Origin of the sequence: Corynebacterium intestinale, assembly GCF_023574125.1 — a bacterium.
Classification (GTDB): Bacteria; Actinomycetota; Actinomycetes; order Mycobacteriales; family Mycobacteriaceae; genus Corynebacterium; species Corynebacterium hesseae.
Genome location: NZ_JAMKFF010000013.1, coordinates 1 through 43,667 on the forward strand (window position 1 = coordinate 1; position 43,667 = coordinate 43,667).

Annotated in this window: 37 protein-coding genes, 1 rRNA gene and 1 pseudogene; 6 read left to right on the plus strand and 33 right to left on the minus strand. The window is 58.9% G+C overall.

Annotated elements, in window-relative coordinates:
* The 26 genes from M5J06_RS11680 to uvrA all read right to left on the minus strand — a co-directional run.
* Positions 1–200, minus strand: a 16S ribosomal RNA gene (locus M5J06_RS11680); the annotation flags it as partial.
* 635 nt (positions 201–835) lie between these two features.
* Positions 836–2,095 carry a tyrosine--tRNA ligase gene (gene tyrS, locus M5J06_RS11685; RefSeq protein ID WP_070523122.1) on the minus strand — a complete coding sequence of 420 codons (1,260 nt, stop codon included), beginning with the start codon at positions 2,093–2,095 and terminating at the stop codon, positions 836–838.
* Between the two features lie 75 nt (positions 2,096–2,170).
* On the minus strand, positions 2,171–2,359 hold the full coding sequence (locus M5J06_RS11690) for a Trm112 family protein (RefSeq protein WP_070523125.1): 189 nt from the start codon (positions 2,357–2,359) through the stop codon (positions 2,171–2,173).
* A gap of 11 nt (positions 2,360–2,370) precedes the next feature.
* Positions 2,371–2,970, minus strand: a complete 600-nt coding sequence (locus M5J06_RS11695; RefSeq protein WP_144014970.1) for a hypothetical protein — start codon at positions 2,968–2,970, stop codon at positions 2,371–2,373.
* A 36-nt stretch (positions 2,971–3,006) separates the two neighbouring features.
* Complete coding sequence (locus M5J06_RS11700) at positions 3,007–4,575, minus strand: vWA domain-containing protein (protein WP_070529947.1); 1,569 nt, start codon at positions 4,573–4,575, stop codon at positions 3,007–3,009.
* Positions 4,576–5,730, minus strand: a complete 1,155-nt coding sequence (locus M5J06_RS11705) for a hypothetical protein (protein ID WP_144675035.1) — start codon at positions 5,728–5,730, stop codon at positions 4,576–4,578. It lies immediately after the preceding gene.
* 173 nt (positions 5,731–5,903) lie between these two features.
* Positions 5,904–6,941, minus strand: a complete 1,038-nt coding sequence (gene ocd, locus M5J06_RS11710) for an ornithine cyclodeaminase (RefSeq protein WP_144675037.1) — start codon at positions 6,939–6,941, stop codon at positions 5,904–5,906.
* Between the two features lie 26 nt (positions 6,942–6,967).
* Complete coding sequence (locus M5J06_RS11715) at positions 6,968–8,485, minus strand: amino acid permease (RefSeq protein WP_250224728.1); 1,518 nt, start codon at positions 8,483–8,485, stop codon at positions 6,968–6,970.
* Between the two features lie 215 nt (positions 8,486–8,700).
* Positions 8,701–10,125, minus strand: coding sequence for an argininosuccinate lyase (argH, locus tag M5J06_RS11720; protein ID WP_250224729.1), 1,425 nt, complete (start codon positions 10,123–10,125; stop codon positions 8,701–8,703).
* 26 nt (positions 10,126–10,151) lie between these two features.
* The gene (locus M5J06_RS11725; protein ID WP_070529937.1) at positions 10,152–11,366 is read right to left on the minus strand and encodes an argininosuccinate synthase; all 1,215 of its coding nucleotides are present in this window, start codon (positions 11,364–11,366) and stop codon (positions 10,152–10,154) included.
* Between the two features lie 74 nt (positions 11,367–11,440).
* A complete protein-coding gene (locus tag M5J06_RS11730) occupies positions 11,441–11,926 on the minus strand; it encodes an arginine repressor (protein ID WP_070529935.1) in 486 nt (161 codons plus the stop codon).
* Positions 11,927–11,930: 4 nt separating this feature from the next.
* Positions 11,931–12,848, minus strand: a complete 918-nt coding sequence (gene argF / locus M5J06_RS11735; protein ID WP_144014974.1) for an ornithine carbamoyltransferase — start codon at positions 12,846–12,848, stop codon at positions 11,931–11,933.
* Positions 12,845–14,023, minus strand: coding sequence for an acetylornithine transaminase (locus M5J06_RS11740; RefSeq protein WP_250224730.1), 1,179 nt, complete (start codon positions 14,021–14,023; stop codon positions 12,845–12,847). Before M5J06_RS11740 ends, argF begins: the two co-directional genes overlap by 4 nt.
* The gene (gene argB, locus M5J06_RS11745; RefSeq protein ID WP_070523157.1) at positions 14,020–14,955 is read right to left on the minus strand and encodes an acetylglutamate kinase; all 936 of its coding nucleotides are present in this window, start codon (positions 14,953–14,955) and stop codon (positions 14,020–14,022) included. The genes M5J06_RS11740 and argB overlap by 4 nt, the downstream gene beginning before the upstream one ends.
* Before the next feature lie 18 nt (positions 14,956–14,973).
* Positions 14,974–16,131 (minus strand): bifunctional glutamate N-acetyltransferase/amino-acid acetyltransferase ArgJ, encoded by a 1,158-nt coding sequence (gene argJ, locus M5J06_RS11750; RefSeq protein ID WP_143335974.1) that lies wholly within the window; start codon positions 16,129–16,131, stop codon positions 14,974–14,976.
* An 84-nt stretch (positions 16,132–16,215) separates the two neighbouring features.
* Positions 16,216–17,259, minus strand: a complete 1,044-nt coding sequence (gene argC, locus M5J06_RS11755; RefSeq protein ID WP_250224731.1) for an N-acetyl-gamma-glutamyl-phosphate reductase — start codon at positions 17,257–17,259, stop codon at positions 16,216–16,218.
* A gap of 195 nt (positions 17,260–17,454) precedes the next feature.
* Positions 17,455–17,907: a hypothetical protein gene (locus M5J06_RS11760; RefSeq protein WP_070529922.1), complete on the minus strand. Its 453-nt coding sequence runs from the start codon at positions 17,905–17,907 to the stop codon at positions 17,455–17,457.
* Between the two features lie 173 nt (positions 17,908–18,080).
* Positions 18,081–20,597: a phenylalanine--tRNA ligase subunit beta gene (gene pheT, locus M5J06_RS11765; RefSeq protein WP_250224732.1), complete on the minus strand. Its 2,517-nt coding sequence runs from the start codon at positions 20,595–20,597 to the stop codon at positions 18,081–18,083.
* A 29-nt stretch (positions 20,598–20,626) separates the two neighbouring features.
* Positions 20,627–21,673 carry a phenylalanine--tRNA ligase subunit alpha gene (gene pheS, locus M5J06_RS11770; protein WP_250224733.1) on the minus strand — a complete coding sequence of 349 codons (1,047 nt, stop codon included), beginning with the start codon at positions 21,671–21,673 and terminating at the stop codon, positions 20,627–20,629.
* Between the two features lie 97 nt (positions 21,674–21,770).
* A complete protein-coding gene (locus M5J06_RS11775; protein WP_250224734.1) occupies positions 21,771–22,571 on the minus strand; it encodes a TrmH family RNA methyltransferase in 801 nt (266 codons plus the stop codon).
* 104 nt (positions 22,572–22,675) lie between these two features.
* Positions 22,676–23,152, minus strand: a complete 477-nt coding sequence (locus M5J06_RS11780) for a TM2 domain-containing protein (RefSeq protein ID WP_101735716.1) — start codon at positions 23,150–23,152, stop codon at positions 22,676–22,678.
* Between the two features lie 205 nt (positions 23,153–23,357).
* Positions 23,358–23,741 (minus strand): 50S ribosomal protein L20, encoded by a 384-nt coding sequence (rplT, locus tag M5J06_RS11785; protein ID WP_005323264.1) that lies wholly within the window; start codon positions 23,739–23,741, stop codon positions 23,358–23,360.
* 56 nt (positions 23,742–23,797) lie between these two features.
* Positions 23,798–23,992: a 50S ribosomal protein L35 gene (rpmI, locus tag M5J06_RS11790; protein ID WP_010190075.1), complete on the minus strand. Its 195-nt coding sequence runs from the start codon at positions 23,990–23,992 to the stop codon at positions 23,798–23,800.
* Positions 23,993–24,028: 36 nt separating this feature from the next.
* Positions 24,029–24,598 carry a translation initiation factor IF-3 gene (gene infC, locus M5J06_RS11795; RefSeq protein WP_083299163.1) on the minus strand — a complete coding sequence of 190 codons (570 nt, stop codon included), beginning with the start codon at positions 24,596–24,598 and terminating at the stop codon, positions 24,029–24,031.
* Between the two features lie 207 nt (positions 24,599–24,805).
* Positions 24,806–25,786 (minus strand): serine hydrolase, encoded by a 981-nt coding sequence (locus M5J06_RS11800; RefSeq protein WP_250224735.1) that lies wholly within the window; start codon positions 25,784–25,786, stop codon positions 24,806–24,808.
* Positions 25,786–28,623: an excinuclease ABC subunit UvrA gene (gene uvrA, locus M5J06_RS11805; RefSeq protein ID WP_144675055.1), complete on the minus strand. Its 2,838-nt coding sequence runs from the start codon at positions 28,621–28,623 to the stop codon at positions 25,786–25,788. The genes M5J06_RS11800 and uvrA overlap by 1 nt, the downstream gene beginning before the upstream one ends.
* A gap of 76 nt (positions 28,624–28,699) precedes the next feature.
* On the opposite strand from uvrA, the gene M5J06_RS11810 reads away from it, so the two are divergent.
* The 4 genes from M5J06_RS11810 (at position 28,700) to M5J06_RS11825 (ending at position 33,724) form a co-directional block, all read left to right on the plus strand.
* Positions 28,700–29,302 (plus strand): MBL fold metallo-hydrolase, encoded by a 603-nt coding sequence (locus M5J06_RS11810; protein WP_144675057.1) that lies wholly within the window; start codon positions 28,700–28,702, stop codon positions 29,300–29,302.
* A 95-nt stretch (positions 29,303–29,397) separates the two neighbouring features.
* On the plus strand, positions 29,398–30,321 hold the full coding sequence (locus tag M5J06_RS11815) for a DoxX family protein (protein ID WP_143335978.1): 924 nt from the start codon (positions 29,398–29,400) through the stop codon (positions 30,319–30,321).
* A gap of 141 nt (positions 30,322–30,462) precedes the next feature.
* Positions 30,463–32,703 carry a HelD family protein gene (locus tag M5J06_RS11820; protein ID WP_144675059.1) on the plus strand — a complete coding sequence of 747 codons (2,241 nt, stop codon included), beginning with the start codon at positions 30,463–30,465 and terminating at the stop codon, positions 32,701–32,703.
* A 10-nt stretch (positions 32,704–32,713) separates the two neighbouring features.
* The gene (locus M5J06_RS11825; protein WP_143335980.1) at positions 32,714–33,724 is read left to right on the plus strand and encodes an App1 family protein phosphatidate phosphatase; all 1,011 of its coding nucleotides are present in this window, start codon (positions 32,714–32,716) and stop codon (positions 33,722–33,724) included.
* Positions 33,725–33,756: 32 nt separating this feature from the next.
* Here the strand turns inward: M5J06_RS11825 and M5J06_RS11830 are convergent, their stop codons facing one another.
* The 5 genes from M5J06_RS11830 to M5J06_RS11850 all read right to left on the minus strand — a co-directional run bounded on the left by M5J06_RS11830 (position 33,757) and on the right by M5J06_RS11850 (position 39,290).
* The gene (locus M5J06_RS11830) at positions 33,757–35,391 is read right to left on the minus strand and encodes a histidine-type phosphatase (protein ID WP_143335981.1); all 1,635 of its coding nucleotides are present in this window, start codon (positions 35,389–35,391) and stop codon (positions 33,757–33,759) included.
* Positions 35,392–35,600: 209 nt separating this feature from the next.
* The gene (locus M5J06_RS11835) at positions 35,601–36,041 is read right to left on the minus strand and encodes a universal stress protein (RefSeq protein WP_010190091.1); all 441 of its coding nucleotides are present in this window, start codon (positions 36,039–36,041) and stop codon (positions 35,601–35,603) included.
* A 143-nt stretch (positions 36,042–36,184) separates the two neighbouring features.
* The gene (locus M5J06_RS11840; RefSeq protein ID WP_070523204.1) at positions 36,185–36,631 is read right to left on the minus strand and encodes a universal stress protein; all 447 of its coding nucleotides are present in this window, start codon (positions 36,629–36,631) and stop codon (positions 36,185–36,187) included.
* A 114-nt stretch (positions 36,632–36,745) separates the two neighbouring features.
* On the minus strand, positions 36,746–38,839 hold the full coding sequence (gene uvrB, locus M5J06_RS11845) for an excinuclease ABC subunit UvrB (protein ID WP_144675061.1): 2,094 nt from the start codon (positions 38,837–38,839) through the stop codon (positions 36,746–36,748).
* Between the two features lie 88 nt (positions 38,840–38,927).
* On the minus strand, positions 38,928–39,290 hold the full coding sequence (locus M5J06_RS11850) for a DUF4259 domain-containing protein (RefSeq protein WP_198530966.1): 363 nt from the start codon (positions 39,288–39,290) through the stop codon (positions 38,928–38,930).
* Positions 39,291–39,394: 104 nt separating this feature from the next.
* Here M5J06_RS11850 and M5J06_RS11855 point away from each other — a divergent pair, with 104 nt between their 5' ends.
* Complete coding sequence (locus M5J06_RS11855; RefSeq protein ID WP_250224736.1) at positions 39,395–40,771, plus strand: glycoside hydrolase family 183 protein; 1,377 nt, start codon at positions 39,395–39,397, stop codon at positions 40,769–40,771.
* 41 nt (positions 40,772–40,812) lie between these two features.
* Here M5J06_RS11855 and coaE read toward each other — a convergent pair whose 3' ends face one another.
* Together coaE and rpsA are read right to left on the minus strand one after the other, a co-directional pair.
* Entirely contained in the window at positions 40,813–41,415 is a 603-nt protein-coding gene (gene coaE / locus M5J06_RS11860; protein ID WP_250224737.1) for a dephospho-CoA kinase, read from the minus strand.
* A gap of 115 nt (positions 41,416–41,530) precedes the next feature.
* Positions 41,531–42,991 (minus strand): 30S ribosomal protein S1, encoded by a 1,461-nt coding sequence (gene rpsA, locus M5J06_RS11865; protein WP_010190105.1) that lies wholly within the window; start codon positions 42,989–42,991, stop codon positions 41,531–41,533.
* A gap of 241 nt (positions 42,992–43,232) precedes the next feature.
* Here rpsA and M5J06_RS11870 point away from each other — a divergent pair.
* Positions 43,233–43,547 (plus strand): annotated as a pseudogene (locus tag M5J06_RS11870) (class I SAM-dependent methyltransferase); the annotation flags it as partial.
* Positions 43,548–43,667 lie beyond the last annotated feature (120 nt).

Here is a 43,667-nt window from a genome sequence, read left to right on the forward strand (position 1 = left end):
CCACCACACTAAAGGCAGTTCATATCCGGTATTAGACCCAGTTTCCCAAGCTTATCCCAGAGTGCAAGGCAGATCACCCACGTGTTACTCACCCGTTCGCCACTCGAGTACCCCAGCAAGCTGGGGCCTTTCCGTTCGACTTGCATGTGTTAAGCACGCCGCCAGCGTTCGTCCTGAGCCAGGATCAAACTCTCCACAAAAAAGGCCGTGAAAAGCCCAAACCTAGTCAAAAAGACAAACCACAACAAACAACACCACAAAAAGCAGTGTCACCTGAACTGGCTATCCAAAAATTACATAAAGAAAAAATCTCGAAACCAACCCCCAACCCGACGGGGATAAACAGGGAGTTGGCCTAGTTAGAAGATTTTAAATCATTTACGCCCAAACAACTTATGTTATTTACAATGACGCCGCTAAAGGAAAAGCGCCATCCGGCATACACCAACCGTGATACGCATACGGCGTATCACAGCCACAATGAATAAAATCAACCAACACAAAAAGTACATTGGCACACTATTGAGTTCTCAAACATCATCCGCACACTCAGCGCAATGAATGTTTATCATTCACCGTCTTGAGCGGCTGGAGTTCACACTCTAGTAAACAAGTTTAAACCTTGTCAACTGGGAGTTAATCTCCGTGTCACCAGCGTCTCGCGGCGACTTCGATAAATATACGCACACCCCAAACAAACAACAAATCCCCAGGTATTCATGCTTTTTCGAGCAGTTCTTATCCCGGTTGTGAATCGCATGTACAGAAAACGACGAATCCCGCCGCACAAGGCGGCGGGATAGGCATAGTCTGCTCCGACTAAGAAGACCGGTTGTTAGCTGAGCTTGGCACCGGCGAAGTTCTTCTTTCCTCGTCGCAGAACAAGCCACGAACCGTGAAGCAGATCCGTAGCGTCCGGCTCCCACTCATCAGACTCAATGCGCTTGTTGTTGACGTACGCGCCACCTTCCTTGATGGTGCGTCGGGCAGCGCCCTTCGAATCGGCCAAGCCAGCGGCAACCAACAAATCAACAATGGTTCGCGGCTCCCCTGCGGAAATCTCTGCCACAGTGGTCTCAGACAAGGCACCAGCCAGGGTATTTTCGTCCAAATCAGTGAGCTCAGCTTTGCCGAACAGTGCCTGCGCTGCTAGCTCCACAGCCTTCGTAGCCTCTTCACCGTGCACCAATGTGGTCATCTCCTGGGCCAACCGGCGCTGCGCTTCACGACGGAATGGCTCGTCCGCGACCTTCTGTTCGTAGGAAGCAATCTCTTCCTGATCAAGGAAGGTGAACCAACGCAGGTAATCGATGACCACAGAGTCGCCAGCGTTTAGGAAGTACTGGTACCACGCGTACGGGGACGTTTTCTCCGGATCCAACCACAGCTTTCCGCCACCGGTGGATTTACCGAACTTCTGGCCCTGGGCGTCCGTAACCAACGGAACGGTAAGGCCGTGAACCTTCGCACCGTTGACACGTCGGTTGAGATCCACGCCAGATACGATGTTACCCCACTGGTCGCCACCGCCGATCTGCAGGACACAATTCAGCTCGTTGTGCAGGTGCACGTAGTCGTTGGACTGGAGCAGCATGTAGGAGAACTCAGTGTACGAAATTCCGTCGGACTCCAAGCGACGCTTGACCGTGTCACGGTCCAGCATCGTATTCAAAGAAAAGTTCTTTCCCACGTCGCGCAGGAAGTCAATGACAGACATCTGAGAAGTCCAGTCCGCGTTATTGACCATGGTCGCCGCGTTCTCACCCTCGAAGTCAATGAACTGGCGCAGCTGCTTCTTGATAGCCACCATATTCTCGTTGATGGTCTCCTGCGAAAGCATGGAGCGCTCCCCCACATCCCGCGGGTCGCCGATTTGCCCCGTAGCGCCACCAGCGAGGGCGATTGGGTGATGCCCGGCCTTTTGAAAACGGCGCAGCATAATCATCGGCACCAAGTGGCCCGCGTGCAAGGAGTCACCCGTGGGGTCGAAACCGCAATATAGAGTGATGGGTTCCTCGCAAGCCGCGCGGAGGGCGTCGAGATCTGTGGACTGGTTAATGAGGCCGCGCCACTGCAGCTCATCAATGATGTTCATGGAGGCTCCTTTTACTTCGATTCCGGCTGGACGGGATAAGTGTTCGCAAAGACCACTAAATTCGCGGGATGCGTCTTAGGCATCGTCGTCAGTTGGCGGCCACGGTGTTGCGTGATCGGCCAGCATGACAGGAATACCGTTTTCAATGGGATAGGCCACCCCTAGCCGGTCATTGACCAGTACCTGTTCTTCTTCCAGGTAGTTCAGCGGGCCTTTGTCCTGCGGACACACCAAAATGTCGAGCAGCTTCGGATCAAGACTCATACCCGCCAACCCTACACCTCCTTGGAATCTGCAGAAGGAGTGGTCCCACCAAATTGCAGCTTCAGCGCCATGGAGTGATCCTGCAGGCCACGGACCGAGTTCTGGGCAATGGCGTCACGAATCTCCGTCATCTCTCGATTGAGTATCCCCAGCGCCTCAGTCACCTCTTTGACCGCTGCGGGCTCGTTGAGTTCCGTTACCTCCAAATAGGACTTCACCAAACTGCTCGAGTGCTCCTCAATCATGTCGCGGACAAGGGACTGCTGACTTGGGGCATCATCGAGCCTGTCCCAGTTGTTGAGCACCCACGTTGCCGAGGCGTCGAACTCCGTCCACGCGCGATCTACGGGCGCCGGAATGTCTCGGTGGTGCAGGCTGCAGCGAGTGCTGTTCAGGCTTGTGGTCAGCCGTCCCGCCTCAGACACCGGTGGTGCAGGCAGTTCCCTGTGTCGATTCTCCGGCGGGATGAGGAATCCGGCTGCCGCGCCGCAGCTGGCCGCCACGATAGGCCAAAGGAATCCCAGGCCGCCGCCAGTGAGGAAGTGCAAGGCAGCGACGAGCACCGTCACTACAACTGCGGCAATTACCTTGCGAGGGGTTACGTAGTCCATGGATGCCTGCCTTCCTTGACAATGGAGAATGGTGTTTTACTGATAAGCGCGAATTTCTTCGAAGGCCCCGGCCAGATCACCGTCGATGGCGTTGAAGGTTTTACCGCCGGTGAGTTGGGCTAGCTCCTCCATCTCTTGAACATTGGCTTCACCGTACAAGATGACGAACACCGGGATATCCTTCTTGTCCGGTGGGAGCTGTTCATACGCCTCCTTAAACTGAGCAAAGGTTCGGCCGCGAGTGACCTCACCGTCGGTCATGAGCACCACGGTGCCAATATCGCCGTCGCCAGTGCTCAGCTCATCAAAGGCTTTAAGCACTGAATCGAACGTGGCGGTTTCTCCGTCGGCCTGCAGGTCCTCTACTCGATCCGCCAGTTCTTTGACCGAGCCCATGTTTTCGGTATCCATCACCGCGCGGGTCACTGGCTGAGGTTCGGACGAGTACGGCATGAGCTTGATTTGCTCGCGGTTACGGAAGGCAACCTGGCCTTGTTCCGCGGTATTGCCGTCCGCAGAGCCGTCGATAAGCGGGCGCAAGCTGCTCTTGAGAAGCTCGATACGCTCACCTTGCATAGAACCCGAGGTATCCAGCACAAGAGACGTGTTGCCCGGTTTGCGCAGCTCGTGGGCGAATGCGGCCTCCAGCGCCTGTGCAGTCTTCTCGTTAGCTGGATAAGGAAGCTCGAACATGGTGCCGGGCAGATCGGAATTGTCCACGCGCAGGTGGTAGCTCTTCAGCAGCTGGGGAGAATCACGCAACCAGTCAGCCAACGCCTGCACCTTAGCTTCTGCGTCATCGTCTGGGGAGCTATGAAGGGCCGTGAGTGGATAATCCGCGGAAATGACACCATCGGAAGGAATGACCACTTGTAGGTCTGCGCCTTCGTCCTGGAGCTGATAGAGCACGGATTCGTAGTTAATAATCGCGTCCGCTTGCTCCGGATGCTCGCGGAAGCGATCCGCCAACCATCCCGAGGAGCCAGAGGTGAGCGTCTGATTACCAAACAGGTCTTGGACCTTGTCCGAAGCCTTGTAGATATCCTCCTCCGTTAGCGCTCGGCCAGTGTCCGCGAAAGCGGTGGTGGCCGCAGACAAGGCGGAGAAACCCGAGTTCGACGTTGATGGGTCGGTCATCCCAAAGGTGATACCTGAATCTGAAATCTCCTGCCAGGTCGGCTGCGTGGTGTCCCATCCGTGCTTGCGTGCGATATCCTTATGCACGCCCAACGCCACAGGTGAGCGCGCGACGCTGAATTCCTTTCCCAACTTGCTATCGGCACCAATGATGCGGGCGTAGCGGTTGGTGGCGAACCACGTGGCGTCATAGTGACGATCAAAGGTTCCTTGTTGCAGCGAACGGGAGTTCTCCAACGTGCCTGACTCCGTGGTCATGGTGATATCAAAGCCGAGCTCCTCGGAGGCCTGTTCCAGGACCGGCTCCAGCGGTGCAAGCTCCGTTGCGGCGACAATCTTCAGGTCACCGTCTTGCTCTTGCTCGCTTGAGGTTGAGTCGTCGAGCCAACTGTTTCCACTGACAGCGGAACAAGCAGCAAGAGTCATCATGCACGACACGGCGACGAATGCCTTCAGGGATCGCAACATTCACATCATCCTCTCCGGGAGTTCGTTTCCCGTGATTAATCCCAGCTCTTGCTGAATGGCTTCAATGTCTTGCCAAGACGTGGGACGTTGTTGAGTTGGCAGAGGGAGAGGGCTGTACTCCACGTCGGCGACCAGCTTGTCGAAGATGCTGGTCGGCTCCGTGCGGTATCCCTGCATCGCGGCAACACCTTGAATTGAACGGTCACTCACGGCGGCGGCGAAAGCATCACCTTCCTCCGTTTGCGGGACGACGGTGGAGGTCAGCATTGCCCCTGGGACGAGAGCTAAAGGAGTGTAGTCCTTGAGCTTCGTACTGCCCTCAGAATCTGATTGCTTTAAAAGTTCGGCTACGTACTCGGCTTCGGTGGCCAACACCATGGGCATCTCGCCCTTCCCAAGACGCAGGTAGGTATCAAAAATTCCCTGCGTGCTAGCCTCTCCGTGTCCTTGACCGACGAGTAGTCGCTGCATGGCATCATCACCGCCTGCTCTTTCCCCGACGGAACGAATCAGGGCAGCATACTGCAACGCTGCATTGGATTCGCGGAGGCTGGGAACCGCAACATCGACAACGCGAGGAGATCCAAAAGACGGGCTAATATCGCGCCAGCGTGTGCCTTCCTTTGACATCTCGTTCAGTTTTGCAAGATCGAGGGACTTGTTACCGCCGTTGTCAACCACCAAGCCTTGAGATTCCATATCACCCACCAAATCCGTATAGACCAGTGCGATGAGTGGCGTAGAGAATGCAACCACCGAGCCGGGGTCGGCCCCAGTGATGGTCGTGGATTTATCCTTCGTCTCAGCAACACGTGCCGCGCCATCCACGACGGGCATGACGAAGTCATAGTCAGGGTCGGGCCTGCTAGCAATCTCTACCAAGTCCTGGGGCGAGAAAACGTCATACGTCACCGAGATGCCAACCTCTGCAAATACTTGTTGCTGCTCCGCGGCTTTAAAAAACTCCTCATCTTCCGGACTGATGGCACCCTTCACGTGGAGGAGGTCGCGATGCGAGGAGGGCGAACTGGGAAAGCTAAAGCTGGGCATCGAAATCCAGCCACGCCCCACGACCACAGAGACGATAGCGACAACCAGGAAGGCGAGGGCTGCGATAACTGACTTCTTTCGTCCACCCGGCTGTGCGCTACTCATGACCTAAATCATAAAAGGCACTCCGCCATGGTGCTCGACTTACCGATCGCGCACCCCCGATGCAGTCCCCCGCTGCTGCTATCCGAAAGCGGTTGCCTTAATAAGAACTGCAGAGATCAATGCGGCCACAGCGGGACAGAGAAAAGGGCGGCGACTCTGTCCCGACCATTGGGCTAAAGAAGCGAAGGCACGTTCGCGACCAATGAGAAGAGATCCTTAGGATCCTCCGGGTTGGCAATGATATCGATCTCTGACTCTAAATCAGTACCCCTTACAGAATCACGAAGGTAGCGAAGGGCAGAAAAGTCATTGATGGCGAATCCGACATCGTCGAAAAGCGTGATCTGGTCATCGCTTTCGCGGCCCGTCGCCTGCCCAGTAAGTACCTGGTAGAACTCGACCACTGGAAAGTCTGCCGGCTTCTGCTGAATCTCGCCCTCGATGCGCGTCTGTTCTGGGAACTCAACAAAGACCTTGGACTTGTCCAAGATAGAGCTCTCGAGTTCGGTCTTGCCCGGGCAGTCACCACCGACCGCATTGAGGTGCACGCCAGGCGCGACGTGATGCTCGGCCAAGATTTGGTTCTGGGCCTTATCTGCCGTGCAGGTGGTGATGATGTCGGCGCCCTGTACGGCTTCATCAACACTCGAGCAGGCTGTGATGTTGAATCCCAATGGCTCCAAGTTTCGCTGGAACTTTTCTACTGCCTTCGGGTCAATGTCATAAATAGCGATGTCATCGATCCCCATTACACCGCGGAATGCAAGGGCCTGGAACTCTGACTGCGAGCCAGCCCCCACCATGGCCTTACGCGTCGAGTCTTTTCGGGCTAGGTGCTTTGCCACCATGGCGGAGGTCGCCGCCGTGCGCAGCGCCGTAAGCAAAGTCATTTCGGCCTCGAACGTGGGATAACCGTTGTCGACGTCAGCAAGCACGCCAAAAGCAGTTACCGTCTGAAAGCCACGTGCGGGGTTCGAAGGATGACCGTTGACGTACTTGAAGGAGTACTCCTTGCCATTGGAGGTAGGCATGAGTTCGATGACGCCGAACGGGGTGTGAGAAGCCACGCGTGCGATTTTGTCGAATCGCTCCCATTCGCGGTAGTCCGCCTCAAGGTAGTCCACCATTCCGATAATGATGTTTTCTACTCCCTCACGCTGTATCCAGCGCGCCATATTCTCTACATCTACGAATTTGACAGCATGGTTCATTGCAATCTCCGATCTTGATCCTTGTGTTAATTCTTCGGGTGAAGGTCCGTCTGCGGCGCGGCTGGGAAGCGCGAGGTGGGAAGGTGCTTGGCCTTCCTCTCCGCCGCGATGGTGTAGATACGCTCACGCCAGGCAAACCACATGGCAGCGAACACCGGAATGAGAAGCAGCGTAGAGGCCAGAGCGAAGGTTCCGATCGGGTAATCAAAAGCCATAAGGATAATGACCACCGCGATGAAGGCAAGCACAGACCAATCACCTGCTTGGCCGAAGGGCGAGCGATAATTTGGACGGGTATAGCGCCCCTTCTTTGCCAGGTGCACAAATTTGATGTGCGACATGGCCACGGCGGCCCACGACGCCAACGTGCCCAGCGCGGCCAAATTCAACACGATTTCGAATGCCATCTCGGGCACCACATAGTTAAGAAACACACCAGCGAGACCGACGAAGGCGGCCATCACGATGCCTCCATAAGGAACGCCAGATTTGGACATGCGGGCACCGAATTTGGGCCCTGAGCCAGCAGTAGACATGTTGTACATGATGCGGCCCGTCGAATACAGACCGGCATTCAATGAGGAAATCGCAGCGGTGATTACCACCAGCTGGAAGATAGGCGCAGCATAACCTGCGCCAAGTGACTCAAAAAAGGTCACGAATGGCGATACTTCTGTGACGTAGGTGGTGTAGGGCAATACCAGGGTCAGCAGCAGCACGCTGCCGAAATAGAAGACCACGATACGGAATAGAACACTATTCACCGCACGCGGAATATGCTTTTCGACGTCCTTTGTCTCACCCGACGTGGTACCTACCAACTCGATGCCTGCATAGGCAAAGACAACGCCCTGGATGACAATTACTGCAGGCAACAGGCCATTAGGAAGCCAACCACCGGCATCAGCGATAAGGCTAAATCCGGTGGGGCCACCGTTGGGGTGGCCCAGAATGACCACCCCAACGGCCACCACCATGAAGACCAGGAGGGCAATGATCTTGATCATGGAGAACCAATACTCCAGCTCGCCAAAGATCTTTACCGAGAGCATGTTGAACAAGAGGATGCTGCACACAACGCCAAGGGCTAGCACCCACTGCGGGACGGCGTCCAACCACGAGGTGTACTGACCAAACCATTTGATATAGATGGCCACGGCCGTGCCATCTGCGACTAAGGTGGCAGCCCAGTTTCCCCAGTAGAGCCAGCCGGTGACAAAAGCGGTCTTCTCGCCGTAGAACTCACGGGCATAAGAAACGAAAGAGCCAGAACTTGGGCGGTACACGATGAGTTCGCCGAGCGAGCGCAGGATGATATAGCCGAAGAATCCGCACACCAAATACAAAACAGCGAGGAAGGGCCCCGCCGTTTGCAACCGGCCACCGGTGCCGAGCAAGAGCCCGGTGCCGATAGCTGAACCGATGGCGATCATCTGAAGCTGACGGTTGCTCATCCCCTTCCGCAGTCCGTGATCTTCCGAGGCATAGACCGCTTTCTCTATTTCGTGCGACTCCGTGTTCGGTGGCCGAAGTAGTTCAGTCATCAGGGAGATAGTCCTTTCCGCGTTAAGAACGTGCCTTTGCTTCACATTCCCTAATGAAACGTTATAGCAACCTAATGAGATCCCCATCACCATCCGCCCCCCACAGTGCTCCACGGCACATACGCACGCAGCCAAAACGAGCGGCCTCCCCTACCCCCGCACACAAAAGAACCGCATGGCCGAAAGCGGCCATGCGGTGACAGAGCTTGTTGAGACTAGCGCAGTGGAGTTTCTGCCCACTTCCGCGCGGCAGCAGCGCACTCACGAACCTTTTCACGCTGCTCCGCCACACGCACACCAGCGGTGCCGCCCTTGGTAGAACGTGAGGCCACTGCCCCATCGATGGTGAGAACTACACGAACCTCGGGGAGCAAGCGCTTATCGACGCCCGCCAACTCCTCATCCGTGAGGTCTACCAAGTCAACACCCCGAGCTTCCGCAATTTGCACGCAAGCACCGGAGGCCTCGTGCGCTTCGCGGAAGGGAACGCCCTGGCGCACCATCCACTCGGCCAAATCAGTAGCCAAAGTAAAGCCGCGAGGGGCGAGCTCGCGCATGCGATCCTCGTGGAAGGTCAGGGTCTCAATAAGGCCGGTCATAGCCGGTAGCAGCAGGTTGAGCTGTGCTACCGAATCCACGATGGGTTCCTTATCTTCCTGCAGGTCACGGTTGTAAGCCAGAGGCTGCGCCTTCAACGTGGAGAGCAATCCGGTGAGGTTGCCGATGAGACGTCCCGTCTTGCCACGGGTCAGCTCCGGAACGTCCGGATTCTTCTTTTGCGGCATGATCGAAGAGCCAGTAGACCAGGCATCGTCCAGAGTGACGTAGCCATACTCTGGAGTGCACCAGTAGATGATCTCCTCGGAAAGACGGGACATATCGACGGCAATCTGAGTAAGGACGAAGGCCGTTTCAGAAGCAAAGTCACGCGCTGCCGTTCCATCCAGAGAGTTCTCTGCGGAGGAATCAAAGCCGAGCTCCTCCGCAATGGCTTCCGGGTCCAAGTGCAGCGAAGAGCCGGCGAGCGCACCCGAGCCATAAGGTGACACAGCCAGGCGCTTATCCAGATCCTGAAGGCGCTCAATATCACGCAGCAACGGCTGCGCGTGAGCGAGCAGTTCGTGTGCCAACAAGACCGGCTGCGCTGCCTGGGAGTGGGTCTTACCCGGCATGATCGCATCCGGGTGAGCTTCGGCTTGACCAGCCAAGGCCTCCACCAAGTCAGTGACCTGGAGTGCGATATCGCGAATGGCGTCACGAATCCACATCCGGAACAGGGTGGCTACCTGGTCGTTACGGGAGCGGCCGGCACGCAAGCGCCCGCCTACCTCGGGGCCAACGATGTCGATAAGCCCGCGTTCCATGGCCCCGTGCACGTCCTCGTCGGTCGGCAGCGGCCCAAACTCGCCGGAGGCAACCTTCTCCCCCAGCTCACTGAGCCCAGAGAGCATGGTGTCCAAGTCGGCGTCGGAAAGCAGGCCCGCCTTGTGCAGTACCTTGGCATGAGCCTTGGAGGCTAGCACGTCATAGGGCGCCAGCACCCAGTCGAAGTGGGTAGATACGGACAGGGCAAACATCGCCTCGGAGGGGCCGCCCGAAAAGCGGCCGCCCCACAGCGCACCTTCATTGGTCTTGTGCATCGATTCCTTACCTTGGCTTAGTTGTTCTACTTGCCCGTGGGGAAACCGCCGTCGCGGTCACGCTGGTTGGAGATTTGCGTCGACAGGCCGTGCAGCTGGACAAAGCCCTTGGCAGCGGTCTGGTCGAAGGTATCACCGGTGTCATAAGTGGCCAGGTCGAAGGAGTACAGGGACTGGCCCGAACGGCGGCCATTTACGGTGGCGGTACCAGCATGCAGAACCATGCGGATATCGCCGGTGACGTTCTCCTGGGTGGACTCGGTGAAGGCATCCAACGAGCGCTTCAGCGGAGAGAACCAGAGGCCGTCGTAGACCTCCTCGGACCAGCGGGCGTCGGTAAGGCGCTTGTAGCGAGCCAACTCGCGCTCCACAGTGACATCTTCGAGTGCCTCGTGGGCCTTGATGAGCACCATGGCGCCCGGTGCCTCGTAGACCTCGCGGGACTTAATACCCACCAGGCGGTCTTCCACCATGTCGAGGCGGCCAATGCCCTGGGCGCCAGCACGGCGGTTGAGCTCCTCGATAGCCTGCAGGACGGTAACCGGCTTGCCGTCGATGGCGGTGGGCACACCCTTATCGAAGGTGATGGTCACCTCATCCGGGGCATTGCCCAGATCCGGCTGCTCGGTGTAGGCGTAGAGATCCTTTGTCGGCGGGTTCCACAGGTCCTCCAGGAAGCCAGTCTCTACCGCGCGGCCCCAGACATTCTGGTCAATGGAGAACGGGGAGGCAGCGGACTGCTCGATGGGAAGGTTGATTTCCTCGGCGAAGGCGATGGCCTTGTCGCGGGTCCAGGCATAGTCACGCGCGGGAGCAATGATTTCCAGGGTGGGATCCAGCGCGCGGAAGGAAACCTCGAAACGCACCTGGTCATTACCCTTGCCGGTGCAGCCGTGGGATACGTGAGTACCACCGTGCGCCTGGGCCGCCTCGACCAGGTGCTTGACGATGAGCGGACGGGAAATAGCAGACACCAGTGGGTACTGCTTCATGTACATACCGTTCGCCTTAATGGTGGGCAGGCAGTACTCTTCGGCAAACTCATCCTTAGCGTCAACCACGATGGACTCGACGGCACCGCAGTCAAGAGCGCGCTGACGCACGGAGTCCATATCCTCGCCGCCCTGACCCAGATCAAGGGACACGGCGATAACCTCGCCACCGGTCATCTTGGCCAGGTAGGGAATGGCGACGGATGTATCCAGACCGCCAGAGTAGGCAAGCACAACGCGTGCAGTCATAGTATTTGCTCCTTTAAGACAAACAGGTGCTAAAAATCGAACTGATTTATATTATACAGACTTACGTATAAATGTTAAATGCTGCGGTTGGTGAGCTTCTCCGCCAGCTCCCGGCCCCCTAATCCCTCACGGGCGAGGACGAAGATGGTGTCATCGCCCGCGATGCAACCGACGACATCCGGCAAGCCCACGCGGTCGATGAAAGATGCCAAATACTGCGCGGCACCCGCGGGGGTGCGCAACATCGCAATATTGCCGGAGTAGTCATGCGACACCACGAGCTCATCGAGCATGCGGCGTAGCTTCTCACGCGGACCGTTGAGTTGGTCTTCGAACTGCTCCAGCTCGCCGCCGACAACGTAGAAGGAACGGCCACCATCGCGTTTTACCTTTTTAGCGCCCAGCTCGTCGAGGTCACGCGACAACGTAGCTTGCGTGATGTCAATTCCCTCATCAAGCAAAAGCTCAGAGAGTTGAACTTGGCTCGTGACCCGCGTGCGATCGAGTATCTCCAGAATCTTGGCCTGGCGGGCATTGCGCGTAGTTGGGGTCGTCGTCATTCGTCTACTTCTCCTCCTGAGCTGCAAGAAGCCACACGAGTAGCGCCTTCTGTGCGTGGAGGCGGTTCTCCGCCTCGTCGAAAACGCGGGATTGTGGTCCGTCAATGACCTCTGCAGTTACTTCATTGCCGCGGTAAGCAGGCAAGCAGTGCAGGAAGATCGCCCCTTCCTTGGCGCGTGCCATGACTTCCGAGGTGACCTGGTAGGGCAGGAACGGGGTCCGGCGGTCCTTGCCATCATCTTCCTGGCCCATCGACACCCACGTATCGGTGATGACAACATCGGCGCCGTCGACGCCGTCGAGGGAATCGGTCACGGTCACCGTGCCACGCTTGCGTGCGCGTTCCACAAACTCCGGCTGCGGCTGGAAACCTTCCGGCGCAACAATCGTCATCTCCATGCCCGCGGTTGCAAAACCCAGCATGTAGGAGTTGGCCATGTTGTTATTGCCATCGCCGAGGTAGACGGCCTTAAGGCCGGTCAGCTCGCCAAAATTCTCGCGGCAGGTCACCAAATCCGCCAGGATCTGGCACGGGTGCAGGTCATCGGACAGAGCGTTGACGATGGGTACCGTCGCGGTTTCAGCCATCTCTAGCAGGTTTTGGTGTGCGTAGGTGCGCCAGACAATTGCCTCGACAAACCGGGAGAGAACAGCAGCGGTGTCCTGGTACGTCTCGCCTTTGCCCATCTGCGTGGACTTTGTCTCCGTGACGATGGCGTGCCCGCCCAGGTGAGCAATTCCCGCCTCGAAGGAGAATCGCGTGCGCGTCGACGTCTTGTCGAAAAGAACCGCGACCGACTTCGGGCCTTCCAGCGGACGCTCGGAGAAGGGGTCCTTCTTCAGCTTCAAGGCAAGGTCCAAGACCTCTGCTTGTTCCTCCGGTGTGAGGTCGTCATCTGCCAAGAAATGGCGCACGCTCATCCTATTTCCTCCAGTACCTTATGCAGGCGATCGATTGCTTGCGTGAGTTCCTCATCGGTGATCACCAACGGCGGGGTCAAGCGCAAGACCTCGCTGCTTGGGGCATTGAGGATGAGACCGTGGTCCAAGCCTGCAGCCACAACGTCCTTAGCCACCGATTTATTTAATACAACACCTAGCATAAGCCCTCGGCCCCGCACAGACTGCACCGCCGGGATTTTGGCCACCTCACTGCGCAGCCACTCCCCCTTTCGGGCGACGTCGGCGAGGAAGGGGGCGTCGACAAGCTCCAGCACCGTTGCGGCCGCCGCGCAGGAGACGGGATTTCCGCCAAACGTCGTGCCGTGGGAACCCGGGGTGAAGAGATCCTTAGCCTGTCCACGGGCAATGGTGGCGCCGATCGGCATACCCGCGCCCAAGCCCTTAGCCATGGTGATGACGTCTGGAAGAACGCCCTCATGTTGGAAGGCAAAGAAATCGCCGGTGCGCCCCACACCAGTTTGAACCTCATCGACAATCATGAGGATGCCGTGCTTGGTGCAGAGCTCCCTCACGGCACGCAGGAATCCATCGGGCGCTGGAATCACACCGGTCTCCCCTTGGATGGGTTCCAGAATGATGGCAGCGGTATCTTCCGGGTTCTGTTCCACCAAGGTGGTCAAGTAGTCAATGTCACCGTAGGTATAGAACTCCACCCCGCCCGGGAAAGGTTCGAAAGCCTTGCGCTTGGCAGGTTGCCCGGTCATGGCGAGAGAGCCCATCGTCCTGCCATGGAAACCGTGGTGCGCGGCGAGGATGCGGCGGCGGCCGGTCAAGCGTGCCAGCTTAAAGGCAGCCTCATTGGCTTCCGCCCCGGAGTTTGAGAAGAAGACACGGGCCTCGCTATCCCCCACCTTCTCCAGGAGTTTGCCCGCAGCCTCGACGACGGGTTTGCTAGCAAAGAGGTTGGAGACATGTCCAACGGTCGCCACCTGGGCGCTGACCGCCTCGACGATGGCCGGGTGGGCATAGCCCAGCGAGTTCACAGCAATGCCGGCGAGCATATCGATGTATTCTTTACCGTCTTCATCGGTCACCGTGGCGCCCTTGCCGGACACGATGGCCACGGGTGGGGTGCCGTAGGTGTTGCTTAACACCTCTCCCCACCGTTGCGTCAGTGTGGTCTGCGCGGTCATTTCTTATCGTCCTTCCTAAAGATCGTGCCTTCTGGGTAGTCCTCACGGTTGTAATCATTGGGCAGCACCATCGTGCCGATGCCGCCCGTAGTGAGCAGCTCTAGTAGCACGGCGTGGGCGATACGCCCGTCGATGACGTGGGCGGCGCTCACATCTCCCTCGACAGCCATAAGGCAGGACTCCATCTTCGGAATCATGCCCGAATCCAGGCCTGGGAGCAGGGCTTTGAGTTTGTCGACCTCAATTTTCGACACCAGTGAATCGCGATTGGGCCAGTCGGTGTACAGGCCCTCCACATTGGTGAGGATGACAAGGCGCTCAGCACCCAGTGCTCGTGCCAATGCACCGGCTGCGATATCCGCGTTGATGTTGTAGACCTCGCCGTCATTTCCGGGAGCGATAGTCGAGACCACTGGAATGCGTCCAGCCTCGATGATGTCCATGACGGCGGAGGGATCGACGCTGACGATGTCTCCCACCATGCCGATATCGGTGGGCTCGCCGTCGACGTCGACAAACCGCTTGCGGGCTTTAAACAGACCCGCGTCCTCACCGGAGGTTCCCACGGCGTAGGGACCGTGGGAGTTGATGAGATTCACCAGACCGCGACCCACCTGGCCGAAAAGAACCATGCGAACCACATCCATGATTTCCGGGGTGGTCACGCGGAAACCGCCCTTGAATTCTCCTTCAATGCCCAGCTTGCCCAGCATCTCATTGATCTGCGGGCCCCCGCCGTGCACCACCACGGGCTTAGCGCCCACGGTGCGCAGGAAAACCATGTCGGCGGCGAAGGCGGCCTTGAGCGAGTCATCCACCATCGCGTTGCCACCGTACTTCACGACGACGATCTTGTCGCGGTAGTGCTGCAGCCACGGCAAGGCTTCCGCGAGCACAGTAGCGCGGTCTACATTGCTGAGTCCCTGAATCATCTTTCCTCCCTGTTTCTCTTAGGAGCTGTACGCGGAGTTGATTTCCACGTAGTCGTGGGACAAGTCGGTGGTGCGCACGAAAGCGGTACCGCTTCCACCAGTACCTAGGTCAACGCGTACGTCAATGTCAGCCCCGGAAAGGTCAACATCACGCGCGCCGGGCGCGCCGGTGGACCCAACGCACACAGCCTGGTTATTGAAGAACACCGAGATGTTCTCCGGATCCATATCAGCATCCGCCATGCCCACTGCGGCGAGCACGCGACCCCAGTTGGGATCCGAGCCGAACATCGCACACTTGAAAAGGTTGTCGCGCCCCAAGGTGCGCGCGGCGTTCAGCGCCTGTTCATCGGTGGAGGTTCCTTCGACCGTGATCTTCACGCGCTTGGTCACCCCCTCGGCATCTGCCTGGAGCTGATCCGCGATATCGGAACACACCGCCAGAACAGCAGCATCCAGCTCTTCCTGGCTAGGCTCTACACCGGAAGCGCCAGAGGCCAGGATGATGACCGTGTCATTGGTGGAGGTCGAGCCGTCAACGTCAAGCGTGTTGAAGGTCTGATCACTAGCGGTCTGCAGCGCCGAACGCAAGGCTTGTGGGGAGGCCACGGCATCCGTCGTCACGCATACCAACATGGTGGCCAGAGAGGGAGCCATCATGCCCACGCCCTTTCCCATGGCGCCCATGCTCCAACCCTCGGCCTTAAAGAGCGATTCTTTGACCACGGTATCGGTGGTCATGATTGCCTCCGCGGCGGCCTGACCGTGCGATTCATCAGAACCAAGATCCCCGGCAACCGCTTCGATACCGGCCAATGCCTTCTCCATGGGAAGCAGCTCTCCGATAAGACCCGTCGAGCACGCCGCGATGTTGACTGCGGGGATATCCGTGTGCTCGGAGACAGCGGCTACCATAGCCGCCGCATCCTTGTCCCCTTGCACGCCGTTGCAGGCATTCGCGTTGCCAGAGTTATAAATGACTGCTTGGATGGCACCGTCCGCTACTGCTGCACGGGAAAGCTTCACGGGAGCGGCCACCACGCGGTTACGGGTAAACACTGCGGCTGCATCAAAGTTGGGACCTTGATTGACCACAAGGGCCATATCCGGCTTTCCGGAGGGCTTAATCCCAGCCGTCGTGGCGCCAGCGAGGAAGCCGGCGGGTGCAGTAATCATTTCTAGTTTCTCCTTGTCTTAGCGGAACTACAGTTCCAGCGGGATTGGGTGGCGCGAGGAACGCGCGGGCGAGTATTTGGCTATCTAGGGGGCGACGGCTGCCTGCGGCAGGCCCAGAGTTTCCTCCCAGCCCAAGGTGAGGTTCATGCACTGAACGGCCGCGCCGGCGGTGCCCTTGCATAGGTTGTCTAAAGCCGCAGTGATGACAAGGCGGTTAGCGCGCTCATCCACGTGTGCCTGAATATGAACCATGTTGCTGCCCACCACGTTCTGGGTTTGCGGTTGCTGCCCTTCCGGAAGCACAAGGCAAAATGGCTCGTCGGCGTAGAACTCACGGAAAGCCTGGGCAACGCTGCGCTTATCGACGCCCCCCTTCAGCGGCGCCGTAATCGTGGCCAAAATGCCGCGCGGCAGAGGGGCAAGCACCGGAGTAAAACTCACGGACACCGGCTCCTGGGTAAAGGGTTGCAGGTTCTGCAGTACTTCCGGGGTGTGGCGGTGGGTGCCACCCGGCTTGTAGGCCTTGAGGTTGCCCATTGTCTCCGCGCCCAACTGAGTTACGGAGGCCTTCTTACCGGCTCCGGATACACCGGTAATCGCAATGACGGACAGGTCCGGCTCAATTAGCCCTTGCGCCACGGCAGGAAGGGCCCCCAGGGTAATCGTGGTGGGAAAACACCCTGGAACAGCCACGCGGTTGCTGCCCTTGAGCTTGTCGCGGTTGCCGGGAACTTCCGGGATCCCGTAGGGCCACGCGCCGGCATACTCACCGCCATAGAATGCATCCCAATCTTCTTTGTTGCGGAGGCGGAAATCGGCGGCACAATCGATGACGGTGACGGACTCCCCCAGCTGACGGCCAATCTCCGCCGAATGCCCGTGCGGCAAACCGAGGAATACGATGTCATGGCCAGCGAGGACTTCTGGGGTGGTGTCCTCGATGACACGGTCTGCCAACTGCGGCAGATGCGGCATGAGTTCGGAGACTCGCTCGCCAGCATTAGAGTGTCCCGTGAGCGCGCCAATGCGCAGATCACCTGAAAGGTACGCTGGGTGCGACAGCACGAGGCGTAGAATTTCGCTCCCTGCATAACCTGTGGCTCCGGCGATTGCTACTGAAATACTCATGCAGCCACCCTAGCAAATAATGCAGTCCGCCGTATGTTATTCAAGAAAAACAGCCGCCGTATTTCTTCATTCCATAAACGGCAAAGCTCGGATTCTCGCGGTACAGTGCGAGAATCCGAGCTTTGGAATAGGAAATAGGAGTGACGCGGGGCCGGCTAACTCCGGGCCCTTTATGAAACGAGGGCTGCATTTGGACTACATGACGCGGGAGGAGACGTCCCCCAGTCCTTCCGAACCAGATACGGCCTTCTTTCCTGCGTAGCCTAGGTAGCCCTGCGGGCCAACAAAGTGGATGCCGCCCTGCGCATCGGCGATAGCGGTGACTTCATTGAATTGGTGAACTTGGCCTGGCTGCAGACGCTTGAAATTCGTGGTCGTAAGCCCTTGGTTGAAGCAATCAGCCTTAGAGCGGCCTGCATGGTAAATGAAACGCGGGGCCAGTTGGCCCGGCGGGTTGCACTGCGGGCTGGTAGCTCGTGCGCCTTCGGACAAACATGCTACGTAGGTTCCTTCGATATTCGCGCTTTCACAGTTGACGGTGCCGTCGGCATTGGAAAAGCCTTGGGACAGGTCGGCGGAGGCATGTGGGGCAATCGTGAGTGCACCGACAACGGCGGCGGTGGCGGTAAGACGGGACAACAGACGCATGGTGTAGACAATCCTTTCGGGGTTGGAAACGCTGCCCCTCTGAGGCTATGAGCTAAACCACACACCTACCAGCGCTGGGGGATCTTTCCCCACGCCTTCGCACGCTTGCGCAAAGGGAAACCCGGCCCACCTGCGGGGTGAGCCGGGTTGATGAATTAATAGATGCCGATACGCTAAGCCCGCATCTGTGCGCCGAGACGCTGCTGAGCCAGCTCTGCGGCGGCGAGACGATGCTGGTTCGCTTCCTCATCGGTCAGCGTGCGATCATCCGCACGGAAAAGAAGTTGGAAGGCAAGGGACTTCTTGCCCTCACCAAGCTGCTCGCCGCGGAAGACATCGAAAAGCTCCACGGACTCCAGGAGCTCACCGGCGCCCTCCTCAACGACCTTACGAACCTCTTCAGCCGGGGTGGCATCATCGACGACCAACGCGATGTCTTGGTGCAGGGCCGGGAAGGAGGACAACACAGGTGCCGGGAACTTCTCCTCCAACGGCAGTGCTGAGACATCGAGCTCCATGGCACACGTGCGTGCAGGAAGCTCCAAAGCCTCAAGAACCTGCGGGTGCAGCTCACCCGCATAACCCACGACCTGCTCTTCATCATCGGCGAGGACAATTGCAGCACAGCGACCCGGGTGCCACGGAAGCTGTTCGGCTGCCTTAACTGCAACCTCAACACCAGCGGAACGAGCCACCTGGCGCGCAGACTCGATCGCATCTGCGTAGCTATACGCGCGGCCGGTCCCCCACGGACCTTCGTGCTCAATGTTGCCGGTAGCAACCGTAGCCACGTGCAGCGGCTGCAGAGGCAGGGACTCCAAAAGCTCAGCCACGACGGACTCCTCCGGGCGAGACTCCACCGAAGGCATCGGCGACGCATCAGCGCGCTTGAATGCCACCTGCTGGAGGCCGAAAAGGGCAAGGTCGCTTCGGCCACGGGCCACGTTGCGGGCGATGGCCTCAAGAAGGTTCGGGAGCAACGTCGTGGACAGAATGGCCTTGTCGGACTCGAGAGGATTCTGCACGGCCACCGTCTTACGACGCGGATCCTCCTTGTCCAAACCCCATGTATCAAAGGTGTCGTTCGGGATGAACGGCGCCGGCAAGACCTCGGCATAACCGGCATAGGCCAAAGCGTGGCCAATAGCGCGGCGGCGCTTCTGGGCCGGCGTCAGACCGCGACCGCCTGCCGGGGTCGGCAGCACAGTGGGAATGTCCTCTAGCCCTTCTAGGCGCAGGACTTCCTCAATGAGGTCGACGTCCATGGAGATGTCCGTGCGCCACGTCGCCGGGGTAACTTGCAGTTCATCACCGTTGTCGGTGACGTCGCAGCCTACCTCGCACAGGCGCTGGATAATGGTGTCGCGGGAGTACTGCACGCCGGCGTATTCGCTGGGCTTGGCGGTGCGCAGGGTGATGGGCTCGCGCTTGGCGACGTCTCCCACGAGCGTCCTGCCAGCCTCGATGGTGCCGCCAGCAATCTGCTGCAGCAGCGCGCAGGCGACGTCGAGGGCGACCTCAACAATGGCCGGGTCGACGCCGCGCTCGAAGCGGCGGGACGCCTCAGAGGAAAGCTTGTGACGGCGAGAGGTCCGGGCCACGGTGATCGGATCCCAGATGGCGGATTCGAAGTAGACATCCGTGGTCTCATCGGAAATCTCTGAGGTCGTACCGCCCATGACGCCAGCGAGGGACTGAATGCCGTTGTCATCGCAGATGACCACGTCACCAGCCGACAGCTCACGCTTGACGTGATCTAGGGTCTCGAACTTCTCCCCTTCTGCGGCGTTGCGCACCACGAGGTTGCCGCTGATCACATTGGCATCGAAGGCGTGCATCGGGGCCCCCAGCAACAGCATGACGTAGTTCGTGACGTCGGTGGCCACGTTGACGCTGCGCTGGCCGGACAACATGAGCTCGCGCTCCATCCAAAATGGGGTTCGAGCAGCGGGGTCAATACCGGTGACCTTGCGCAGACCGAAGCGCTGGGCTTTGGTTTCCTCGCGCAGGTCAACGTCGATAAGCGCGCCCTGTGCCTGAGGAACAGCCGAGATATCCACACCGGCCGCGCTCGGGTCCTGAGCCACGTCCGGGAAGGTGAGGTCAAACGCCGAAGCCACCTCGCGGGTCAAACCGCGCGCGGAGAGGGCGTAGCCGCGATCCGGGGTGATGTTGACGTCGAAGGCGGTATCAGCCAGACCGATGATGGGGCGGGCGTCCTCGCCAACCTTGTCCGCCACCTCGTCCCCTAGAACGATAATGCCGTTGGCCTTGTCGCCGAAGCCGAGCTCAGCGGCGGAGCACATCATGCCGTTGGAGATGTGGTCATAGGTCTCGCGGGCAGCAATCTTGAAGCCGCCGGGCAGCTCAGCACCTGGGAGGGAGACCACGACATAGTCATTGAGACGGAAATTGCGGGCGCCACAGATGATGCCCTGCAGCTCGCCGGTGCCATTTGCGTGGCCAACGTTGACCTGGCAATAACGGATTGGCTTCTTAAATTGCGTGAGCTCTTCAATCTCGACGACCTGGCCAATGACCAGCGGGCCGGTCGTCTCTGGGAGGGCCTCAAATCCCTCGGTTTCAAAACCAACACGGACAAAGCCGGAGTCCAACTCTTCGGAAGGTACGCTCCAGCCGGAATTCGCGGTGCCCAGGATGCGGGTAACCCAGTCTTGGGAAATAAGCATTGTTTTCTCTCTATCCTTTCTCTGGGTTCCTATGCCTGCACACCGAAGGGCAGGGTGAAGCGAACATCGCCTTCCACCATGTCACGCATATCGGTCAGACCATTGCGGAACTGCAAGGTGCGCTCAAGGCCCATGCCGAAGGCGAAACCTGTGTACTCCTCGGGGTCGATGCCAACGGCACGCAGAACGTTGGGGTTGACCATGCCGCAGCCGCCCCACTCGATCCAGCCGGCGCCTCCCTTCTTATTCGGGAACCACACATCGACCTCGGCCGAGGGCTCGGTGAACGGGAAGTAGTTCACGCGCATGCGGGTGGTGGTCTCCGGGCCAAAAAGAACCTTGGCTAGGTGCTCCAGGGTGCCTCGAAGGTGGGCCATGGTCAGCCCCTTGTCCACTGCTAGGCCCTCCACCTGGTGGAAGACCGGAGTATGGGTGGCATCCAGCTCATCGGTGCGGAAAACACGGCCCGGGCAAGCGATGTACAGCGGTACATCACGCTCAAGCATCGTGCGTACCTGCACCGGCGAGGTATGCGTACGCAAGACCTGCTTGGAGCCTTCCTTACCCACATGGAAAGTGTCCTGCAATGTGCGCGCAGGGTGATCGGGCTTGAAGTTCAGCGCATCAAAGTTAAAGTACTCGGCCTCAACCTCTGGGCCGTCGGCAATCTCCCAGCCCATGCCCACGAAGATGTCGGCGATGCGCTCCGACAACGCAGTAATAGGGTGCAAAGCACCAGTCTGCGCCCGCGTGGTGGGGACGGTGACGTCGACTTTCTCCGCCTTAAGCTGAGCGGCGCGAGCCTCCTGCTCCAGCACTTCACGAATCTGCGCAAAGCGCTTTTCCACCTTGCTGCGGGCCATGTTTACCGCACGACCGGCGTCCTTGCGCTGATCCTTGGGCAACTGGCCCAGCGACTGGCGGGCCTGCGGAATATAGCCACCGTCACCAAGGTGTTCGCGGCGGGCGGAGGTGAGCTCGTCGAGGTCGGATGCAGCCTCGAAGGCGGCAATGGCCTTCTCCGCGGCGGCCCCCAGGGCCTCTTCGGTCAATTCGATCTGAGGTGTATCGGACACGTGCCTTGATTACCTTCTTCTCGCACAAAAACTAACGCGAGCTATCTTACCGTGCTTAACGACTACTGTGGCCACCAGCCCTAGTCACAGGGCAGAGCTAGCCGTTCTGTTGCTTGGCTGATTCATAAAGACAAATGCTGGCGGCCGTAGCTAGGTTGAGCGACTCTGCACGCCCAAGAATCGGAATGCGCACACGCATGTCAGCTTCGTCCAAGAGCTCGCCCAGTCCATGTGCTTCGTTACCGAACAACCAGGCGGTGGGTTGGCTCAGATCTGCCTCAGCTAGATCTACTTCACCATCAGCAGCCGTGGCTAGCACCTGCATCCCGGAAGAGCGCAGCTTGCCCAGGACGTCCTTGATGTTGGGATCGCGAGCAACGGGTACATGGAACAGCGACCCTGCCGACGCGCGCGCGACCTTGCAGCCCAAAGGGTCGACCGTCTCACCGGCGAAGATGACACCGTCCGCCCCCATGGCGTCCGAAGTCCTAATCAGGGTACCTGCGTTGCCAGGCTCAGACGTCAGCACTGGGACTGAGACCAGCTGTGGTTTGCCCGCCAGAATCTTGCCAGCGCTCCACAGGACGGGGCGGCACACGGCAAAGAGCCCGGTGCTCGTCGCGGTATCAGACAGGTGCTTGGCCGCCTTATCCGTGATGGGGTGGACATAGACGTCCATATATCCGCAAGCTTGCACGATGTGGGCGAAGCGCTCGGCGGCTCTTTCCGTCACGAAAACATCGGTGGCCGCTCCCGTGGACACCGCCGCGTCCACAGCGTTTTCGCCCTCGATGATGAAGCGCTCCGCCTTACGACGGTTGGCCGCGCGGTGCAGCTTGGCCGCATTGACTACGCGCGGCGTGCGTTCGGTAAAAGCAGAGGAGAAATCCAGATCCATGTATGTGACGGTACCGACCGAGCTTCACATTGAAAAGTCCCGCTTGCCCACCACGTTCGGGCGGGCAAGCGGGATAAGAGTTCTCCGCGATTCTCTGCAGACGGTTACTTCTTCAGCGGTACGCCGTTTGCGTCCTTATCGTAATTGGAGAAACCACCGGCGATGAACACGAGCTCGACCCACTTCCAGATCACCAATCCAGCGACGAGGAAAATACCAATGATGATAAAGGAAGTAATAAGGCCGACGACGGCAAGAGCCAGCTGCCACATACCGCGCTTCGTGCGGCCGAGGTAGAAGTTATGAACTCCCAATTCACCCAAGAAGAAGCACAAGAGCAGTGCTACTACCCATGACTTTTGCTCTCCACCAGCCTGTGGCTGCTGGCCGTAGTGTGACTGGTAAGCGTCCTGCTGCGCTGGAACATTCTGAGCCGGCTGCGAACCACCATACGGGGCCGCGCTATAACCGTACTGGTCGCTCGAAGACCCGAAGGGGTTTGCCTGTTGCGGCTGTCCTCCATTAGAAGCGCCGTCAAAAGCGTCGCCATTGGGCTGATAAGCGTTGTTCGGGTTGGTCATTTCTCTTCTCTCCTTCACACCATGTATCGCTGGCCAGCCCCAAGGACTAAGGGTAGGCGGCTTTCATGACAGTACTGTGCAATGTAACACAATCCCTCGGGAGAAGCAGCGCTTAAGGGTTCTTGCGGGCATTACTCCCGCAACGACAAAACCCACCGTCCCTTCATCAGGGGCGGTGGGTTCATCTGGCGTCTACGCGCGGTGCTTAGGCAGCCTTCGGAGCGTTGACGTCCTCCGGAAGTGCAGCCTTAGCAGCCTCGCACAGTGCGGAGAAAGCCTCGAAGTCATTAACTGCAAGCTCGGCGAGGATCTTGCGGTCAACCTCGATCTCAGCCAGGCGCAGGCCGTGGATGAGGCGGTTGTAGGTGATGTCGTTCATACGAGCAGCAGCGTTGATGCGCTGGATCCACAGCTTGCGGAACTCGGACTTGCGGGCGCGACGATCGCGGTAAGCGTAAGTCATGGAGTGCAGCCACTGCTCCTTGGCCTTGCGGTAAAGGCGGGAGCGCTGGCCGCGGTAGCCCTTAGCGGACTTCAGGATTGCGCGACGCTTCTTCTTGGCGTTAACTGAGCGCTTTACTCGTGCCACAGTAATACTTCCTTATCTTGATTGTGAGTGTGTGGGGATGGGAGTTTCGGCGCTGACTATGCGCGGCCGAGAAGGCGCTTGACGCGCTTGGTGTCTGCCTTGGCGACGTCCTCGGTGCCCTTCAGACGACGGGTGCGCTTGGACGGCTTGCCCTCCAGGAGGTGGCGGCGGTTAGCCTGCTCGCGGCGCAGCTTGCCGGAGCCAGTCACCTTGATGCGCTTGGCGGTGCCCTTGTGAGTCTTCTGCTTCATGAGAATTAAATCCTTAAATCCTAAGTGGAGCGTGGTCTACTTCTTGCCTTTGCGGACGGGTCCAAGAACCATGGTCATGTTGCGACCATCCTGCTTGGGACGCGACTCCACAACGCCGACCTCTGCGACGTCGTCAGCCAAACGCTCCAACAGGCGGAAACCCAGCTCCGGACGCGACTGCTCGCGGCCACGGAACATGATGGTCACCTTTACCTTGGAACCCTTCTCCAGGAAGCGCACCACGTTGCCCTTTTTCGTCTCGTAATCGTGATCATCAATCTTCGGACGGAACTTCTGTTCCTTCACCACAGTTTGCTGCTGATTCTTACGGGACTCGCGGGCCTTCTGGGCCTGCTCGTACTTAAACTTGCCGTAATCCATGATCTTGGCTACGGGCGGCTTCGCGTTCGGTGCAACCTCGACCAAGTCAAGATCCGCTTCGTACGCGAGCTTGCGAGCATCGTCAGTACGGACGATGCCCACCTGTTCACCACCGGGGCCAACAAGACGGACCTCGGGTACTCGGATGCGCTCATTAATGCGAGCTTCAGCGCTGATTGTGGTTCTCCTCGATTGTGGGGCTAGTAGTGTGCCTACCGAGGCCACAAACGAATAAATCCCGGCGCCAGTGGCATCCGGGAGTTTCTTTTTCAAGCACGCACCACCATGTGGCACCTACTCTTAAACCTTTATCCTGCGTTGGAATGGTGATTCCTACGCGGCCTCAGGTGGGAGAAACTCCGCTTGCGGCCCAAGTACCTCCTGGAGGAGGCGCTACGGGCGGTAGTGCGCACTACTCTAACACCACATGCATCAATCACCAAATCGGCGTGCAGGTGAGTTAGTGGTTGTTTCGGCCGACGCACCTTGCCTCTTCGAAGCTGCGCTTGCCGACGCCTCCCTAGCCCTCGGCGCTGCGCCAGACGGCGCACAACCAACCAAGGGCTTTAGCGCGCCCTCCTTCAGAGCCTCGGTGACAACACGGTCTAGGCCTGCAGCAAGCAAGTTAAGAGCGGGTATAGCCTCCTCGGCGTAGTCGCCGGGCATGGTGACCTCAATGGCCAATCCCACCGTGCCATCGGCATCCTTACCGACCCCCTCGGTTTCCCGGACCCCAATCTGGCGGTGGGTATACCCGTTGTCCTCCTCGGAAAGCCCCCAGCCGCCTTTGGCCCGGGTATGCGGGAGGCGGTCGAGTCCATTGTCTTGCCATTCCACGATGTCATCCATCGCGTCATAAACCTGCGCGGCTTCGGGGATACACGGCAAGTGTGCGCCAAACTTGGCCTGCTCTTCGAGCAACCACGTGGAATATCCAAATGGTTCCTCAAATTCGCCGGATGAGTCATATTCCTTCAAGAGAGCCTTGACTGCGCTTCCCGCTTCCCCCTCGGTCCAACGAACGTGGGACCACAGTGCGTAGGCGGCATCGTTGTCCGATTCCCTAATGGCGAGGTCCACAAGCTCAGGGCTAGCCTCGTCGCGCAAAGCCGCGATGGCGATCGGCACCTTTACGGTTGACCATGCAGGCTCTTCGCCCCTTAGTCCAGCGTTGAATGTTCCCTGTCGATCCGCCACTGACACTCCAGCTTGAACGTCATACTCACTTTCGACGTCTGCGACGACGGAGCGCAGCTCCGCATCGAGGTCGTAGCTGTCCTTAACCCCCTCACTAGATGTTTCTGGAGCTTCCTGCACTGCGTCCCTATCCGGGGCAGAACAGCCCGCCGCAGTTGTAGCCACGGCAAGACCGAGAGCCAGCGCAGCCGTTTGCGTGAGCTTCTGCCCTACCATCACACCATCTCCTTGAGGAACCCTCCTGTATAGGAGCCTTCCACTTGTGCCACATCTTCTGGCGTGCCCTGAGCCACAACGGTTCCGCCGCCGGAGCCACCCTCGGGGCCCATGTCAACGATCCAATCCGCGGCCTTAATGACGTCCAGGTTGTGTTCGATGATGATAACGGAGTTGCCCTTATCCACCAGACCCTGAATGACGAGCATGAGCTTGCGGATGTCCTCAAAGTGCAGGCCCGTCGTCGGCTCATCCAAGATGTAGACCGTGCGCCCATTCGTGCGCTTTTGTAGCTCAGATGCTAGCTTCACGCGCTGTGCTTCACCGCCGGAAAGTGTTGTAGCGGCTTGACCCAGGCGGACGTATCCAAGGCCCACCTCCACCAAGGTATTGAGGTAGCGGTGAATGGAGGTGATGGGCTCAAAGAACTCTGCAGCCTCTGAAATCGGCATGTTGAGGACCTCAGCAATGTTCTTGCCCTTGTAAAGAACCTCCAGGGTCTCGCGGTTATAGCGTGCGCCCTCGCATACTTCACAGGGCACGTAGACATCGGGCAGGAAGTTCATCTCAATCTTGATGGTGCCGTCACCTTGGCACGCTTCGCAGCGTCCGCCCTTGACGTTGAAGGAGAACCGGCCCGGCTTGTAGCCGCGAACCTTAGCCTCCTGGGTTTCCGCGAAGAGGTTGCGGATCTTGTCAAAGACCCCCGTGTACGTCGCCGGATTTGAGCGCGGGGTACGCCCAATGGGGCTCTGGTCCACCTGCACGAGTTTGTCTAGGTGCTCCACGCCCTCGACGCGCTTGGCTCGACCCGGCACCTGACGGGCGCGGTTGAGCTTATTGGCCAAGGTCTTGGCCAAGATCTGGTTGACCACGGTGGACTTACCGGAGCCGGACACGCCTGTAACGCAGACGAGGACGCCCAGCGGGATCTCCACGTCAATGCCCTTGAGGTTATTCTCGCGGGCGCCGACCACCTTGAGCATGCGCTCAGGATCGATTGCACGGCGAGTGTCTGGGACTGCAAGCGTCTTCTTGCCCGAGAGATACTGCCCGGTGAGCGATTCCTCCACGGCTTCGATACCGGCTGGTTCACCCTGGTAAACCACGGTGCCACCAAATTCGCCGGCGCGCGGTCCGACGTCGACAAGCCAGTCCGCCTCCCGAATGGTGTCTTCATCGTGCTCCACCACGATCAAGGTGTTTCCGATATCGCGCAAGCGCTTCAACGTGGCGATGAGGCGCTGGTTATCGCGCTGGTGTAGACCGATTGAAGGCTCATCGAGCACGTAGAGAACTCCCGCCAGGCCGGAACCGATCTGGGTGGCGAGGCGGATGCGCTGCGCTTCACCGCCGGACAGTGTGGAAGCGCCGCGGTCGAGGGTGAGGTAGTTCAGGCCGACGTCGAGAAGAAAGCGCAAGCGCGCCTGGATTTCCTTCAGGACAGCCCCAGCGATGATCTCCTCGCGGTGGCCCAACACGAGCGAGTCGAGGAACTCTGCTGCTTCCTCGATGGACAGCGCCGTCAGGCCCGCGATGGACTGCTCACCGTGAGCGGTCGATGCCAAGCGCACCGCCAGGATTTCGGGCTTGAGGCGCGTGCCGTCACAGGCATTACAAGGAACGCGGCGGGTGTACTGAAGCAGGCGATCCTTCTGCGATTCGGAATCAGTCTGATCGAGCTTGCGCTCTAGGAAGCCGATGGCGCCCTCAAAAGGCGCGGACCAATTGCGTTGGCGGCCATAGCGGTTCTTGTAGCGCACGCTGACTTCCACGTCAGTGCCATAAATCAAGGCGTGACGCTGCTCCTCAGTCAACTCAGAAACCGGAGTGCGGGGATCGAAGTCGAGGGTCTTGGCTAGCCCTTCGACGAGCTTGACGAAGTACCTCGCATTGGGGCTCGACGTCCACGGTTGGATGGCCTCCACAGCCGGAGCATCCGGGTCTGGGACCAGCAAATCAACGTCGACCTCAAGGCGGGTACCCAAACCGTCACACACCGGGCAGGAACCGAAAGGTGCGTTGAACGAGAACGCGCGGGGCTCGTATTCCTCAATGGTCAGCGTGTGGCCGTTGGGGCAGGCGGCCTTCTCCGAGTAGGTGTGCGTGAGCTCCTCACGGTCAACGAAATCCAGGGTGACCAAGCCATCAGCCAAGCGCAGAGCAGTCTCCACCGAATCCGTCAGCCTCTGCTTTTGGGAAGCCTTGACCTGCAGACGGTCCACGACGACATCGATGTCATGCTTAATCTGCTTCTTTAGCTTGGGCGGATCACTGAGCTGGTAGAGCTCACCATCCACCCGGACGCGGGAATAGCCCTGCGCCGCGAGGTCCGCGAAGAGATCAACAAACTCACCCTTACGGCGGCGCACAACCGGTGCGAGGACCTGGAACTTAAGCTTTTCCTCGTGGCTTAAAACCTCATCCACGATTTGCTGCGGGGTTTGGCGCTCAATGACGGCATCGCACTCAGGGCAGTGCGCAGTACCCGCGCGGGAGAAAAGCAGACGCAGGTAATCATAGATCTCGGTAATTGTTCCCACTGTTGAGCGCGGGTTGTGGTTGGTGGACTTTTGATCAATGGACACCGCCGGAGAAAGCCCATCAATGAACTCAACGTCCGGCTTATCCATCTGACCAAGGAACATGCGCGCATAGGAACTCAAGGACTCAACGTAGCGCCGCTGGCCCTCGGCAAAGATGGTGTCGAAAGCAAGCGAGGACTTGCCCGAGCCAGATAGGCCGGTAAACACCACCAATTTGTCGCGCGGAATATCGATATCCACGCCCTTGAGGTTGTGCTCACGCGCGCCGCGTACGACCAAACGATCAGCCACTAGTTGCTGCCTTCCTACACAAATGTATGTGTGTTCAGAGAGTTCTCAATCAGAATGTACCCGTATGGTTGGACTTATGAACAACGCCCTTAAGCTTCACAAAATTTCCGTGTCCGATATGGATAACAATTGCTACCTACTGTGTGCGGGCGAGGAAGCGCTGCTTATCGACGCCTCTGCTGACGCCCCCGCGCTTCTTTCTCTAGCCGCCGATCACGGGGTAAAGATCACCTCCGTGCTTACCACCCACCGCCACTGGGACCACGTGCGTGCACTGAAAGAAGTCTTGGACGCAACCGGCGCCGAGCACTACGCCTCTTTCCTTGACTCCCCTGCCCTGCCCGCGCCCGTCGACGTGGAGCTCGAGCATGACGATACCCTGCCTTTTGCCGGCTTCGACTTACCCGTCATCATTTTGCGCGGACACACTCCAGGCGGTGCAGCGGTTGCAGCGGAGATCGACGGTGTCACAAACCTCTTCGTCGGCGATTCCCTCTTCCCCGGCGGCGTAGGGAAAACCACCTCGGAAGGTGACTTCGTGCGCCTGTACAAGGATGTCACGCAGCGGCTCTTTGATGTTTACCCCGACGAAGCGATCGTCCGCCCTGGGCACGGAGCGCCCACAACGCTCGGTGCAGAGCGCCCGCACCTAGACGAGTGGTGGGAGCGGCGTTGGTAACTACGTGTTAACTGCTGCGTTTACAGCAACAGTTGTTTAATCCGCGTACTATGGTGTGTCGAACGTCTTTACAGATCTATCGAATGGAGCACGTCATGATTCGTAAGTTTGCTCGTCCTATGCTGGCCTCCGTGTTCATCTGGGATGGTGTGGATACGCTCCGCAACACCTCGGAGCACGTCGCGGACACCGAGTCCGTGCTCAAGCGCCTGCGCAAGGTGCTGCCGCGCGAGTACGCAGGCTACATCCCTAACGACCCCGAGTTGGTTACCCGCGCGCTCGGCGGTGCAAAGACCGCCGCGGGCACCAGCTTGGCGCTGGGCAAAGCACCGCGCACCTCCGCTGCCGTGCTGGCGCTGACTCACGTCCCGAACTTGGTTGGAAATGCTTTCTGGACCGCAGATTCCAAGGAAGAAAAGGAAGCACAGCGCAGCGGCTTCATTACCAACACCGCTCTGCTCGGTGCCCTGGCCATCGTTACCCAAGACACCGAAGGTAAGCCCTCTGTGCGTTGGCGCGCTGCCAAGGCTTCCGAGCGCGCAAACAAGAAGATCCAGCAGGCACTGCCAGGCAAGTCCGAGCAGCAGAAGTTTGCGGAGGACCTCTCCACCCGCGCCAATGAGATTTCTTCTGATGTCACGGCAAAGGCCAATGACTGGTTCGAGACTGCCAAGGACTACGTCGAAGATAACCGCGATGACTGGGAGTCCACCGGTCGCGATTTCCTCAAGTCTGCTCGCAGCTTTGTCGAGGACACCGCCGAGACCGCGCGCGAGTTCATCGACGACAATAAGGATGACTGGCTCGACGCTGCACGCGAGAACTCCGCAACCGCCCGCAAAGGCCTAGTCAAGGCGGCTGGCAAGGCGCAGGACCGCGCTGACGCGGCCCTGGCCAAGGCCGATTCGCTTGATAGCAAGCGCGCCCAGAAGAAGGCTCGCAAGCGCGCGGAAAAGCTGCAGAAGGAAGCTTCCAAGAAGCTCGATAAGGCTTTCAAGAAGTTTGGTGACCGCTTCTAAGCACTTCGCCTTAGGCTGCGGATAGCCCCGCAACGCACCGCGATACATGGAAGCGGTGGAGACAACAACGGCTCAGCTAGTATGCTGGGCCGTTGTTCTTTTCCACCCAGGAGAAGCCTTCAAACGCGCCCAAGGAGCCTTGTGTCTGAATCTTCATCCGCGCCTCGCACCGAAAACCCTGGTGCTCAAGCAAACGATCCGCGCACCGAGATTGCCAGCGAACAAGCCTACGTCGATGGCCTTTTTGCGCGTCTCGATAACGAGGTCCACGCCGCAAATGAACGCCTCAATGAGGTACAGGCTGCCGTCGATCCGCATACCCCAGATGCCGATGCTCTGGTGCGCCGCGAAACCGAGTATCACGGGCTGCAGGCCAAGCTGGACCGTCTAAACATCGCCCAACTCGGCCTAGTTTTTGGGCGCATCGACATTGACGCGCCCGGTGATAACCCCACTCCGGAGGGACTAGACCGCCGCTATATCGGCCGCATGGGACTCGATGCCCGTGAGGAGGATTACCGCACGCTCCTTCTGGATTGGCGCGCCCCGATGGCTCGGCCGTTCTACCTCGCCACCACCGCGCACCCCGAGGGAGTCCACGTCCGCCGGCACATCAGGACTACCGGGCGCACGGTTACCGGAATCAGCGACGAAGTCCTCGAAGGCGAGTCACACACCGACAGCAGCGACGTTGCCAGTGAGTCCGCCCTCCACCACGTCATGCAACAGGCCCGCACTGGGCACATGCCGTCCATCGTGGAAACCATTCAAAGGGAGCAGGACGAAATCATCCGTGACAGCACGCGCGGCGTCATGGTGGTCGAAGGCGGGCCAGGCACCGGCAAGACAGCGGTGGCACTGCACCGTGTGGCTTATTTGCTCTACACCTACCGCGAACAGCTAGCCGCCACGGGTGTGCTCATCGTGGGCCCCAACTCCACCTTCCTGGAGTACATTTCCCGGGTGCTTCCGGAGCTTGGTGAAACCGGCGTCGTGCTTTCCACCATCTCTTCTCTCTTCCCCGGCATTGAGGCCACTCACCCTGAGTCCCTGCTCGCGCGCGAAATCAAGGGTTCCGCGGCCATGGTGGAAATCCTCGGCAACGCAATGAAGGACTATCAACGCCTGCCGGAACAATCGCGCACGCTCGAGATCGATCGGCTCGAACTCACCGTGGACCCACAGATGGTCAAGGCAGCACGGACACGTGCACGGCGCTCGCGCAAACCGCACAACGATGCACAAGCAGCGTTTGCGGAGCACCTCACCGAGTCGCTGGCCCAGCAGATGGCTGAACGCATTGGCGCTGACCCTCTCGGCGGCAAGAACCTGCTCTCCCGCGCGGATGTGGATCAGCTCCACGACGACCTCGCGGAAGAACCCCAGGTGCTGGAGCTCATCGACGAGTTCTGGCCCCACCTGACGCCCACCGACGTCCTCGCCGATCTCCTCAGCAGCACCGAACGCATCGATTCGGCGGCCGGCGATTATGATGATGAAACCCGCAGTGCCCTTTACCGTGAGTTCGGCCGAGCTTGGACACCTTCCGACGCCGCGCTTCTCGACGAACTTGCGGTTCTCATCGGCATGCCCGACCCCGAAGCAGAACGTGTCGCCGAAGAAAAAGAATGGCGTGAGCAAGTCGCAGAGGCAGAAGACGCACTCGATATCCTGAGCTCTTCCGATTCCACCGACAACGATGACGACATGTTCGAAGCGGAGATTCTCTCTGCCCACGACGTCATCGACGCCGAGCACCTCGCTCGACGCCACGAGGTTCGGGACTCCCGCACCACCGCCCAGCGCGCCCGTGAAGACTACACGTGGGCCTACGGGCACGTCATCGTCGACGAGGCCCAAGAACTCACCCCGATGGAATGGCGCATGATTTTTCGCCGTAGCCCCTCGCGGTGGATGACTCTCGTGGGCGACACGTCCCAGACCGGTGCCCCTGCCGGCGTCGATGATTGGGCGGACACGCTCGAGCCGTTCGTCGGCGAGCGCTTTCGGCTTCACGGGTTAAGCGTCAACTACCGCACCCCGCGCCCAATTACCGAATTGGCCAATCAACTCTTGGAATCCATCAACCCCGAAGCGACGCCGGGTATCGCTGTTCGCGACGGCGTGGACGTCATCTGGCGCGAGGATACGGACGACCTTGAGCCTGCTACCTTCCAGGATGATGAAGGGCGCCTGCACGCTGTGATTACGGCGGCCAACGTTGAGCACACCAAGGGGCTAGAGTTTGACCACGTCACCGTAGTCAACCCGGATGACATCGTGGCAGCATCACCGCAAGGTTTACACAACCTCTACGTAGCTCTCACCCGCGCGACGCAGTCCTTGACCATCGCCGGCCGTTACGCGGAGGTTTTCGGTTAGTCTGGTGCGCATGGCACTTTCCGATATCGCCCGCAAAGTCGAATTCACCGCGAACGCATTCTCGCTTAAGCACTCCGCACGCAAAGGCTGGCAACCGAGCATTACTGGCTATGCCGGCTACGGCAACGAGGATTTTGTCCACGTGCTGGGCCGCGTACTCATGCACGATCCCAAGGCTGAGGAACGCGATACATGGACCCAACGCGGATACCGCCAATTCTTCACCATCCAAGTCACGCACCACGAGGTGGAAGTCACTGTTGGTGGGAAGACAGTATCGGGCACCACGAACCACAACGGCTATATCGATGTCCTCGTATATAACCACGGACTGGAACCCGGCTGGCACGAGGTCACCATCCGTGCCAAGGGCGCGGATGAGGTGACCTCAGAAGTGCTCATCGTAGACAAGGACACCACGTTCGGCGTGGTCAGCGATATCGATGACACCATCATGGTGACCTGGCTGCCGCGAGCCATGATTGCGGCGTGGAATTCCTGGGTAAAGCGCACCAATACGCGAACCCCCGTCGAAGGTATGGCACGGTTCTACCGGGAAATCGCGCAACAGCACCCCGAGATCCCCTTCATCTACCTCTCCACCGGCGCATGGAACACCTACGACACCTTGATTAACTTCATGGCGGAGAAGGGCTTCCCGCGTGGTCCCCTGCTGCTGACAGACTGGGGGCCTACCCCCACCGGCCTCTTCCGCAATGGTCAGGAGCACAAGCGCGTGCAGCTCCGCAACCTCTTCATTGCTTTCCCGAAGCTCCGCTGGCTGCTCATCGGCGACGACGGTCAACACGATCCGCTTACCTATGCCGACGCGGCAGCGGAGCACCCCAACCACGTAGCGGCCGTGGCGATCCGCAACCTCAGCCCACAAGAGCAGCTGCTCTCACACGGTTCGCTGGCCCCCTTGGTGAAGGTCAACGAGCAGACGTCCTTCGACATCCCACTCATTCAGGGGACCGATGGCAATGCTCTTGCGCGCGCCTACCGCGAACTCAACCTCTAGTCCGAGATTCGCATGCCTTTCTTATCTAGTTTCTAGAAGGGCAGTTGAACGCCGTACCTGTTGAGGATCTCCTTGATCTGCTGAGCGTTTGTCATAGCAACACCAGCGGTGATCACCAGTGCACCGATGACTGCCGCAACAACTCCCCAAACGCCGGCTTGTGAAGAAAAGACGTCAGCAGATGTGGATGGCTGGGCGCTGTGGTCGCCGCCTTCTCCGATGCGAGCTTTAGAGTGATCCGACGTTGCTCCTAACGGCAAACAAGCGGCAAGCTCATCAATGGTGTAAAAGGTCGATCCTTCTGAGATCGGCTCACAGCCTTCATTGAACGGCACTTCTTTTTCGTTGTAGAGCATGCGCACAAGGGTGTCGCCTCGTTCGTTTTGGAACGCATCCCATTGGATATTAGCTCCCATCGGGGCTACGTGGTCGCCTCTCCATGCGGAATTCTCCCACGTATAAAGCTCACCTCGTGGAGTTGCTGTTTCAGATCCTGGGAGCTTTAGGAGGGCGGCCAACGGGATGATGGTCTCGGCATGCCCAAACCGATATTCGGCAGCTACATTGCCACCAGCGGCGCGGTCCTGGACGCCTTGAATCATATGTTCCAGAAGCGGCGCGTAGTTGTCATAAGAGACAGTCTGCGCTTCAATGGCTGGCCCCTTTTGGTAGTAATCCTCAACATCCAAGAGGTAAGCAAAAGTCGGTCCGCTGGCTTCATCCATGTAGTGGTCAAAGATCCAGCCTTCCGCTGGTGTCTTTTCCTCATGAGCCAAGGCTGGAGCAATGATGTACAGGTTGTAGAACTGCAAGGCTGCATCCACAATGCCTTCAACCGTCTTGTCATCCTTTTCACGGCCGACAAAAGAAATGGATCCATCCTCTAGGCCTGTGATGAAGTCCTCGGTGAAGATCTTGCGCAGGAGGCTGCGCGCGGCAGTCTGCGATGCAGGTTTGGCATAAGCCTCTTCAACCTTCGCGTTGAGAACTTCCGAGTCTTTCCACTCGGAATACTCCTTATAGGACGGAGATTCTTTATCCTTGTGGGCATACATGAGATCGGTACGCGATTCGATGCTCACGTGGCCATCTTTCATGCCGTCAACCAGATTATCCGCCAACTCGGGCTTTTGCGCGAGCCATGCTTTAGCAAAGTTCCACCCAGAATCATTAGCACGATCCTCACCGGAGGACATGTACTTGACTTTGAGGCCTTCCTCTTCGATGGTTTCCATTAAGGTAGCGTTGCGCTGCGCATTGCGCTGGCCGATCCCTTGTAGCTCCTCGCGGCCCACGACCGTAAGGTTGCCGTAGCCGGCTTCTTGGCCGATGCCGCCAGCCAGCGCCTCATTGACGGCGATCATGGCCTCGACCTGCGGAATGAGTTCCTCCCCCAGCTCCGTGAGTTGGTCGTGTTCTTTGGCGTACTCCAACATCTGCTGAGCCAGGTCGTCATATTTAAAACTCGAAAGTCCACGCGACCCATGGCGGTTCACAGTGGACGTGTAGATCTGGCGAAAACCGGCAGGTGCTTCAGAGTAGCTGGCCCCCTGGGGTTCATAGTGTTGCTTGGTGGAGTAATAGGTCGCAGTATCCGCAGCCAAAGCCGGAACCGGTGTCAATGAACAAGCAACAGCAGTGACAAGTGCAAGGGTACGAGAACGCATGAGAAAGTTCTTTCGAGAGTTAGTGATTACGGAGACTTAACTAACCTAAATCGAGAACATGACTCTAAAGAAGCCGACAGACAAACTGTGGGTTAAGAAATGCCCACCCCTATGGATAAAAAGTGGCCGAGCGGCTCAACGCCACTCGGCCACTTTGTCTGCTGCTTTAATCCCGGACTTCCTGACCAAAACAGCGTCGGTCAAGCGTCTTAGTTCACGGTGTGGACGATCATGACGTCACAATCAGACTGACGCGCGACATCCGCCGGAACCGAACCGAGCAGACGGCCGGTCAAGGAATTAATTCCGCGGTTACCAACGATGAGCAGGTCAGCCTTGTTGTCGTTGACGATGGACATCAGAGCCTGAACCGGGGTGCCCGGACGCACAGCGGTCTCCACCTTCGTCACGCCGAACTTCTCTGCGTGTTCCTTGCCGGAGGCGAGGTTGGCCTGAGCCTTCTCATCACCGAGAATCGTCACTGAATCCTGGCGCAGTGTCTTGGAGGCTTGCTCCTGGTTCTCGTAGTAGGCGCAACCGATGATGAGGGTGGCATCGAAGGCTGCGGCGATCTTGGCGGCGCGCTCCACTGCGAGCAGGGAGGACTTGGAACCGTCGGTACCGACCACGATCTTGTTGTAATCGCTCATGATGACCTTTCTTCGCTGGGCCCCAACCTTGAGGCCACCGCTAAACAAAATTCTAAAAGCTTTTGCGCACCCGCTAGTCTAACAACGCTGGCGTGTTCGCGTCGATCAGCGCGTGTGCTGTGCGCCCGACTGGGTCCCGGCGCTTACTCAGTGGTGTTGACCACCACAACATCCGCGTGGGCCTTACGGGTCAGCTCCGTCGCAACGGAACCGAATACCCGGCCGCGGACTGAATGGATTCCCTTGTTACCCACCACGAACAAGTCGACGTCATAGTCCTTGCCCACCTCGATGAGGGAATTCACGGGATCGCCAGACTTAGCGATGATCTCGATGCGCTTCGCGCCCTCGCCGTGCGCGATCTCCGCGGCATTGTTGAGGAAATTCTCCGACATTTCCTCGCTGACGACGGGCACGCGGGCGTCCTCTGCGTTCGGTGCGCCGAGCATCGAACCGGAGTGGTTGTAGAAAGCAGAGACGATGATCAACGTCGCATCATAAGCACGCGCCATAGATGCGGCAGAACGGACGGCACGCAGGGATGTCGGTGATCCATCGGTTCCCACGGCGATGACGTTGTAGCTCAGCATGATTCTCCTTATAACTAGTGGTTAATCCCTAACAGTATGGCACGGCTACCCGCACTGAGTGTGGTGTTACCCGCCCAGTGCACTAACGAGGTTTCAGTACGCCGGCCCAGACTGTTAAATCCCGGCCTCTTTGAGTCCACGTTGCTCCTTCTTCAGGTCCGCGATCTCATCGCGCAAGCGCCCCGCCAGCTCGAATTTAAGCTCTCGGGCGGCTTCGCGCATTTGGGTCGTCAGGTCGTCGATAAGCGCCTGCACCTCATCGGCAGCCATGGAGGACACATCGGGCTTGTCGACGATTGCCGTGGGATCCGCCCCCTGCTCCTGCTCATCGGCGTTGTCGTAAACCTGGTCCAAAATGTCAGCGATCTTCTTGCGCAATGGCTGCGGGTCGATACCGTGTTCCTTGTTATAGGCAATCTGCTTTTCACGGCGGCGCTCGGTCTCCTCGATGGCTTCCTGCATCGAGTCCGTAATCTTGTCCGCGTACATGATGACCTCACCGGACACATTTCGGGCGGCGCGGCCGATTGTCTGGATGAGCGAGGTGGTGGAACGCAGGAAGCCTTCCTTGTCTGCGTCCAAAATGGCGACGAGTGAGACTTCGGGAAGGTCGAGGCCCTCGCGCAGCAGGTTAATACCTACGAGCACATCGAATTCACCCAAGCGCAGCTGCCGCAGTAGCTCCACGCGCTGCAGCGTATCGATATCCGAGTGGAGGTAGCGCACCTTGATGCCATGCTCCAGAAGGTAATCAGTGAGGTCTTCTGCCATGCGCTTAGTCAAGGTGGTGACCAATACACGCTCCTGCTTAGCGGTGCGGGCGCGGACCTCATCGATAAGGTCATCGATCTGGCCCTTGGTGGGTTTGACCGTCACCTTGGGATCCACCAGGCCGGTGGGGCGAATGACCTGTTCGACGAACTCGCCGCCGGAGGCCGTCATTTCAAAATCACCAGGCGTGGCCGACATGTAGACGGTTTGCCCCACGCGCTCCTCAAACTCATCAAAGGTGAGTGGCCGGTTGTCTACGGCAGACGGCAAACGGAAGCCAAACTCCACGAGGTTGCGCTTACGGGCCATATCACCCTCAAACATGCCACCGATCTGCGGGACGGTCACGTGGGACTCATCGATGATGGTAAGGAAGTCCTCCGGGAAATAATCCAAGAGTGTCGCCGGCGCCGAACCGGCAGGGCGCCCGTCGACGTGGCGCGAATAGTTCTCAATTCCGGAGCAAAAGCCCACCTGCTCGATCATCTCGAGGTCGTATTCGGTGCGCATGCGCAGGCGCTGCGCTTCGAGCAACTTGCCGCGGTTCTCCAGCTCCGCGAGGCGCTCCGCGAGCTCCTTTTTGATGTCCTCGATGGCACGGGCCATGCGCTCCGGGCCTGCCACGTAGTGCGTCGCGGGGAAGATTCGCACCTCGTCGACTCGCTCGAGAACATCGCCCGTCAACGGGTGGATGTAGTAGAGCTCATCCACGTCATCGCCGAAGAATTCGATGCGCACCGCACGCTCCTCATAGGCGGGGATGATATCCACGGTATCGCCCTTGACGCGGAAGGTTCCGCGCGTAAAACCCACGTCATTGCGCTCGTACTGGATATCCACGAGCAGGCGCAGGAAGCGATCGCGGTCAATCTCCTCCCCTTCCTCCAGCACGACCGAGCGGTCGAGGTAGGACTGCGGCGTGCCCAAACCATAGATGCAGGACACAGAGGACACAACGACAACATCACGGCGGGAAAGAAGCGCCGAGGTGGCGGAGTGGCGCAGGCGTTCCACGTCCTCATTAATCGAGGAGTCCTTCTCAATATAGGTATCCGTCTGCGCGATATAGGCTTCCGGCTGGTAGTAATCGTAGTAAGAAACGAAGTACTCAACGGCGTTGTGCGGGAGGAGCTGGCGCAGCTCATTTGCCAACTGGGCCGCCAGCGTCTTATTCGGCGCCATCACGAGTGTCGGGCGCTGCTGCTTTTCGATGAGCCACGCCGCAGTAGCGGATTTACCGGTACCCGTGGCACCCATGAGGACGACGTCGCGCTCGCCGCGGCTCAGCCGCTCATCCAGTTCCGCGATGGCGGCGGGTTGGTCGCCAGCAGGCTGGTACTCTGATTCAACACGAAAATCGGCCGAGCGCCGTTCGATTTCACCGACAGGACGGTGTTCCGAGACCGGCAGGATAGGGTGTTCAGCAGCAAAAGCCATGCCGACCAGTCTAACGCGCCGAAGCCTAAACCTGCTAGGTTCCGGCAGCTCAACAACCCAGCCACTGTGTGAGGCAAGAGAGAACGGTTTAGGGCAATACAGCACGCGTCGTGCGCAGCCACAGATCTAACTCACCCGTGGTTTCCCACAGTGCATAGATCGGGGAATTATTGGGCTCCATCGCAGTGTTAATTTTCTTGCGCAGCCAGGCCCGAGTCTGCGGTGTGCGCAGTGCTTTAACGGATTCGACACTGACTCCAGCGGGAAGTTTGTCCGCCGGGGACGTCGCCAGTGCGCCTAAGGCGATGACGACCTCGGCGTCGTCAACATCGATGGGAGAATCCACGCAGCTCTTCTTAAACGTGTCGAGGTCGAAGGAGCCATCACGAATTTCCGCGAGCGCTTCGCACGCGGCGTGATTATCAAAAGGCCCAACGTCCCAGGTTCCCATGGAGGGGCAGATTAAGCACTCAAGATGAACGGGGCACGAGCACAAGGTAAATTTTAGCCACCATATGCTTTAAAAGTTGCCGCTCTCCTTTAGAATCGGCTGGCATGAAGTTTCGTTCCCTCGCCAGCGCAGTGACCATCGCCGGTCTCGTGCCCGTCGCTATCGTGTCCCACACGCCCACCGCCCAAGCTTCTCCGTGTACGGCCTATTCGAAGTCCGGTAGCTTCACGTCGAAGCCCGAGGCCTCCGGGCCGGGAGGTGGCTCTTCGCTAGGAGGGCTCGACGCGCTGCTGGGTAGCTCCTCTCGTTCGAGCAGTTCAGGTGACTCCGCAGCACCACAGCGCAGCAACTATAACCAGCGCCAAATCACCGGCGGACCGACCCAAATCATGCAGCTCATCACCGGTTCCGGTTCCCCGAACCGCACCGACCAAAAATTCGACATTTCCGGAACCGACCTCGGCATTGCCTACTCTGACAACGCGGGCCGCTCCTACTACGTCTTCGGCGATTCCATGGATTGTTCGAGCGACGGTGATGGGTGGCGTTCCAACCTCCTCTTGCGCACGAGCGACCACGACTATGGTGATGGCCTGCGTCTGGAGGAGGCGCTGACTAATTCCGGATGGTCCGCCAATGGCCGTGCAAAGGAGTTCATCCCCTCCCAGAAGGTGGGAGATCAAGATACCAACGGCGAGCGCACCACCATCCCCACGGCGGGCATCGTGGTCGACGGCGTGCACTACATCGACTACATGTCCGTGCGCTCTTGGCACGACCCGAAAACCGGCTGGTCAACCAACTTTGGTGGGACCGTGAAGTCGACCGACGGCGGAGTCACGTGGCGCGCGGTACCGGAGGCCACACGCACTAACGCTAGCCACGGGACGAACGCTCCCATTCCCGGCGGCGCAAACTACCGCCCAGGGTTCGAAAAGCTGCAGCAATCGGCCTTCATCGAGCACGACGACTATATCTACCGTTACTCCACGGGAAACGGCCGCCGTGGCCCGGCATATTTGTCCCGCGCGTTGAAGTCTGAATTCCCCAACGAAGATGCCTTCAGCTACTACTCAGATGGCTCATGGGTGAAGGATCCCGCGCGGGCCACCGAGGTGCTCGATGGCAAGGTCTCCGAGCTTTCCGTGGCCTACAACCACTACTTGGGCAAGTACGTCACCATGTATGGAGTGGAGGGAGAGGGCATCGTCATGCGCACCGCGGATAGCCCCGAAGGACCATGGTCACCGCGCCGCATGCTTGTGAGCGCGAAGACCACCGAGGTTGTCAGCGGCGAGCCACTCAATGACACGTACGCGCCCTTCGTCCTGCCAAACCAGGATGACCAGCACCTGTATTACACGCTGACATCGTGGCACGATTACAACACCATGCTGATGCGCACTGACCTTGATTTCGTGGGCGAGGACATGGAAAACAACGACCACATTGCAGTCTCTGACGTCGTAGCAACGCGCTAGGTAACGACGCGCGCTAGGTACTTTGCCAGAAAGCTGCGTGCCTAACCTAGGCGGGCGCGCAGCTTCTCGACGACCCCCTCGACCTGCTCACCCAGTGCTTCGCGAGGGCCGTTGTTGTCAATGATGAAATCAGCGGCAGCACGCCGCACATCGTCCGGAATCTGCGCCGCGATCCTACGACGCGCGTCCTCCTCATCCAGCCCGCGGTATGCCACCAGGCGGCGCACACGCTCCTCTGCGTCAACGTCAACAACAATGGTGGCGTCCATATCCTTGTGGAGTCCTTTGTCCACGAGGAGCGGCATATCGTAGACCACGAAATCGGCACCGGCTTGCCGCGCTGCGTCGAAGCGGGCTTGGGTTTCCTCGTTAATGCGCGGGTGCGTAATCGAGTTGAGCACAGCGGTCTTCTCGTGGCTAGAGAAGGCACGGGAAGCTAGTAACCCCCGGTCCAGGCTCCCGTCTTCTTGGAGAATGTCGTCCCCGAAAGCCTGCGCCAGTTCTGCGAGCGCTGGTTGACCCGGTTCAACAATGTCCCGGGCTATCTGATCGGCATCCACTAATTCCCAGCCGTGGCGCACGAGAAGCTGCGCCACAGTCGATTTTCCGCTGCCGATTCCGCCGGTGAGTCCAATGAGTTTCATACCGGCTTAGGATACGCGAAAGGCCGCCCCTCCCACAGCGGGGAGAAGCGGCCTTTCTGCAAGAACTAGATCGTCTCGGACTAATCGGCGGAGCCTAGCCGAGAGGACTTAGTTTTTAGTTGCCAGCGAGCTTGTCGCGCAGAGCAGCAAGCTGCTCGTCGGAAGCGAGGGAGCCGCCAACCTCTGCCTGAGAATCGGATGCCGGAGCTGCATCCTGAGACTCGGAAGAGTAGTTGGAGTTGGCAGCGGACTCGGCGGCCTCAGCGGCTGCAGCACGGTTGCGCTCGATCTGAGCGGTGTGCAGGTTGAAGCGACGCTCGGACTCTGCGTAGCGAGCCTCCCAAGCCTGGCGCTGCTCGTCGTAGCCCTCGAGCCACTCGTTGGTCTCCGGGTCGAAGCCCTCCGGGAACACGTAGTTGCCCTGCTCGTCGTAGGAGTCAGCCATGCCGTACTTGGACGGATCGAACTCGTCGGTGTAGTCCTCGTCTGCCTGCTTAACGGACAGGGAGATGCGGCGACGCTCGAGGTCGATGTCGATGACCTTGACCATGACTTCCTGGCCAACGTTGACAACCTGGTCCGGAACCTCCACGTGGCGCTGAGCCAGCTCGGAGATGTGGACGAGGCCCTCGATGCCCTCCTCGACGCGAACGAAGGCGCCGAACGGAACGAGCTTGGTGACCTTGCCCGGGACGATCTGGCCCACAGCGTGGGTGCGGGCGAAGACGCGCCACGGATCCTCCTGGGTTGCCTTCAGGGACAGGGACACGCGCTCGCGGTCCAGGTCGACGTCGAGAACCTCGACGGTGACCTCGTCGCCCACAGTGACAACCTCGGACGGGTGGTCGATGTGCTTCCAGGACAGCTCGGAAACGTGAACCAGGCCGTCGACACCGCCGAGATCGACGAAGGCGCCGAAGTTGACGATGGAGGAGACAACGCCCTTGCGGACCTGGCCCTTCTGCAGCTGGTGCAGGAACTCGGAGCGGACCTCGGACTGGGTCTGCTCGAGGTATGCACGGCGGGACAGGACAACGTTGTTGCGCTGCTTGTCCAGCTCGATGATCTTGGCCTCGAGCTCCTGGCCGATGTACGGCTCCAGGTCGCGGACGCGGCGCATCTCAACGAGGGAAGCCGGGAGGAAGCCGCGGAGGCCGATGTCCAGGATGAGACCACCCTTGACAACCTCGATGACGGTACCGGTGACCGGCTCTTCCTTGGCGTGCAGCTCTTCGACGGCGCCCCAAGCACGCTCGTACTGTGCGCGCTTCTTGGACAGGATCAGACGGCCTTCCTTGTCCTCCTTGGTGAGAACAAGTGCGTCGATCTCGTCGCCGACCTCGACAACCTCATCCGGGTTGACGTCGTGCTTGATGGAGAGCTCGCGGGACGGGATGACGCCCTCGGTCTTGTAACCGATGTCGAGCAGGACCTCGTCGTGGTCAACCTTGACCACGGTGCCCTCGACGATGTCACCATCGTTGAAGTACTTGATGGTGGCGTCGACAGCTGCGAGGAAGTCCTCTGCGGTTCCGATGTCGTTGATCGCAACCTGAGGGGTGTTAGAAGTTGGCATGTAGTTATGCTCCGAATAAACGTAGGAGATCGTAATTGGACAGTTACGCGTCTCTTGAAAAGCGTCATTAAGCAGCGCGAATGCGCAAGGCTTAAGATGGATTTCAATCCCGACTCGCAGCCGTGCCGAGCTCTCCTACAGTAGCCCAGCGCGTCCCGAGTCATAGACACGCCCGTATAACCCTACATCCTCGCAGCTAAAACGGCAAATGCGCCATGGAAAAAGAATTGGGAAAGGAAGAATGTCTGCAGCAGCGTTTTCGGCATCCTCTGCCAACCGAGATTTTTGGGATCGTGACGCCGATTCCTACCACGCGGAGCATCCCGAGTACCTATCCTCTTTCTACTGGTGCCCGGAAATGCTGCATGAGGCTGAGGCGCAGCTGCTTGGTGACGTCTCCTCCGCCACCGTTCTCGAGCTGGGTTGCGGCTCTGCGCCGTGCACGCAATGGCTGCAAGGACGCACGCACTTTGCGACGGGTTTTGATCTCTCGTCGGGAATGCTCTCCCATGCCGCGCCCGAGCTACCACTAGTCCAAGCTGATGCCCTAGCGCTGTGATGTCTATGGAGTTTTTGGACACGGAGTCTAATGGCTTTTTGGACGGGGAGTCCAGATAGTTTTTGGTCACGGAGTCCAAAGACTTCCTTGTCGTGATGTCTCAAGACTTTTTGGACA

Excerpts from the sequence above, each read along its gene's own strand:
- M5J06_RS11705 (WP_144675035.1), bottom strand. The coding sequence starts at position 5,730 with ATGAGTAGCGCACAGCCGGGTGGACGAAAGAAGTCAGTTATCGCAGCC.
- tyrS (WP_070523122.1), bottom strand. The coding sequence starts at position 2,095 with ATGAACATCATTGATGAGCTGCAGTGGCGCGGCCTCATTAACCAGTCC.
- M5J06_RS11840 (WP_070523204.1), bottom strand. The coding sequence starts at position 36,631 with ATGCTGAGCTACAACGTCATCGCCGTGGGAACCGATGGATCACCGACA.
- M5J06_RS11725 (WP_070529937.1), bottom strand. The coding sequence starts at position 11,366 with ATGACTGCACGCGTTGTGCTTGCCTACTCTGGCGGTCTGGATACATCC.
- M5J06_RS11835 (WP_010190091.1), bottom strand. The coding sequence starts at position 36,041 with ATGAGCGATTACAACAAGATCGTGGTCGGTACCGACGGTTCCAAGTCC.
- M5J06_RS11715 (WP_250224728.1), bottom strand. The coding sequence starts at position 8,485 with ATGACTGAACTACTTCGGCCACCGAACACGGAGTCGCACGAAATAGAG.
- M5J06_RS11830 (WP_143335981.1), bottom strand. The coding sequence starts at position 35,391 with ATGCGTTCTCGTACCCTTGCACTTGTCACTGCTGTTGCTTGTTCATTG.
- argJ (WP_143335974.1), bottom strand. The coding sequence starts at position 16,131 with ATGATTACTGCACCCGCCGGCTTCCTCGCTGGCGCCACGACGGCTGGG.
- M5J06_RS11730 (WP_070529935.1), bottom strand. The coding sequence starts at position 11,926 with ATGACGACGACCCCAACTACGCGCAATGCCCGCCAGGCCAAGATTCTG.
- M5J06_RS11810 (WP_144675057.1), top strand. The coding sequence starts at position 28,700 with ATGAACAACGCCCTTAAGCTTCACAAAATTTCCGTGTCCGATATGGAT.
- M5J06_RS11780 (WP_101735716.1), bottom strand. The coding sequence starts at position 23,152 with ATGACCAACCCGAACAACGCTTATCAGCCCAATGGCGACGCTTTTGAC.
- argB (WP_070523157.1), bottom strand. The coding sequence starts at position 14,955 with ATGATTCAGGGACTCAGCAATGTAGACCGCGCTACTGTGCTCGCGGAA.
- M5J06_RS11800 (WP_250224735.1), bottom strand. The coding sequence starts at position 25,786 with ATGGTAGGGCAGAAGCTCACGCAAACGGCTGCGCTGGCTCTCGGTCTT.
- argF (WP_144014974.1), bottom strand. The coding sequence starts at position 12,848 with ATGAGCGTGCGCCATTTCTTGGCAGATGACGACCTCACACCGGAGGAA.
- M5J06_RS11815 (WP_143335978.1), top strand. The coding sequence starts at position 29,398 with ATGATTCGTAAGTTTGCTCGTCCTATGCTGGCCTCCGTGTTCATCTGG.
- M5J06_RS11850 (WP_198530966.1), bottom strand. The coding sequence starts at position 39,290 with ATGGGAACCTGGGACGTTGGGCCTTTTGATAATCACGCCGCGTGCGAA.
- coaE (WP_250224737.1), bottom strand. The coding sequence starts at position 41,415 with ATGAAACTCATTGGACTCACCGGCGGAATCGGCAGCGGAAAATCGACT.
- M5J06_RS11855 (WP_250224736.1), top strand. The coding sequence starts at position 39,395 with ATGAAGTTTCGTTCCCTCGCCAGCGCAGTGACCATCGCCGGTCTCGTG.
- ocd (WP_144675037.1), bottom strand. The coding sequence starts at position 6,941 with ATGAACCATGCTGTCAAATTCGTAGATGTAGAGAATATGGCGCGCTGG.
- rpmI (WP_010190075.1), bottom strand. The coding sequence starts at position 23,992 with ATGAAGCAGAAGACTCACAAGGGCACCGCCAAGCGCATCAAGGTGACT.
- M5J06_RS11690 (WP_070523125.1), bottom strand. The coding sequence starts at position 2,359 with ATGAGTCTTGATCCGAAGCTGCTCGACATTTTGGTGTGTCCGCAGGAC.
- argC (WP_250224731.1), bottom strand. The coding sequence starts at position 17,259 with ATGAGTATTTCAGTAGCAATCGCCGGAGCCACAGGTTATGCAGGGAGC.
- M5J06_RS11760 (WP_070529922.1), bottom strand. The coding sequence starts at position 17,907 with ATGCGTCTGTTGTCCCGTCTTACCGCCACCGCCGCCGTTGTCGGTGCA.
- M5J06_RS11825 (WP_143335980.1), top strand. The coding sequence starts at position 32,714 with ATGGCACTTTCCGATATCGCCCGCAAAGTCGAATTCACCGCGAACGCA.
- M5J06_RS11775 (WP_250224734.1), bottom strand. The coding sequence starts at position 22,571 with ATGGATCTGGATTTCTCCTCTGCTTTTACCGAACGCACGCCGCGCGTA.
- M5J06_RS11695 (WP_144014970.1), bottom strand. The coding sequence starts at position 2,970 with ATGGACTACGTAACCCCTCGCAAGGTAATTGCCGCAGTTGTAGTGACG.
- M5J06_RS11740 (WP_250224730.1), bottom strand. The coding sequence starts at position 14,023 with ATGACCGCGCAGACCACACTGACGCAACGGTGGGGAGAGGTGTTAAGC.
- rpsA (WP_010190105.1), bottom strand. The coding sequence starts at position 42,991 with ATGCCAACTTCTAACACCCCTCAGGTTGCGATCAACGACATCGGAACC.
- M5J06_RS11700 (WP_070529947.1), bottom strand. The coding sequence starts at position 4,575 with ATGTTGCGATCCCTGAAGGCATTCGTCGCCGTGTCGTGCATGATGACT.
- pheT (WP_250224732.1), bottom strand. The coding sequence starts at position 20,597 with ATGCTTATTTCCCAAGACTGGGTTACCCGCATCCTGGGCACCGCGAAT.
- uvrB (WP_144675061.1), bottom strand. The coding sequence starts at position 38,839 with ATGGCTTTTGCTGCTGAACACCCTATCCTGCCGGTCTCGGAACACCGT.
- argH (WP_250224729.1), bottom strand. The coding sequence starts at position 10,125 with ATGCACAAGACCAATGAAGGTGCGCTGTGGGGCGGCCGCTTTTCGGGC.